This is a genomic window from Streptomyces sp. NPDC001732 (assembly GCF_053596315.1).
In genome coordinates this window covers 574,947-631,492 of record NZ_JBSFFY010000001.1, presented here as the reverse complement: position 1 = coordinate 631,492, position 56,546 = coordinate 574,947, and the positions used below count along the sequence as shown (strand labels likewise).

Genomic DNA, 56,546 nt, shown 5'->3' with positions numbered 1-56,546 from the left:
CGCCCCTGCGCCAGGTCGCGCGGCCGGCCGACGGCGAGGACCGCGACCAGGACGCCGTCGCGCAGCCAGCACACCGACCAGGCGGGGTCCGCCGGATCGCCGCGCCACAGCAGGGTGTCGGCGCTCCCGTGGTGGCCCGCGTACTGCACGAACCGGTCGAACTGCTCGGACCAGAAGTACGGCACGGGGTCGTACGTCAGTGGCTCGAAGGGGCCCTCGGCCGTCGCGCCGATGATGTTGGCGGCGGCGGTGCGCGGCCCCTGGAGCGCGTTGTCCCAGTGGTGGACGAGCAGGCGTTCGCCGTAGCGGGCGGAGGGGAAGGAGGCGCAGTCGCCGACCGCGTACACATCGGGCACCGAGGTGCGCAGCGTCCCGTCGGCGGTCACCGATCCGTCGGGGCCGAGGGCGATGCCGGAGCCGGTCAGCCAGTCGGTGGCGGGCCGGGCGCCGATCCCGACGACGACCGCCCCGGCCGGGATCGTACGGCCGTCCGCGAGGACCACCCGGCCCGGCTCGACGCGGGCGACCCGGGCCCCGGTGAGGAGTTCGGCGCCGGTCTCGGCGTACCAGGCAGCCATCGGGGCGGCGACCTCGGCGGGCATCGCGCCCGCGAGGGGCCGGTCGGCGGCCTCGACGACGGTGACCTCGCAGCCCGCGGCGCGGGCCGCGGTGGCGAACTCGGCGCCGATCCAGCCCGCGCCGACGACCACGACGCCGTGCCGTTCGTCGAGGACCGGACGCAGCCGTGCCGCGTCGTCGAGGGTGCGCAGCAGATGGACGCCGGGGACGCCTTCGGTGCCGGGCAGCACGACCGGTTCGGCGCCGGTCGCGATCACCAGGACGTCGTAGGCGACGGGTCCCGAGGGGGTGTCCAGCTCGTGCGCGTCCGGCCGTACGCCGGTGACCTCGACGCCGAGGCGCAGTTCGATGTCCAGCGCCTCGAAGTCGACGTCGAACGCGGAGCCCTCGGCCTTGCCGAGCAGTACCGCCTTGGACAGCGGGGGCCGGTCGTAGGGCTGGTGGGGTTCGGCGCCGATCAGGGTGACGGGGCCGGTGAAGCCCTGTTCGCGCAGGGCCACCGCGGTCTGCACGCCCGCCATGCCCGCGCCCACGACGACGACGCGGCGCTCCGGCCGCCGGTCCGCACCCTCTGTCCGCTGCTGCTCGTCCACCCGTCCACCTTACGCACCTGACATTGCGTCAGGAAGGGGGGATCTCCTCGACCGTGCTCGTACCGTCGCCCTCCTGCGACTCCCATTCCCACCGCTCCTCCAGCCGGACCCGGCCGTCCGCGAGGTCGGTGACGGTGGAGACGCAGTGGCCGCTGGAGGTCGTTCCGTCCTGCTTCAGCTGGACGTAGCGGAAGTCGAGGACGTCTCCCCGGCGGGTGCCGACGAGGTGGCCGCGGACCACGTCGCCGCCCGCGTAGTCGGCCCAGATCCTGCCGTCCTCCTCGTGGTACGTGAAACGGGTGCGGGTGCCGACCTGGCCAGGGGCCTGGTCGGCGACCGGGGCGAGGACGAGTCCGTCGAGCGAACGGGCCACGATGGCTGCTCCCTTACTGGGCCGGGACGGCGGGGTTTAGGGTGGCCAACGTAAAACACTCGCGGGAGCCCGGACGCACCGGGCTGAGAGGGAGGCTGGGGCGGCCTCCGACCGTACGAACCTGATCCGGGTCATGCCGGCGAAGGGAGGGGCTGGACGCCCATGCGTTCTTCCGGAAGCGGGAAGGGGTCCGACGTCCTCGTCATCGGGGGCGGGATCATCGGTCTGGTGACCGCCTGGCGGGCCGCGCAGCGCGGACTGCGCACCGCGGTCGCCGATCCCGAACCGGGCGGCGGGGCCGCCCGGGTGGCAGCGGGCATGCTGGCCGCCGTCACCGAACTCCACTACGGCGAGCAGCTGTTGCTCGGCCTCAACGTCGCCTCGGCCGCCCGTTACCCGGACTTCGTGGCCGAGCTGGAGGCGGCGAGCGGGCGGGAGACCGGCTTTCGCGCGTGCGGCACCCTGGCCGTCGCGCTGGACGCCGACGACCGTGCCCATCTGCGGGAGCTGCACGCCCTCCAGCAGCGGTCCGGGCTGGCATCCCAGTGGCTCACCGGCCGCGAGTGCCGCCGTCTGGAGCCGATGCTGGCGCCGGGCGTCCGGGGCGGTCTGCGGGTCGACGGCGACCACCAGATCGATCCCCGCCGACTGGCCGCGGCCCTGCTGACCGCCTGTGAGCGGGCCGGGGTGGTCTTCCACCGCGACCGGGTGGAGCGACTGGCGGTGCGGGGCGGCCGGGCCGCCGGGGCGGTGCTCGCCGGGGGTGCGGAGGCTGCGGCCGACCAGGTCGTGCTCGCCGCGGGCAGCCTCAGCGGCCGGCTCCCGGGACTGCCGGACGAGGTCGTGCCGCCGGTCCGGCCGGTGAAGGGGCAGGTGCTCCGGCTGGCCGTGCCCGCCCGGTACGCGCCCTTCCTCAGCCGGACGGTGCGGGCCGTGGTCCGGGGCAGCCACGTCTATCTGGTCCCGCGCGAGAACGGCGAACTGGTCGTCGGCGCCACCAGCGAGGAGATGGGCTGGGACACCACCGTCACCGCGGGCGGCGTCTACGAACTGCTGCGGGACGCCCACGAGCTGGTCCCCGGCATCACCGAACTGCCACTCACCGAGACCCTGGCCGGGCTGCGACCCGCCTCCCCCGACAACGCCCCGCTGCTCGGCCCCACCGCCCTGCCCGGCCTCCACCTCGCCACCGGCCACCACCGCAACGGGGTGCTGCTCACCCCCGTCACCGGTGACGTCATGGCGGAGTTCCTCACCGGCGGCGAACCGCCCGAGCCGGCCCGCCCCTTCACCCCGCACCGCTTCTCGTCCGCCGCCGTCTCCGCACGTCAGGAGCAGCCCGCATGACCGAGCCCGTCTCTCCCTCCGCGTCTCCTTCCACCCCCCTCCCCGCCTCCCGCTCCGCGTCTCTCTCCGTGTCCGTGAACGGCGAGGTCCGCGCTCTCGCCGCGGGCACCGCCCTGGGCACCCTGGTCGCCTCGCTCACCACCGCGCGCTCCGGGGTGGCCGCCGCCGTCAACGAGGCCGTCGTGCCCCGGGGCCGGTGGTCCGCCGTCGTGCTGGCCGACGGCGACCGCGTCGAGATCCTGACCGCGGTCCAGGGGGGCTGACCGTGTCCGACGACCTCTTCACCCTCGGCGGCACCGACTTCGGCTCCCGGCTGATCATGGGGACGGGCGGGGCGGCCGGCCTCGACGTGCTGGAGCGTTCCCTGGTCGCCTCCGGCACCGAGCTGACCACCGTCGCGATGCGTCGCCTCGACCCGACCGTGCGGGGTTCGGTGCTCTCCGTCCTGGAGCGGCTCTCCATCCGCGTGCTGCCGAACACGGCGGGCTGCTTCACCGCGGGCGAGGCCGTGCTGACCGCCCGGCTGGCCCGCGAGGCGCTCGGCACCGACTGGATCAAGCTGGAGGTGGTGGCCGACGAGCGGACCCTGCTGCCCGACCCGATCGAGCTGCTGGACGCCGCGGAGATCCTGGTGGACGACGGCTTCACCGTGCTGCCGTACACCAATGACGACCCGGTGCTGGCGCGCAGGCTCCAGGACGTGGGCTGCGCGGCGGTCATGCCGCTCGGCTCCCCCATCGGTTCCGGGCTCGGCATCCGCAATCCGCACAACTTCCGGCTGATCGTCGAACAGGCCCGGGTGCCGGTGATCCTCGACGCGGGCGCCGGGACGGCCTCGGACGCGGCGCTCGCGATGGAGCTGGGCTGCGCGGCGGTGATGCTGGCGTCCGCGGTGACCCGCGCCCAGGAGCCCGAGCTGATGGCCGCGGCGATGCGGCACGCGGTGGAGGGCGGGCGCCTCGCGTACCGGGCGGGCCGGATTCCGTACCGCCACTTCGCCGAGGCGTCGTCGCCGGTGGAGGGGCGCGCCCGGCTGGACCCGGAGCGCCCGGCCTTCTGAGCCGCCGGACGGGCTGCGCTTCATGTGCCTGTCACGGCTCGGCTGCAGTACGGCCCCGGGACCGCCCCGGACCGTGAGCCGTGTCCGCGGCGGCTCGTAGACTCACCTGCGTGGATACGACCCTCCAGGACCCTCTCGTCGGGCAGCTGCTCGACGGCCGCTACCGCGTCGATGCCCGCATCGCCGTGGGCGGCATGGCCACGGTCTACCGGGCCGTGGACACCCGGCTCGACCGGGTGCTCGCCCTCAAGGTGATGCATCCGGCGCTGGCGACCGACGCCACGTTCGTCGAGCGCTTCATCCGCGAGGCCAAGTCCGTGGCCCGGCTCGCGCACCCGAACGTGGTCGCCGTCTTCGACCAGGGCGCGCAGGGGCAGTACGTCTACCTGGCGATGGAGTACGTGGCGGGCTGCACCCTGCGCGACGTGCTGCGCGACCGCGGCGCGCTGCAGCCGAGGGCCGCGCTGGACATCCTGGAGCCGGTCCTGGCCGCCCTCGGCGCCGCGCACCGGGCGGGTTTCGTGCACCGCGACATGAAGCCGGAGAACGTCCTGATAGGGGACGACGGCCGGGTGAAGGTCGCCGACTTCGGTCTCGTACGGGCGGTGGGCTCCGTCACCAACACCACCGGGTCCGTCCTGGGCACGGTCTCCTACCTCGCCCCCGAGCAGATAGAGGACGGCACGGCGGACACCCGCACCGACGTGTACGCCTGCGGCGTCGTCCTGTACGAGATGCTGACCGGCTCCAAACCGCACAGCGGCGACACGCCCGCCCAGGTCATCTACCAGCACCTCAACGAGGACGTGCCGCCGCCGTCGGCCGTCGTCCCCGGGCTTCCGGAGGGGCTCGACGCACTGGTGGCCGCCGCCACCGCCCGCGACCCCGAGGTCCGCCCGTTCGACGCGGTGGCCCTGCTCGCCCGGACCCGTGAGGCGCGCGCCGGGCTCACCGAGGCCCAGCTGGACGCCGTACCGCCGCAGGCCACCGCCGACACGCACGACGCCACCGAGGACCGCACCAGCGTGATCCCGCGGCTGCTCCCGGCCGACCAGGGCGTCTCGCACCACACCAGCCGGCTGGAGATGCCCCCGCCGGAGCCGCCGCGGCCCGCGTCGCGGGACCGGCGCCGCGGCGGACCGCCGCGCTCCGTCGTCGCCGCGGTCGTCGCCGTACTGCTGGCGCTGGGGATCGGCACGGGCGTCTGGTACATCAACTCGGGTCAGTTCACCCGGGTCCCCTCACTGCTCAACCAGACCGAGAAGGAGGCCCGGAAGCGGCTCTCGGACGCCGGGCTGGAGGTCAAGGACGTCGAGCGGGGCTACAGCGACACCGTGGAGCGCGGCAAGGTCATCAGCAGCGACCCCGGGTCCGGCGCCCGCGTCAGGGGCAACGCCTCGGTGACGCTCGTCGTCTCGCGGGGGCCCGAGATCGTGAAGGTGCCCGACCTCCGGGGCCTCTCCGTGGCCGACGCCAGGCAGGAGCTGAAGAAGGTCGGCCTGGTGCAGGGCATGATCACCAAGGAGTTCAGCGAGGACATCGTGCGGGGCGACGTGATCCGTACGAACCCCGGCGCGAACACCGGGCGACACCCGGACTCGGCGGTCGCCCTCGTCGTGAGCAAGGGGGCCCCGGTCGACGTCCCCGATGTCACCGGGCTGTCCGTCGAGGACGCCACCGCAGCCCTGGAGGAGGAGGGGCTGAAGGCCGAGGTGCTCCCCGACCGGGTGCACTCCCCCGAGGTCGCGGGCGACATCGCCCGCCAGTCGCCGGGCGAGGGCACGGAGGCCGCCGAGGGCGACACCGTCACGCTCACGGTCTCGAAGGGCCCCCGGATGATCGACGTCCCGGACGTCACCGGGAAGGACGTCGACGAGGCCAGGGCCGAGCTGGAGAAGGCGGGCTTCGAGGTCAAGGTCGACCGCCCGTTCCTCTCGTTCAGCGACACCGTCGCGAGCCAGTCCGTCGACGGGGGCGAGCAGGCCCCCGAGGGCAGCACCATCACCATCAAGATCAAGGGACTCTAGAACCACATGCGCAACCCAGTCGGCGGCCATGTTCCGGTGGCCGGCGGCCTCGCCAGGATCGGCCTCCCCTACGCCCGGGAGATGGGGGCGGAGGCCGTCCAGGTCTTCGTCGCCAACCCGCGCGGCTGGGCGACCCCCGTCGGCGACCCGGCCCAGGACGAACGGTTCCGGGCCGAGTGCGCCGCGGCGTCCATGCCGGCGTACGTCCACGCCCCGTACCTGATCAACTTCGGGTCGCACACGGCGGCGACGGTCGAGAGGTCCGTCCTGTCGCTGCGCCACTCTCTGCGCCGGGCCCGGGAGATCGGCGCCCTGGGGGTCGTGGTGCACACCGGGTCGGCGACCGGCGGACGGCCGCGCGAGCAGGCCCTCGCCCAGGTGCGCGCCCACATGCTGCCGCTGCTGGACGAGCTGAAGCACGACGACGACCCGTATCTGCTGCTGGAGTCGACCGCCGGGCAGGGGTTCTCGCTCTGCTCCCGGACCTGGGACTTCGGGCCGTACTTCGACGCGCTCGACGCCCACCCCAGGCTCGGCATCTGCCTCGACACCTGTCACATCTACGCGGCGGGCCACGACCTGACGGGGCCGACGGGCATGCGGCAGACCCTGGACCTGCTGATGGAGACGGTCGGCGAAGGACGGCTGAAACTGATCCACGCCAATGACTCCAAGGACGTGGTCGGGGCCCGCAAGGACCGGCACGAGAACATCGGCTCCGGCCACATCGGCGAGGAGCCCTTCCGCGAGCTGTTCCGGCACCCGGCGACCGCCGGTGTGCCCCTGATCATCGAGACGCCGGGCGGCAAGGAGGGCCACGCGGCGGACGTGGCCCGGCTGAAGGGGCTGCGCGACACGGACTGAACGCACCGTCCGGGCCCTGCACACCCGCATCGGGGCTCCCCGTCGCGGACGCGCCCCGGGTCCCTCCTTGCGGACACACCCGGGGCCGGACGGGGCCGGGCCGGACGCAACGGACTGGACGCCCGCCGGACGGGACCGGCGCCGGTCCGCCGGGTCAGAGCTCGGGGCCGTCCCCTGGCTCTTCCTGGTAGGAGTACCGCTGCTCGCGCCACGGGTCACCGATGTTGTGGTAGCCGCGCTCCTCCCAGAAGCCGCGGCGATCGGCCGTCATGTACTCGACGCCCCGGACCCACTTGGGTCCCTTCCAGGCGTAGAGGTGCGGCACGACGAGGCGGAGCGGGAAACCGTGCTCCGCGGTGAGCAGTTCTCCGCCTTTGTGCGTGGCGAAAAGTGTGCGGTCCGAGGCGAAGTCGGCGAGCCTCAGGTTCGAGCTGAAGCCGTACTCGGCCCACACCATCACGTGGGTGACGTTCGGTGCCGGCGGCGCGAGCTCCAGGATCGTACGGGCCGGCACCCCGCCCCATTCGGCGCCCAGCATGCTGAACTTGGTGACGCAGTGCAGGTCGGCGACGACCGAGGCGAACGGCAGCTCCGAGAACTCCTGGTGGTTCCAGCAGTGCTTCTCGCCGTCCGCCGTGGCCCCGAAGACCCGGAACTCCCAGCGCTCGGGCCTGAACTTGGGCACGGGCCCGTAGTGGGTGACCGGCCAGCCACGCTGGAGTCGTTGTCCCGGTGGAAGCTCGGACTGCTCTGACGCACGGTGTTCCCGGCTTTCCGGCTGACCCATGACTCCATGGTGACAGACAGGCAGGGGTGGTCCCGACCAGGGTGGGGGCGATTCGGACAACTCACAGTAAGTCTGCACTTACTGGACGGTTACGGGACGTAATGCGAGGATGCGGCCAACTTGCCCGTTTCACCGGTTGGAAGGAGCCTCTGCGATGCAGGGCGACCCCGAGGTCCTCGAGTTCCTGAACGAGCAGCTGACCGCAGAGCTGACCGCCATCAATCAGTACTTCCTGCACGCGAAGATGCAGGACAACTTCGGCTGGACGAAGCTCGCGAAGTACACCCGCTCGGAGTCGTTCGACGAGATGAAGCATGCGGAGGTCCTCACCGACCGCATTCTCTTCCTCGACGGGCTGCCCAACTACCAGCGGCTGTTCCATGTGCGGGTGGGCCAGACCGTCACCGAGATGTTCCAGGCCGACCGCCAGATCGAGGCGGAGGCGATCGACCGCCTCAAGCGCGGCATCGAGCTGATGCGCGCCAAGGGCGACATCACCTCGGCGAACATCTTCGAGTCGATCCTGGAGGACGAGGAGCACCACATCGACTACCTCGACACCCAGCTGGAACTGGTCGAGAAGCTCGGCGAGGCGCTGTACATCGCCCAGCAGATCGAGCAGCCGGACAGCTGATCCGGGCCGGAGGGTCAGGCCGCGTCGGGAAGCCGGATTCCGGGGGCCGCGCCGGGCACGATGCCGGGAGCCGCGCCCGGTGCGATGCCCCGGTCGTCGGCTCCGGGGGCAGCGGGGGCGGCCGGGGCGCCGTCCTTGTCCGCGGCACCGGGCACGCCCTTCCGGACCGCCGCCTCGCGCCGCGGACAGGTGCCCCGGCCGAGCATGGCCTGGATGGTGCGGACGCAGCCGCCGCAGTCGGTGCCCGCCTTGCAGGCGGAGGCTATCTGCCGGGGCGTGCAGGCTCCGGCGTCCGCGTGCTCCTTGACCTGCTTCTCCGTGATGCCGAAGCACGAGCAGACGTACACGCGGTTCACCTCCCGGCGGGATCGGTCGTTCACTGCCTCCCCCTGACTGGTGAGGCGAACCTAACCTTACCTGGCGCGGGAAGGCGTTGAAAGCCTCCCGACGGCCTGTGGGGCACGGATCACATCGATCCGTGCCCCACAGTCATACGCGTGCCACCTGCGGTGATGCCTACTGGTCCCGGTACATCTCGGCGACCAGGAACGCCAGGTCGAGGGACTGGCTGCGGTTGAGCCGCGGGTCGCAGGCCGTCTCGTAGCGCTGGTGCAGATCGTCCACGAAGATCTCGTGCCCGCCGCCGACGCACTCGGTGACGTCGTCGCCGGTGAGCTCGACGTGGATGCCGCCCGGGTGGGTGCCGAGGGCCTTGTGGACCTCGAAGAAGCCCTTGACCTCGTCCAGGACGTCGTCGAAGCGACGGGTCTTGTGACCGGAGGCGGCCTCGAAGGTGTTGCCGTGCATCGGGTCGGTCACCCAGGCCACGGTGGCGCCGGAGGCGGTGACCTTCTCGACGAGGGCCGGGAGCTTGTCGCGGACCTTGTCGGCGCCCATGCGGACGATGAAGGTCAGCCGGCCGGGCTCGCGCTCGGGGTCGAGGCGGTCGACGTAGCCGAGCGCCTCGTCGACGGTGGTCGTCGGGCCGAGCTTGATGCCGATGGGGTTGCGGATCTTCGAGGCGAACTCGATGTGCGCGCCGTCCATCTGGCGGGTGCGCTCACCGATCCAGATCATGTGGCCGGAGGTGTCGTACAGCTCGCCGGTGCGCGAGTCGGTGCGCGTCAGCGCCGACTCGTAGTCCAGCAGCAGACCCTCGTGCGAGGCGTAGAACTCGACCGCCTTGAACTCGGCCGGATCCGTGCCGCACGCCTTCATGAAGTTCAGCGCGTTGTCGATCTCGCGGGCGAGCGCCTCGTAGCGCTGGCCGGACGGGGACGACTTCACGAAGTCCTGGTTCCAGGCGTGCACCTGGCGCAGGTCGGCGTAACCACCGGTGGTGAAGGCGCGGACCAGGTTCAGCGTGGACGCGGAGGCGTGGTACATCCGCTTCAGGCGCTCCGGGTCCGGGACCCGGGCCTCCTCGGTGAAGGCGAAGCCGTTGACGGAGTCGCCGCGGTAGGTCGGCAGCGTGATGCCGTCGCGGGTCTCGGTCGGCTTGGAGCGCGGCTTGGAGTACTGCCCGGCGATCCGGCCCACCTTCACCACGGGCACGGAGGCCGCGTAGGTCAGGACGGCACTCATCTGGAGCAGCGTCTTCAGCTTGGCCCGGATGTGGTCGGCCGACACGCCGTCGAAGGCCTCGGCGCAGTCGCCGCCCTGCAACAGGAACGCCTCGCCCTTGGCGACGGCTCCCATGCGGGCGCGCAGCTGGTCGCATTCGCCCGCGAAGACGAGCGGCGGATACGACGCGAGTTCCGCGATCACATCGCGCAGAGCCTCGGCATCGGGGTACTCGGGCTGCTGCGCCGCGGGAAGGTCTTGCCAGGTGTTGTCACCGGCGACGGAGGTATTGGCGTTCACGGTCACATCCCCCACAGTACGGGGTCCGGCCGGGCGTCCAACCGAAAGCCCAACAGGTGAGACACCTGCGCCCCGGATGCGTCGGCGTCCGCTAGGGTTCGGGGCATGTTCGCGCAGAAGAACCAGAACTGGTGGTGGACCGCTCGTCCGGCGGCCCACTGATCGATCGCGCGACAGACCACGCGAAGGCCGCCCGAGGGGCGGCCTTCTCCGCGTTCTCGGGGAGCCGTTCCTCCAATCGGAAGGAACAGCCCCATGAATCCTCGCACCATCACCAGTCCTCGCACCGCTGCCGTCGTCGAGAGGCTCCTGAGCGACGGCTGCCCGCCGTTCGCGCTGCTGCGCAGGCGCACCCCCGGCCACGACCGGGACGTCGTCGAGGTACTGATCGGCCGGGTGCACGAGGCCGCCCGGCTCGCCGACATCCCGGTCGGCGCACTGCCCTCGCTGGCCCTGGTGCCGTTCCGGCAGATCGCCGAGCGCGGTTTCGACGTGCGCGACGACGGGACGCCGTTGTCCGTGCTGGTCGCGGAGGAGACGTACGAGCTGCCGCTCGCCGAGGTGCAGGACCGCCTGCCGGTCCGGGACGTGCGGGTCGAGGGCGGTGCCTTCGACGTCGGGGACGAGGAGTACGCCGGGATCGTCCGGCGGGTCGTCGAGGACGAGATCGGGCGGGGCGAGGGCGCGAACTTCGTCGTCCGGCGGACCTTCCGGGGCGAGATCCCCGGCTTCGGCCGGGCCGACGCGCTGGCCCTGTTCCGGCGGTTGCTGGCCGGTGAGCGGGGCGCGTACTGGACCTTCGTCGTGCACACGGGGACCAGGACGCTGGTCGGCGCCAGTCCCGAGGTCCATGTGCGGATGTCCGGCGGGACCGTCGTGATGAACCCGATCAGCGGTACGTACCGCTATCCCGCCGGGGGGCCGACGGCCGAGGGCCTGCTGTCCTTCCTCGCCGACCGCAAGGAGACCGAGGAGCTCTCCATGGTGGTCGACGAGGAACTCAAGATGATGTGCACCGTCGGCGACATGGGCGGGGTGGTGATCGGGCCGCGTCTCAAGGAGATGGCCCATCTGGCGCACACGGAGTACGAGCTGCGCGGGCGCTCCTCGCTGGACGTGCGGGAGGTGCTGAGGGAGACGATGTTCGCGGCGACGGTCACCGGCTCCCCGGTGCAGAACGCCTGCCGGGTCATCGAGCGGTACGAGGCCGACGGGCGCGGCTACTACGCGGGGGCCCTGGCCCTGCTGCGGCAGGAGCCGGGCGGGGCGCAGACCCTGGACTCGCCGATCCTGATCCGTACCGCCGACATCTCGGCCGACGGACAGCTGCGGGTGCCGGTCGGGGCGACGCTCGTGCGCCACTCCGACCCGGACGGCGAGGTCGCCGAGACCCACGCGAAGGCGGCCGGGGTGCTCGCCGCACTCGGGGTGCGGCCCGGTCGGCCGCGGGACGAGGCGGCCCGGCCCCGGCTGGCGGGCGACCCGCGGGTGCGGGCGGCGCTGGACGCCCGGCGGGACGGCCTCGCGCCGTTCTGGCTGCGGATGCAGGAGCGCGCCCACGAGCTGTCGGGCCGGGCGCTGGTGATCGACGGGGAGGACACCTTCACCGCGATGCTGGCGCACCTGCTGCGTTCCTCGGGTCTGGACGTGTCGGTGCGCCGCTACGACGAGCCGGGGCTGCGCGAGCTGGTGCGGGCCCACGAGGGTCCGGTCGTGCTGGGACCGGGGCCGGGGGACCCGGGCGACGCCGCCGATCCGAAGATGCGGCTGCTGCGCGGCTTCGCCGCGGAGCTGCTCCGGGAGCACCGGCACGGTCTGCTGGGGGTCTGCCTCGGCCACGAACTGATCGCGGCGGAGCTGGGGCTGGACATCGTCCGCAAGGCCGTGCCGTACCAGGGCGCGCAGACCCGGATCGACCTGTTCGGGCGGCCGGAGACGGTCGGCTTCTACAACAGCTTCACCGCGCGCTGCGACGGGACGGCGGCCGTCGGGCTCGCGGCACGCGGTGTCGAGGCGAGCCGGGACGCGGCGACCGGTGAGCTGCACGCACTGCGCGGGCCGGGCTTCGCCTCGGTGCAGTTCCACCCGGAGTCGGTGCTGACGCTGCGCGGTTCGGCGATCGTGACGGAACTGCTGGCGGGGCTGCCGGTGGCCGGTTGAAGAAGACGGGCGGCTGAAGAAGGCGGGCGGACGAAGGAGAGGGCGGGCGGGGGCCCGGGACGTTCCGGGGCCTCGCCCCCTCCGGGAGCCCCGGGACGGTTCGGCGCCACGCCCCCTCCCGGCCCCGGGACGTCCCAAGGCCCCGCCCGCCTCCGGGAGCGCCGGGGCGGTCCCCGGTCTCAGTCCTTCGGGAGCGCCGGGACGAGGACGTTCTCGCTGCGGCGGCGGGCCAGGTAGTCGGCGACGTTCCGCACGGTGGCGTCGATGATCTGCCCCACCGCGTCCCGGGTGTAGTACGCCTGGTGCGAGGTCACGATGACGTTCGGGAAGGTGACGAGCCGGGCGAGGGTGTCGTCGTCGATGCCCTCCAGGGACTTGTCGAGGAAGAAGAGCCCGGCCTCCGCCTCGTACACGTCCAGTCCGACGCCCAGGAAGCGGCCCGCGCGCAGTTCGGTGATCAGGGCCGTGGTGTCGATGAGCCCGCCACGGCTGGAGTTGATCAGGATCGCGTCGTCCCTCATCCGTGCGAGGGCGTCCGCGCCGATGATGTGGTGGGTCGCGGGCAGCAGCGGGACGTGCAGGCTGACCAGGTCGGACTCGGCGAGCAGCCGTTCCTTCTCCACGTACTTCATGCCGAGCGCGACGCAGGCGGGGTTCTCGACGGCGTCCCAGCCGAGCAGTTCCATGCCGAAGCCGTGGGCGATACGGGTGAACGCCTCACCGATCCTGCCGGTGCCGATCACCCCCGCCGTGCGGCCGTGCAGGTCGCGGCCGAGGAGGCCGTCGAGCCGGAAGTCGAAGTCGCGGGTGCGGCCCGCGGCCCGTACGACGCGGCGGTTGACGGCCATCGCCAGGGTCCAGGCGAATTCGGCGACCGAGTACGGCGAGTAGGAGGAGACCCGGGCGACCCGCAGCGCGAGCCGCTCGGCGACGTCGAGGTCGATGTTGTTGAAGCCGGTGGAACGCTGGGCGATCATCTGCGTGCCCCCGGCCGCGAGGGTCTGCAGAACGCTGCTGCCCAGGTCGGCGTTGACGCTGGTGGAGATGATCTCGTAGCCCGCCGCGATGGGGGCGGTGTCCTTGTTCAGGAAGACGTCCAGGCAGCGGACCTCGTGCTGTCCGGCGAACGCCTTCTCGATCAGCGGCTTCTCGTCGGACTGCACGCCGAAGGCCAGGATTTCCACGACTTCTCCCGTTCACCGCGCGGAGCTGGGGCATGGACCGGGCCCCCGGCACCGGCCCTGGCGAATATACGGTCCGGGTGCCCGGCGCGCCGCTCGGCCGACGGCGGCGTCACGGGGCCGGCGGCAACCGTCGGCCGTCGGCCCCGGCGCGCTCAGGCGTCGTCGAGGCCGCGCTCGATCGCGTACCGCACCAGCTCCACCCGGTTGTGCAGCTGGAGCTTGCCCAGGGTGTTCTGGACGTGGTTCTGAACGGTGCGGTGGGAGATGACCAGGCGTTCGGCGATCTGCTTGTACGAGAGTCCCTTGGCAACCAGCCGCAGCACCTCGGTCTCGCGCTCGGTGAGCTGCGGGGCCTTGGGCTCGTCGGACGCGGCGGGCGCCGGGTCGGAGGCGAGCCTGCGGTACTCGCCGAGGACCAGACCGGCCAGGCCGGGGGTGAAGACGGGGTCGCCGACGGCGGTGGACCGCACGGCCTCGGTCAGCTCCTGGGTACTGGCCGACTTGAGCAGATAGCCGGTGGCACCGGACTTGACCGCCTCCAGCACGTCGGCGTGCTCGCCGCTGGCGGAGAGCACCAGCACCCGCAGCCCGGGGTTGGAGCCGACCAGTTCCTTGCAGACCTGGACGCCGGGCATGCCGGGCAGGTTGAGGTCGAGCACGAGGACGTCCGGTGCCGCGGCCTTCGCCCTGCGGACGGCCTGCGGTCCGTCACCGGCGGTGGCCACCACGTCGAAGCCCGACTCGGAGAGGTCGCGGGCGACGGCATCGCGCCACATCGGGTGGTCGTCGACCACCATGACCTTGATGGGCCGTTCCCCCGTGCCCTGGGTGTTCTCCGTGCTCATCCTGCCGATCCCGCCTTCCCCCGTGAAACCTTCGGTACCTTCAACTCGACCTCGGTGCCCTGGCCGGGCACCGAAATCAACTCCGCCGTGCCGCCCAGGTCACGCAGTCTCCCCCGGATCGACAGGGCGACCCCCATCCGCCCCTCCCCCTCGGCCTGGGCGAGCCGTCCCTCCGGGATTCCGGGGCCGTCGTCCCGGACCGTGACGATCACTTCGTCCGGCCAGTCCTCGACGAGGATCCACGCCTGGGCATTCTCCCCCGCGTGGACCCTGACGTTGTCCAGCGCGGCGCCGACGGCGGCCGCCAGCTCCTTCGCGGCGGCGGGCGCGAGCAGCACCGGGGCTCCGGGCTCCGCGAAGCTGACCCGGGAGCCCGCGTGCGGGGCGAGCAGCGAGCGCAGGTCGCAGTCCGCCGTTCCGGACGGTTCGTCGTCGACCTCGACGCTGCGGACGACCGCGCCCTCGGCGGCGTCCTCGGAGACCCGGGTGGTGGGGACGAGCCCGCTGGAGACCAGGGTGCGCAGGGCCACCTCCTGCTCCCCGGCCATCCGGCCCAGCTCGGCGGCCTCCCCGCCGAGCGCGGTGCCGCGGCGCTGGACCATCGCGAGGACCTGGAGCACGCTGTCGTGGATGTCCCGGGCCAGGCGTTCCCGCTCGCGGGTGGCGGCCTCGATCTCCAGGGCGCGGGCGAGAGTGCGCTCACTGGCCCTGGCCACCTCGACGACGTAGCCGATGGCGATGGAGGCGACCCAGACCAGCAGGATGTTGTGGAAGGTGTCCCGGCTGGGGTTGCCGCGCTCGACGATGTTGGCGAGGGCGACGAGGGTGGAGGCGAAGGCCGCCCAGCGCCATCCGCCCTTGATCGCGAAGGCCAGTACGGAGCCCGCGGTCCAGATGGACGGCAGCGTCGGGCCGTCCATGTACCGGGCCTCGAAGTTGGCGAGGGGGGTGAGGAGTATGCCGGTGAGCGCGATCGTCAGGTCGACGCCGAGGAAGCGCTTGGTGCAGGCGACGGCGCCGGAGACCTTCGGGAGGGTGGCGAACGTCCAGACCACCATCACCGCCAGGAAGGCGACGGCCACCCACGGCCGTTCGTACTTGTCCCGGCCGAAGACGGAGAGCAGCACCGCGTACAGCATCGTCAGGATGCGGTACGCGGTAAGCGCGCGCCACAGCGGCTGCTCGACCGACATCCGTACGACCCGCTCGCGCCTGGCCATGGTCCCCACCCCCCCGGACGGAAACGACGCGCGGGCGCGCCGTACCGTTCCGTCACCCTTGCGTCGCGGTCTTTCCGCCCGTGTTCTTCTCCGCGCTCTTCTCCGCCTCGGCGCGGTGCTTCGCCTCTTCCGCGATCTGCCGCTTGGCCGCCGTCGCGTAGATGTCGACGTACTCCTGGCCGGAGAGCTTCATGATCTCGTACATCACCTCGTCGGTGACCGAGCGCAGGATGAAGCGGTCCCCGTCCATGCCGTGGTAGCGGCTGAAGTCGAGCGGCTTGCCGATCCTGATTCCCGGGCGCATCAGCTTGGGCACCACCTGGCCGGGCGGCTGGATCTTCTCCGTGTCGATCATCGCGACGGGGATGACGGGGGCTCCGGTGGCCAGCGCCACCCGGGCGAGTCCGCCGGGCTTGCCGCGGTAGAGACGGCCGTCGGGCGAGCGGGTGCCCTCCGGGTAGATGCCGAAGAGTCCACCGCTCTCGACGACCTCGATGCCCGCCTTGATGGCCGCCTCGCCCGCGCCCCGGGCGCCCGAGCGGTCCACCGGGAGCTGGCCGACGCCCTTGAAGAAGGCGGCCGTCAGCTTGCCCTTCACGCCGGAGCCGGTGAAGTACTCGGACTTGGCGATGAACGTGACCTTGCGGTCCAGGACCGCCGGCAGGAAGAACGAGTCGGAGAACGACAGGTGGTTGCTCGCGAGGATCGCCGGTCCTTGCGCGGGGATGTTCTCCAGGCCCTCCACCCATGGCCGGAAGGCGAGCTTCAGGCCCCCGCCGATGGAGAACTTCATTGCGCCGTAGATCAACTCGGGTGCCTCCTGTGTGCTGTCCGACAGACCTTAACCCGTGCGGCGGCCCGCGCTCCCGCCCGGCACGGGGCCGACGCAGCGGCCGGGGCCGTGACGGCCCTGGTCGGTGTCGGCCCGGTCGCGTACGGTGAAGTAACGGCCGAGGCCGTCATCCTTCCGCACACTCCCCTCTCGCTCCCTTTTCGAGCCTCACGAACAGGAGACCTTGGTGCCGGTCCTTCCCGGAGCCGAGCCGTTCCGCCACGACGGCGGAGAGGTCGGCGTCCTCCTCTGTCACGGATTCACCGGCTCCCCGCAGTCGCTGCGCCCCTGGGCGGAATACCTGGCTGAGCGCGGGCTGACCGTCTCGTTGCCGCTGCTGCCCGGACACGGCACCCGCTGGCAGGACATGCAGCTCACCGGCTGGCAGGACTGGTACGCGGAGGTGGACCGGGAGCTGCGCGGTCTGCTGGAGCGGTGCGAGCAGGTCTTCGTCTTCGGGCTGTCCATGGGCGGCGCGCTGACGCTGCGGCTGGCCGCGAAGCACGGGGACGCGATCAGCGGTCTGGTGCTCGTGAACCCGGCGAACAAGGTGCACGGCCTGTCCGCGTACGCGCTGCCGGTCGCCCGTCATCTGGTGCGGACGACGAAGGGCCTGGCCAACGACATCGCCCTGGAGGGTTCCGAGGAGGTGGGGTACGACCGGGTGCCGCTGCACGCCGCGCACTCGGTGCGGAATTTCTTCCGGCTGGTCGATGCCGAACTGCCCCAGGTCACCCAGCCGATCGTGCTGCTGCACAGCCCGCAGGACCATGTGGTGCCGCCCGCCGACTCGGCCCGCATCCTCGGCCGGGTGTCGTCGACGGACGTCGAGGAGATCCTGCTGGAACAGAGCTACCACGTGGCGACGTTGGACCACGATGCGGAGCGGATCTTCGACGAGAGCTATCGGTTCATCGGCCGCCTCGCCCCGAGCGTCGGACAGAAGGGGAGCACGTCAGGTGGCTGAGCACGACGCGGAGCGCGCGGGCGGCGAGGAGGAGCGCGAGTCCCTTCCCGCGGAGGGACGCGAGCCCCTTCCCGCGGAGGGGGCGGCCGTGCCCGACGACGGTACGGGCCCGCAGGACACCCCGGCCCAGAAGGGGCCGTCGGTGTCCGAGGGCGAGCGGCCGGGCCCGGCGCTCGACGAGGACGCCGCGTGGAAGGCGATCGTCGCGGGGTACGGCGAGGAGCCGCCGGACCCGCCGGGCGCCAAGCCGTTCAGGTCGGTCGAGGATCTCGCGCTGCTGGAGGACGACCGGCCGGACGTGCTCGACCCGGACAAGGGGCTCGGGAAGAAGTCCCCGAAGCCGCCGGAGAAGCCGCTCGGCAGTTCGGTGGTGTTCGCCCCCGGCGTCGGCGGCCCGCGCGACTACGAGGTCGCGGAGCCGAAGGACGACGACCTCGACGAGAGCGACGAGGGCCATTTCGTCCCCCCGGAGCCGCCGCCGCTGCCGGAGGCCGATGTCACGGCGAAGTTCGCCTGGCTCGCGGTCGTCGGCGGCCCGGTGCTGATGCTGATCGCGATCCTGCTGCGGTGGGACATGACCTGGTGGCTCACGACGGTCTGCGTCGGCGGCTTCCTGGGCGGTTTCGTCACGCTGGTGGCGCGCATGGAGGACGACGACGAGGACGACGACGACCCCGGGCGCGGGGCGGTCGTCTGATCCGGGGGTCGGGCAGTGTGTCCGGGGTCCGGAGGGGCCCTGCCACCGGCCCCTGCCGGTCGGCACGCACCGTCCGCGACACCGCGCCGCCGTGCCGTCCGGCCCGGGGCCGGGGGCCGTGCTCCGGGCGGCATGCGTCAGGCACGGACCGGGCCGGCCGAGGGGACCCGTAGCGCCGCCAGTACCGGCAGGTGGTCGGTGGCCGCCCGCAGGTCCGCCTCGGTGACCCCGGGCAGCCCGGCCGGGACGCCGCAGCCGAGCACCTCGATCCCCTCGGTCGCGAAGACCGCGTCGATGCGCTTGCGCGGCCGGTCCGCCGGGGAGGTGTGCTCCGCGCCCCACGGCCGGACCGCCCAGCAGTCCTGGAGCCGCCCGGCCAGCCGCCGGAACGCGGCACCGGTCGGCACGTCGTTGAGGTCGCCGGCCGCGACGGCGTGTTCGACGCCCATCGTCTCCAGCTGTTCCAGCAGCAGTCCCGCCTGGGTCAGTCGTTCGTCGCGCTGGAGGCTCAGGTGGAAGCTCAGCAGACCGATCCGGGTGCCCGCGATCCGTACCACCGACGTGGCGAAGCCCCTGCGGTGCAGTCCGGGGGTGAGCGGCAGCAGGACGTCCTCCGTCCGTTCCACCGCGGCCCGCAGCGAGCACAGCAGCAGCGGACCGGCCGCCGTGGCACCGCCGCCGAGGACGACCAGGCCGGTGCGGGCCGCGAGCCAGGCGGCCCGCTTGCGCCAGCGGAAGAAGCGCGGCGCCTCCTGGACGAGGACGAGGTCGGGGGCGCAGGCGCCGATGACCCGGGCCAGTGCCTCGCAGTCGTCGCGCATCGACCGGATGTTGTAGGAGAGCACCCTGATGACGGCCGAACCATCCGGCTCGGTACGGGAGTCGGGCAGTGGCGTCAGGACCATGCGGCTCACGATACGACGGACGCCCGCCGCTCCCCCAGGGGCGCGACGGGCGTCCGGCCCGGTGCCGTCCGCCGGGTGGCTCAGCCCTGGCGGGCCAGGTCGGCCGCGCCCACCAGCCCCGCCTTGCCGCCCAGTTGGGCCGCGAGCACCTGGGCGTGCGGGCGCCACTGGCCGCCGATCAGCCAGCGCCGGAACGACTTGCGGATCGGGTCGAGGACGAGTTCGCCCTCGTCCGACACGCCGCCGCCGACGATGAACGCGGACGGGTCGAAGAGCGAGGCGAGGTCGGCGAGCCCGGCACCGGCCCAGCGGGCCAGTTCGCGGAACGAGTCGATCGCGACCGGGTCGCCCTGCCGGGCGGCCTGGCTGATGTGCTTGCCCTCGATGCCGTCCACCGTGCCGTCGCCGAGCGACAGCAGGACGGTGGCGTTCTCGGGGGTGGCGTTGGCGCGCTGCCTGGCGTACCGGACGAGTGCGCGTCCGGACGCGTACTGCTCCCAGCAGCCCTGGCTGCCGCAGCCGCAGAGCAGGCCGTCCGGGACGACCCGGATGTGGCCGAACTCCGCCGCCACGCCGAAGCGTCCGCGGCGCAGCTTGTTGCCGATGATGATGCCGCCGCCGAGGCCGGTGCCGAGCGTGATGCAGATGACGTCGTCGTGGCCCTGTCCGGCGCCGAAGCGGTATTCGCCCCAGGCGGCGGCGTTGGCGTCGTTCTCGACGACGACGGGGAGGCCGACGCGCTGTTCGACCTTGTCCTTCAGCGGTTCGTGGCGCCAGTTGATGTTGGGCGCGAACAGTACGGTGGCTCGCTTGTCGTCGACGTATCCGGCGGCGCCGATGCCGACGGCGTCGATCCGGTGGCCCTCGCTCGCGCCGGACACGGCCGCCGCGATCGCGTCCACGATGCCCTCAGCCGTCGACGGGGTCGGCACCTTGAACGTGGAGAGGATCCGGCCCTCTTCGTCGACCACTCCAGCCGCGATCTTCGTGCCGCCGATATCGACGCCGATGGTGAGTCCCATGAATCCCTCAGTTTCGGTCGAGCCCCGCTGTGGCCAACCGTACCCGAGCCGGACCCCCGGTCCCTTCGCCGACGGTCAGTCCAGGTCGATGTGCTCGCCCGGGGCGGGGGGCTCGTCGCGCGGGTCGGTGGGGTCGCCGACCTGCTTCTCCGTGCCCGCGGGGTCCCCGGCGTCCCGGGTCCAGCGGCGCTCCTGGCCCTCGACGGCGGAGCGGTAGGCGGCGAGGAGTTCGCTGCCGGCCGCCGCGATGTGGTCGAAGACCTCCGGGTTGCGCTCGATGACGGGCTCGACGGCGGACTTCGCCTGCTTGATGATCTGCTGCACGGTGCCCTGGGCCGCCGCGCCGAGCAGCGGCGACTGGAGGGACGAGACCTTGTCGGCCACGGCGTCGACCAGTTTGCGCAGTTCCTCGGCGGCGGAGCCGGGCGGCGGGCCCTGTCGGCCGCGGCGGCGGGCCTTCTCCGCTTCGAGGTCCTCGGCGCAGGCGTCGGCCCACGCGTCGTCGTCGGCGGGACGATCGGTGGCTTCGCTCATGGCGGACTCCTGCGACGTGGTGTGCCCGCGGCATGGTGTGCGCCGGCCCGGCGTACGGGGCACGTACTACCGACGTTACCCGAACCGGGCCCCGCCGTTCGGAGCATCCGGCGGCGGGCGGCGCGGGCATCGCGCCGTGGCCCGCCGGGCCCGCTCAGTCCGTCCGGGGCCACAGCCCGGGGTCCGGGGTGAACCGGACCCGGAGCACCCCGTCGGTGAGGGCGGCGCCGGAGACGGTGCAGCGGCGCAGCCCGGACTCCAGGGGGACGATCCGGTGGAACGGACCCACGGTGAGCAGCAGTTCGCCGCCCCGGCGGACCAGCTGGAGGTCCTCCTTGACGGCGCCGGGCAGCGGCAGGCACCAGACGAGGACCGGGTCGCCGTCGACGGGGCGCGGGGCGGGCACGATCCGGCCGCCGGACCGCGGCCCCTCGAAGCCCTCCGGGGCGTCGGGGCCCCCGGCCCACCAGGGGTCCTCGGTCCACCAGGGGTCGTCGGCCCGGCCGGGGGTCTGCCCGTCCAGCCGCCCGGCGAGTCCCTCGTCCGCGGTGTCGAGGAGGGCCAGGTCGTCGAGGTTCCGCGGGTCGCGGCCGAGGTGCGGCACCTCGCACAGGGCGGTGCCGGGCGACCACTGCTCGTACCAGTGGTCGACGGTCTTCTCCTGCTGCGCGGCGAGGGCCGCGAACCAGGGGTCGGCGGAGTGCCGGGGCAGCGTCCGGTTCACGGCGAGGGTGTCGACGCGCAGCCCGTGCAGGGCGAGGCCGGTGCGGGCGGTGCGCAGGGCGTCCTCGGCGGCGGGTCCCGGCTCCGCGACCAGCCGGACCGTGGTGGTGCGGTCCTCGATCAGGGCCTGGACGGCGGCCAGCTCGGCGTCCTTGCGGGCGGCGGCCTCGTACAGCCACTGGGCGGGCATGGGGACGCCGGCGAGCTGGGCGAGCATCGGGCGCAGGGCGCGGGCGGCCTGGCGTTCCCGGGGGAGCAGTCGGCGGAGGTAGCGGCGCAGCTGTTCGGGGAGGGCGAGCACGGCGAGCGCCTCGCGCAGCGGCGGCAGGTCGACGACGAGGAGGTCGTGGCCCGCGCGGGACCAGTCGCCCTCGGCGGCCCGGCGCAGGGCGTGCAGCAGGGCGAGCTGGGTGCTGCCGGGGAGTTCGGTGAGCTCCTCGCCGTCCAGCCGGTTCCCGCCGAGCAGGTCGAGCACGCCGGAGGCCCGGTCCTGGAGGGCGAGGAGTTCGCTGCGGAAGTGCTCGCCGGAGTCGATGCGGGCGGACCACAGCCCGTCGGCGACCTCGGCAGGTTCGGTGTCCGCGGGAAGACCGGGCACGGCGTCGGCGGAGAGCAGCAGGGTGCGGCGGCCGCGGCGGGCCGCCGCGAGGGCGGTCGCCGCGGCGACGGTGGTACGGCCTGCGCCGCCGGGGCCGGTGACGAGGACCGTACGCATCGGGGTCAGGCCTTCGGGACGGACTCGACGCGCTTCTTCAGCCCGGCCAGTGCCCGGTCGATGATGACCTTCTCGGCCTTGCGCTTGATCATGCCGAGCATCGGGATCTTGACGTCGACGGTCAGCCGGTAGGTGACCTGGGTGCGGTCGCCGTCGCCGAGCGGGGCCAGCACGTACGAGCCGTCGATGGCGCGCAGCATCTGGGACTTCACGAGGGTCCAGCTGACCTCGTGGTCGCCGGTCCAGGTGTAGGCGAGGGTGTGGTCGTCCTTGATCGCTCCGGCGTCGAGGACGAGACGGACCTTCTCGGCACGGCCCTGGTCGTCGGTGGAGAGGACCTCGGCCTCCTTGACCTCACCGGTCCACTCGGGATAGCGGTCGAAGTCGGAGATCACTCCCATGACGTCGGCCGGCGCCGCCTCGATCGTGATGCTCGAGCTGGTGTGTTCAGCCATCGCCGTGGCTCCTCCAGTGCGGTGTACCGGTGCGTCGGCAGAGGACTGCCGCCAGAAGGCTATCGCGTGTGCGCGGTGCCTCGTCCCGGGGTGCGGTCCGGCGCCGTCACCATTCCAGGGCCCAGGGCCTGCCGGAGGAGGCGAAGTGGCCGACGTTGACGCATTCGGTGGCGCCGATCCGCATCCGGCGGACCAGCGGCTGGTGGACGTGGCCGAACAGCGCGTACCGGGGGCGGGTCCGGCGGATGGCGTCGAGCAGGGCCCGGCTGCCGCGCTCGAAGCGGCGCGCCACCGTGTCGTACGTCAACTCCGGCACGTCGGGCGGGATGTGGGTGCAGAGCACGTCGACCGGGCCGATCGCCTCGATCTTGGCCGCGTACTCCTCGTCGTCGATCTCGTACGGGGTCTTCATCGGGGTCCTCAGACCGCCGCCGACGAAGCCGAGGACCCGGCCGCCGATCTCGATCCGTTCGCCGTCGAGGACGGTGGTGCCGGGGCGCGCGTACTCGGGCCACAGGCCGGGGATGTCGACGTTGCCGTAGGTGGCGTACGTGGGGGTGGGGAAGGCGGCGAAGAGCTCGGCGTACTGCTTGCGCACCGCCGAGACGATCGCCGCGTCGCGGTCCATGCCCGCCCACAGGGAGCGGCCGAACGCGCGGGCCTCCTCGAAGCGGCGGGCGGTGCGCAGCGCGACGATCCGGTCGGCGTTCTCCACCCCGAAGAGGTCGGGGAAGATGCCGCGCGAGTGGTCGGCGTAGTCGAGGAAGAGCACCAGGTCACCGAGGCAGACCAGGGCGTCGGCACCCTCCCCGGCGCGGGCCAGGGCCTCGGTGTTGCCGTGCACGTCGCTGACCACGTGGATGCGGGTGCGCTGTCGGGTCGGTGTGCCCCGGTCGTCCAGTCCGGCTCGCATGGCGATCACCCTAGAGCGCCGTCGGCCGCCCGGGTAGGGGCCGTCGGACCTGCGCTTACCCTCGCGCGGCCGGGCCGGTGGACTACTGTGCGCGCAAGGATCACCGTTGTGTGTGACACATAAGACATCTGACCCGGTCCCCCTATCGGGAACCGAGTACCGGTGGGTAACGTCCGGGCAGTCCAGTCGTGCTCGCTTCACGGAGCACCCTCCAGTCTTGGACCGCAGCCGGTGCGTCACACAGAGCCGTGGCACCGGAGCCCGATGAGGAGCAGCAGTCTTGCGCGAGTTCAGCCTTCCGGCCCTGTACGAGGTCCCTTCGGACGGCAACCTGACGGATCTCATCCGCCGCAATGCCGCTCAGCATCCCGATGTCGCGGTGATGAGCCGCAAGGTCGAGGGCGTGTGGACCGACGTCGACGCCACTCGGTTCCTGGCCGAGGTCAGGGGCGTCGCCAAGGGCCTGGTCGCCGCGGGCGTGGAGGCCGGCGACCGGGTGGCGCTGCTCTCGCGGACCCGTTACGAGTGGGTGCTGCTCGACTTCGCGATCTGGAGCGCGGGCGCGATCACCGTCCCGGTGTACGAGACCAGTTCGCCCGAGCAGATCCAGTGGATCCTCGGCGACTCCGGCGCCACCCTGTGCGTCGTGGAGTCCGAGGCGCACCAGGCGTCCGTGGTCTCGGTCCAGGAGGACCTGCCCGCGCTGAAGGGCATCTGGCGGATCGACGACGACACGATCGCCCGGATGTCGGCGCTCGGCGAGGAGGAGGTCCCGGACGAGACGCTCGACCTGCGGATGACGAGCGCCAAGGCGGACGACCCGGCCACCATCGTCTACACCTCGGGCACCACCGGCCGTCCCAAGGGCTGTGTGCTCACGCACCGCAGCTTCTTCGCCGAGTGCGGCAACGTGGTGGAGCGGCTGAAGCCGCTGTTCCGTACCGGCGATTGTTCCGTGCTGCTCTTCCTGCCCGCGGCGCACGTCTTCGGCCGACTGGTCGAGGTGGCCTCGGTGATGGCCCCGATCAAGCTGGGCTGCGTACCGGACATCAAGAACCTCACCGACGAACTGGCCGCGTTCCGGCCGACGTTGATCCTCGGTGTGCCCCGGGTCTTCGAGAAGGTGTACAACGCGGCGCGCGCCGGGGCGCAGGCCGACGGCAAGGGCAAGATCTTCGACCGGGCCGCGAGCACGGCGATCGCCTACAGCCGCGCGCTGGGCACTGCGCAGGGCCCGTCCTTCGGTCTGAAGCTGAAGCACAGGATCTTCGACCGGCTGGTCTACGGCAAGCTGCGGGCGGTGCTCGGCGGGCGCGGCGAGCACGCGATCTCCGGCGGCGCGCCGCTGGGCGAGCGGCTCGGCCACTTCTACCGCGGCATCGGCTTCACCGTCCTGGAGGGCTACGGCCTCACCGAGACCTGTGCGGCCACCGCCTTCAACCCGTGGGACCGGCAGAAGATCGGCACGGTCGGCCAGCCGCTGCCCGGTTCGGTCGTGCGGATCGCGGACGACGGCGAGGTGCTGCTGCACGGCGAGCACCTGTTCACCGGCTACTGGAACAACGAGGCGGCGACGGCCGAGGCGCTGGCCGACGGCTGGTTCCACACGGGTGACATCGGCACGCTCGACGAGGACGGCTACCTCGCGATCACCGGCCGCAAGAAGGAGATCATCGTCACCGCGGGCGGCAAGAACGTCGCCCCCGCGGTGATCGAGGACCGCATCCGCGGCCACGCCCTGGTCGCCGAGTGCATGGTGGTGGGCGACGGGCGGCCGTTCGTGGGCGCGCTGGTCACCCTGGACGAGGAGTTCCTGGGCCGCTGGGCCGCGGAGCACGGCAAGCCGGCCGGGGCGACGGCCGCGTCGCTGCGCGAGGACCCGGAGCTGCTGGCCGAGGTGCAGCGGGCGGTGGACGACGGGAACGCGGCGGTCTCCAAGGCGGAGTCGGTCCGCAAGTTCCGCATCCTGTCCTCCCAGTTCACCGAGGAGGCGGGCCACATCACGCCGTCGCTGAAGCTGAAGCGGAACGTGGTGGCGAAGGACTTCGCGGACGAGATCGAGTCGATCTACCAGCGCTGACCGGGGCACACGCAGCCGGAGGGGCGGCCCGTACGAGACGTGCGGGCCGCCCCTTCGCGTGCCGTGTCCGTTCCCGGGGGAACGGCGCCGTGCCCGTTCCCCGGAGGGGGTGCCGCATCCGTCGCGGAGGGCCGGGGCCCGGGACGTCCCGGGAGGGTCAGAGCAGGGCCCGGAGCCGCTCGGCCAGCAGGTCCCAGCGCCATTTCTCCTCGACCCAGACCCGCCCCCGCTCCCCCATCCGCCGGCGCAGTTCCGGGTCGAGGAGCAGCGTGGCGATCCGGTCGGCCGCCTCGCCGGGGGAGCCGCCGCGCACCACCCATCCGGTCTCGCCGTCGAGCACCGCGTCGGGCGCGCCGCCCGAGTCGCCCGCCACCACCGGGAGCCCGGTCGCGGACGCTTCCAGGAAGACGATGCCCAGGCCCTCCACGTCGAGGCCGCCTCGGCGGGTGCGGCACGGCATGGCGAAGACGTCGCCCGCGCCGTAGTGGGCGGGCAGCTCCTCCCACGGCACCGGCCCGGTGAACCGTACGGAGGCGTCGACCCCGGTCCGCACCGCCAGGCGCTTCAGATCGTCGGCGTAGGGGCCGCCGCCGACGATCAGCAGCACCGCGTCCGGCACCCGCGCCAGGATCTCCGGCATCGCGAGGATCAGCGTGTCCTGGCCCTTGCGCGGCACGAGCCGGGACACGCAGACGACGACGGGCCGGTCGGCGAGCCCGAGCCGGGCCCTGACCCGGTCGCCGCCCGAGCCCGGGTGGAAGGTCTTCTCGTCGACGCCGGGCGGCAGCTGGACCATGCGGCCCGCCGCCGCGGGGGTGAGCGCGGGGGCGATCCGGGAGCGGGTGTACTCCCCCAGGTAGGTGATCGTGTCCGTGCCCTCGCCGATCCGCCGCAGCAGTTGCCGGGACGCGGGCAGCTGGGCCCAGCCCGCCTCGTGACCGTGGGTGGTGGCGACCAGGCGGCGGGCGCCGGCCCTGCGCAGCGCGGGTGCCATCAGGCCGAGCGGGGCGGCGGCGCCGAACCAGACGGAGGTGCAGCCGTGTTCGCGCAGCAGCCGCACGGCGTGCCGGGTGACTCCCGGGGTCGGCAGCAGCATGGTCGTACGGTCGCGCACGACGGGGAACGGCTGCTCGGCGTCGAAGGCGGCGGTGGCCGCGCGGCCCTCGGGGCTCCGCTTCCAGGTGGAGGCGTACACGACGATCCGTCCGGGATCCAGCCGCAGGGCCATGTTGTGCAGGAACGCCTGGATGCCACCGGGGCGGGGCGGGAAGTCGTTGGTCACGATCAGGGTCTTGTCCATCCCGGCCGACAGTACCGGCAGGCCGGGCCCCGATGGCTCCCGCACCGGCCGTACGGGCATCATGGCTCCTCGTACCCACCGGACCGGGCCCCCGGGTACCGGCCGACGAATGACGGATGAGGCGTTCATGACGGGATCGACCGGCGCGCGGCTCGCCCTCGCGGTGTGGGCCCTGACCAGGGTCGCGCTGCTGCTCTGCGTCACCAAGGTGATCGTGCTGCCCGGCCCCGACGTGACCAGTGACGTCTCGGTGATCTACCACGGCTGGTCCGAGGTCCTGAAGAGCGGCACGTACCCGGAGTCCGACGTCACCTGGCAGTACCCGCCGCTGGCCGCGCTCGCCGTCCTCTCCCCCGCGCTGCTGCCGTTCCTCGACTACGCCTCGGCCTTCTTCGTCCTCGCGTTCGTCTGCGACGGGCTGGTGCTGGCGCTGCTGCTGTACGCGGGCCGGGGCGGCGGCGGCCGGTCGGTGTCGGGCGCCTGGGTGTGGGTGGCGGGGGTGCCGCTGCTCGGCACGACCGCGTACGCCCGTTACGACGTGATGGTCACGGCGGTCGCGGTGGCGGCGCTGCTGGCGGGGCTGCGGCATCCGCGAGTGCTGGGGGTGCTGGCCGCCGTCGGCGCGTTGCTGAAGGTGTGGCCCGCGCTGGTGCTGGCCGGGACGGCGCGCGGCCGTCGCACGCGCCTGGCGTGGTCGGCGGCGGCGGTGACGGCGCTCGGGCTGCTGGTGGTGTGCACCCTGGCGATGCCCGGGGCGCTGGCCTTCCTCGGCTTCCAGCGCGACCGGGGCACGGAGGTCGAGTCGCTGGGGGCGCTGGTCTTCCACGTGGCGCGGCAGTTCGGCTGGCAGGGCCGGGTGGAACTGCACTACGGCTCGCTGGAGTTCCTGGGGCCGCACGTGCCGCTGGTGAGCACGCTCGCCCTCGGTCTGTCCGTCGTCGCGTTCGGCTGGCTGCTGGTGTGGCGGCTGCGGGCCCGGGAGTTCGGGGTGAGCACCCCGGCCGACGCGGCGTTCACGGCGGTGCTGCTGTTCACGACGACGAGCCGGGTGATCAGCCCTCAGTACATGCTGTGGCTGGTGGGGCTGGCGGCGGTCTGTCTGGTGTTCCGGGGCAGCCGGATGGTGCTGCCCGCCGTGCTGGTGCTGGTCGCCACCGGCGTCACGCAGTGGGAGTTCCCGCTCGGGTTCGTGCACGTGGTGTCCAGCGACGCGACGGGCGTGACGCTGATGTTCCTGCGCAACGGCCTGCTGGTCGCGGCGACGCTGACGGCCTGCCGGCGGCTGTGGGCGCGGACGGTCGCCGCGGCACCGCGCGAGGGCGGCCGGGTGCCCGTCTCCCGTTCCGGCGCCGGCCGGGAGACCGAACCGGTCGCTCCCTGAACGACGCGCCGCACCCGCACCCGGCCGCACGCCGGGCCGGAGCAGGGGCCACGGGGACGCCGGTCAGGCCCCGGCCGGGCGGCCCAGCCGGGTGTGCAGGTACTCCCGCCAGCGGGCGGTGAACTCCTGCGGGGTCGTGGCGAGCACCTCCCCCATGGCCCGCTCCACCGCCCCGTCCCGCCCCGGCTGCCCTCCGACGGCCCGGTAGAAGGCGATCAGCCGTTCCCCGCCCCAGTGGTCGGCGATCAGCTCGCAGGCCGCCCAGCCGCCCTCGTAGGCCCTCGCCAGGCGCGCGGGGTCGCCCGCGAAGCCGAAGTCCTCGTCCGCGGGGAGTGCGGCGGGCAGTTCGCCGCGCCGGACGGCGTCCGCCAGTTCGGGGGCGATCCGCGCGACGGGGCGGTTCTCGGCGCGGTAGGCCGCCCAGTCGGCGAAGCCCTCGGAGAGCCAGGTCGGGGTGGCCGGGGAGGTGCGGGCGCGGGTGGCGACGTGGGCGGTCTCGTGGGTGAGGACGACCCGCTGCCCGAAGGTGCCGAGCGTGTCGTACGCCTGCGGGTTGACGATCACCCGGTCCGCGGGGTTCCGGCCGGTGCCGCCGGTCCGCCCGGTGGTGACGGCCGCGATGCCCCGGTAGTCGTCCGTCGGCTGCCCCAGCAGCTGTGCCATGTCCTCGACGGTCCGCGGCACGAGCACCACGACGCGGCCCGCCCAGCGTTCCGGCCAGGCGCCGGACACGGCGGGCACCGCGCGGTCGGCGGTCTGGGCGATGTCGCGCAGCTCCCGCTCCGTGCGGCCCACCCCGAGGACGAGGCTGTGCCTGCCGGACACCACCCGGACGTCGCCCTGCTGCCAGAGCTGTGCGCCGCCGTCCCCGTCCGCCGGCCGGTCCCCGGAGATGTACCAGCGGCCGTCCGTCCGCTCCCGCCTCAGGTCGAGCACCCGGTCGGCGGAGACCGGGGCCGCGTCGTACCCCTTGATCCGGTAGCGCAGCTGGACGTCTGCGGCGGCCCGGTCGGTGCCTCGCGCGCTCACGCCGCGGAGCCGGTACGTCCATGAACCGAGTGGTATGTCCGCGAGGTTGGCCAGCTCCCGGCGCTGGGCGGCGCGCAGGGCGTCGGCGCGCGGGTCGGTCACGGCCAGGTAGCCGTCCGTGTCGTGGTCCAGCACGGCCGCCGCCCTGCGGTCCAGGGCGGCGCGGACGGCGCGGGCGGTCGCGTCCGGGGCGGCCCGGTCGTCGGGGGCCGCGCAGCCGGAGGCGACGAGCAGCCCGGCGAGCAGCGCCCCCGCCGTGCGTCGTCCCCGGTCGCGTACCCGCCTGTCGGTCACCCGACCGAGGGTACGGTCAGACGCGGGTCACCGACGAGACGGGCATCATGCCGACCGGGTCGTAGCGGACCGGGGCGCCGGGGTAGGGGGCGTGGATGACCTGGCCGTTGCCGACGTACATCGCGACGTGACTGGCGTCCGCGCGGTAGACGACCAGGTCGCCGGGGCGGGCCTCGGAGAGCGGCACCATGCGTCCCGCGTACCGCTGGGCCTGCGAGGTGCGCGGCAGGCCGACCCCGGCACGGGCGTACGCCCACTGCATCAGACCGGAGCAGTCGAATCCGTCGGGCCCGTTGGCCCCCCAGACGTACGGGCGGCCCAGCGCCTGCCGAACCGCCATGACGGCGACGGCCGCCCGCGCGGAACCGGCCGGCAGATCGGCCGTGTCCGGGAACACCCCGTCCCGCCCGGAGCGCGAGGATCGCTCGAAATCGGCCCGGTCGGCGGCGGGCAGCGCGCCCAGGATCCGCCTGGCCTCGGCGAGTTTGCGTTCGACGGTCCGCTTGTGGCGGGCGGCGGCCGCCCGGTTGTGCTCCAGCTCGGCCAGCGCGTGCCCGGCCTCCGCCCGGATCTGCTCCAGGTCACGCCGGGCCCGCAGCAGCTCCTGCAGTTCCTCGGCCTGACGCCCGGTCACCCGCTCCAGCGCGGCCGCCCGGTCGAGGTAGCCGTCCGGGTCGGAGGAGAGCAGCAGCGCGAGCGCGGGGTCGATGCCGCCGGAGCGGTACTGCGCGCTCGCCGCCGAACCGACCGCGGTGCGCATCCGGTTGACCCGCTCCTGGCCGCGGGCCGCCCGGTCCCGGTCCCGGTCGAACTCGCCGCGCAGCCGTTCGGCGTTCTCCCCGGCCGCGTTGTACTGCTCGGTGGCGCGTTCCGCCTCGCCGTACAGCCGGTCCACGCGGGCCTCGGCGGTCCGGGGCGCGTCCTGCGGTTCGGCGTGCGCGCCGCTCGTGCCGAGCGTGGCGGCCGCGGTCGCCACGGCGGCCGACAGGACCGTGGCCCGGACCCCGGGGCCGATACCGGACTGTGTGGAACGGCGATGGGACACCACAGGACGCCGTACTCCCTTCCGCGGTACGCAGACGCGCGCGGCCCCTGCCGCCCGGACGGGCGGACCGACGAGCGGGAGCCGCACAGCAGGCAGACAGTAGTCGGACGATCACGGAGCGGACAAAGACCGTGCCGGGCGACGGGAGGGCGGAAACGACGGCGCCCCGCCGGTGACCTGTGGTCTCCGGCGGGGCGGGCCGTTCGTGGGGGCGCGGGAATTCGCCCGTTCGGGCGTTCGTCAGCCGACGCGCACGCCGAACTGGAAGCTGCCGATGGTGTTCATCGACTCGTAGCGGACGAACGTGCCCGGGTACGGGGCGTGCAGGACGGTGTTGTTGCCCGCGTAGAGCGCCACGTGCGAGGTGTTGTTGAAGAAGACCAGGTCGCCCGGCTTCAGCGCGCTGCGCCCGATGTGGACCCCGTCGTTGATCTGGGTGTAGGTGACCCGGGAGATCTGGACGTTGGCCTGGGCGTAGGCCCACTGGGTCAGCCCGGAGCAGTCGAAGGCGTCGGGGCCGGTGCCGCCGCGGACGTACGGCTTGCCCACCTTGGAGGAGGCGGCGCTCAGGGCGGCGGCGCCCCAGGCGGAGGCGGGGACCTCCTTGCCCAGCTCGATCCGGTCGCCGGCGTCGCGGCTGGCGCGCTGCTCCTGCTCGCGGAACTTCGCCTTCTCCGCGGCGGTCAGGGTGTTGTACAGGCGCTGCGCCTCGGAGAGCTTGTCCTGGAGCTTCTTCTTCTTCGCCCCGAGCGTCTCGCGGACGTCCGCGAGGTCGCCCAGCTTGTCCTGGGCCTCCTTGCGCTTCTGCGCGAGGGAGCGCTGCTTCTCCTGGATCTTCTGGAGCGTCTCGGTCTGCTTGGCCGTCAGCTGGTCGAGCGCCGAGGCCTCGTCGAGGTAGGTGTCCGGGTTGGACGAGAGGAAGAGCTGGACCGACGGGTCTATGCCACCGGAGCGGTACTGGGCGGCGGCGAGGGAACCGAGGCCGCTGCGCAGGTTGTTGATCTCCTGCTGGCCGCGGGCCACCTTGTCCTGGAGCGCGCCGACTTCCTTCTCCAGCTTCTTCTGCTTCTCCTTGGCGCCGTTGTACTGCTCGTTGGCGACGCCGGCCTCGTGGTTGAGCTTGTCGACCTTCGCCTTGACCTCGCTCTTGGAGGGCTTGGGGTCTGCCTGGGCCGCCTGGGAGGACAGGGCCACGGCCGCGGCGGCGGTCGCGGTGAGCACGGTCACACGGGCGCGGCTCGGCTGCTTGGGACGACGGTGGGACGCCACGGAGGCGAGCTCCTTCTTCCTCGAGCCGCCTACCGGGCTGTGGGGGAGGTGAATCCCCGGCTCCGTGCATGTCACGGACTCGGCGGTTCCTTCGCCGTCACCCCGGATGGGTGATCAACCGTGCGAAGGTTCGAGGCCCGACCATAGTGACCATCTTGTGATCAGTTCAAATCCTCACCAGAAAAATCTCATCCCAGGAGGCACTTCTTTACCCACATCACACGGGGTGTAGCGGCGACCTGACGGACCGTTCCCTGATTTCCACCGAGTACCGGCAAGCGCGACTAGACGCGCGAAAGGCGCTTCAGGAGCAAGACGGACGCAACGGGCCTGGCGCCCGCCTTCGCCACTCCGTCGGCGACCTCGCGGTCGGTGGAGACCACCACGACGGGCCGGCCCGGGGGTTCGGCGCGCGCCAGTTGACGGATGAGCTCGTCGGCGGTCACACCGGGCTTGCTGAACAGCACCCGGACCCCGCGCGGCGGTGCGAGCAGCACCGGGGCGGCCAGCTCGGCCCCGTCGAAGACGCAGGTCACCTCGGCGCCGGTCTGCGCGGCGAGCACCGAGAGCCCGCCCAGCAGCCGCAACCGCTGCTTCTCCAGCGGCAGCTGCGGGTAGCCGGTCTTGGTGACGTTGTAGCCGTCGATGATCAGATGCGCCTGGGGCAGCGCGAGCAGTTGGTCCAGCAGGGCCGGGTCGGTCTCCGAAAGGGCCCTGGCCGCGATGTCCTTGGGCGACATCCGGCCCGGTTCGACCGCGTCGACACCGTCCGCGGGACGGATCGAGGCGGGCGGCAGGGCCAGTTCGCGACGGAGTCCGCTCGCCGCGTCGAGCACCGTGTCCAGCAGCAGTCGCAGCCGCATGTCCTCGACCGAGCGGCCCTCCCGGGCGGCCCGGCGGCCCGCCTCGACGGACGCCTCGGCCTCCCCGAGCCGCGCCTTGAGCCGACGGCTCTCGCTCTCGGCGGCGGAGACCTGGGCCGCCGCCTCGGACCGTACGGTCTCGGTCTCGGCCCGGCTGCGGCGCAGCGCGGCCTCGCCCCGCTTGACCTCGTTGAGGGCGCTGCGCAGCTTGCGCCGGAGGGACTCGGCCTCCTTGCGGGCCGCGTCCAGCTCACCGCGCAGCCGCTCCGTCTCGTTCTTCGTCTGGGCGCGGGCCTGGGAGAGCTCCTCGCGCAACCGCTCCAGCTCGCGGCGGCTCTCCTCGTCGGCCCGCTCGGCGTCGGCCCGCTGGACCTCCTCACCGGCGGCGGCGACCAGCTTCACCCAGCCCGCCGGGCGCAGCACATAGGCCGCGGCGGCCACGTCGACGGGGTCGGCGGCGGCCGGCGGCGCACCGGCCTCCAGGGCGGCGGCCAGTTCGGGCTGCCCCTCCTTGAGCCGTTCGCCGATGCGCTGGCGGAACAGGGCGTCGCCCTCCAGGGCGGCGGCCATCGCGTTCCCGGCGAACTTGGCGCGCCGGGTCGGGGTGAAACGGGCGTACTGCCTCAGCTGGGACGGCAGCTCGCCGACCGTCAGCCCGCCGAACGCGTCCGAGACCAGCGCCACGACCCGCCGCCGTACGCCTTCGGGCAGCGGGCGGTCGAGCGCCTCGACGGCGTCGCCGGCCGCCTCGGCCGCCTCGGCGCCACCAGCGGGCTGCTCCACCATCCGTCACCCCAAAGTGTCTGTGGGCGCGGCTCCGTCAGGAGTCGGCACCCGGCTTGTCCACCAGTTCGATCTGATCCACCGCGTTGCACCAACGGCAGCGGACCGACTCGATGGTCTCACTGACCACCTCCCGTTCCTCGACGCTGGCCTCACCGGCCAGGTCGAGATGGACGTATTCGACGACCTTCGAGGAGCGCGTCACGTCGAAGCGGGTGAGATTTCCGCAGAGCGTGCAGCGCCAGCGGGTCCCGTCGGTCGGCTGGGGAACCGTCGTCATCGTTGCGTCCTCTTTCGTCGAGCCTCGTGCCGCTGCTTCAAGGATCTCGCGGTGCGCCGTCGAACTGCGGATGTCCTGCCGTAACCCTACGGCCTCGCCGTGTCCGCCCGACACGGCGAGGCGGTCTGTCCCGTTCCCTCCGCTTGCGTCATGCTCTGTTCATGATCGATCGGCGAGCTGCGACCGACAGGCCGGCCGGCGGATTCCTGCGGACGGCCGCCCTGGGCGGCTCGCCGGTGACCCATGCCCTGATCGCGGCGTGCTTCCTGATCTTCTTGATCAGTCCGCTGTCCGGCTTCAACCCGGTCCCCGGCACCCCCGACGCCCGGCTCGCCGCCCAGGCCGGCTACTTCGAGCGCTGGGGCGTGATCCCGGGCGAGCTGTGGGACGGCCCGGCGCGCGTCCTGCTCACCCCGCTCACCGCCCTCTTCGTGCACGGCAGCTGGGTGCACCTGCTCGGCAATATGCTCTTCCTCTACGTGTTCGGGGCGATGACCGAGGAACGCATGGGCCGGGTCGGGTTCACCTTCTTCTACATCGTCTGCGGCTATCTCGCCCTGGTCGCCTACGCGGCCGCGCACGCCACGTCCGACCAGACGCTCGTCGGCGCGTCGGGGGCGATCTCGGCCGTGCTCGGGGCGTTCCTGTACCTGTTCCCCCGGGCCCGGGTGACCAGTCTGTTCCCGTTCCTCTTCTTCCTGCCGCTGCGGTTCCCCGCCTGGATCGTGCTGGTCTTCTGGTTCGTCCTGCAGTGGCTCGCGGTCCAGGGCGCGGGCAGCGGGGGGCCGGGGGTGGCCTATCTGGCCCATGTGGTGGGCTTCGCCCTCGGCTTCCTCTACGCCTGGGGGCGTGGTCGGCGTACGGATAGAGTGAAGACACCAGCCGCGGCCACCGAGGGAGAAAGCCAGCCGTGATCACCGCGATCGTGCTCATCAAAACCAGCGTGGACCGGATTCCCGAGATCGCCGAGTCCATCGCCGCGCTGGACAGCGTCAGCGAGGTCTTCTCGGTCACCGGTACGTACGACCTGATCGCCATGGTCCGGGTGGCCAGGCACGACGATCTGGCGGACGTCATCCCGGGCCGGATCAGCAAGATCCCCGGTGTCGAGGCGACCGACACCCACGTGGCGTTCCGTACGTACTCGCAGCACGACCTGGAGGCGGCCTTCGCCATCGGCCTCGACGCGTAGGTGCGCACCACCACCGCGTGACACTTCGGCGGGGGACGGGCCGGGCCCGTCCCCCGCCGAAGTGCTGTGTGCCGGTCAGTGCTGCGCGGTGCCCCGGTCCGGGACGCAGCGGCCGCCCTCGGTGCGGTACTTCCACTGGGCGCCCTCGCTCACCAGCTCCTTGACCGCGCGGACGAAGCGCTCGATGTGCTCGTCCGGCGTACCGGCGCCGAAGCTCACCCGGATCGCGTTGAGCGACCTCTCGCCCGGCTCGGCCTCGGGCGCGCCGCACTCGCCGACCTCCTGCGGGTCGCCGCCCAGCAGGGTGCGGACCAGGGGGTGGGCGCAGAACAGTCCGTCGCGGACGCCGATGCCGTACTCGGCGGAGAGCGCGGCGGCGAAGTGCGAGCTGTTCCAGCCCTCCACCACGAAGGAGATGACCCCGACCCGCGGGGCGTCGTCGCCGAACAGCGAGAGCACCTTCACCCGGGGGACCTCGGCGAGACCGGCCCGCACCGCGGCGACGAGGTGCTGCTCCCGGGCGACCAGCGCGTCGAAGCCCGCCTCGTTCAGCGCCCTGCAGGCGGAGGCGATGGAGTACGCGCCGATGACGTTGGGGGAACCGGCCTCGTGCCGGGCGGCCGTGGTGTGCCACTCGACGTCCACCCCGCCGTCGGGGCGGCGGGCGACCTTGCGCGAGGCGCCGCCGCCGGCCAGGTAGGGGTCGGCCTCCCGCAGCCAGTCGGCCCGGCCGGCGAGCACGCCCGACCCGAAGGGCGCGTACAGCTTGTGCCCGGAGAAGGCGACCCAGTCGACGTCCAGCTCGGCGATGTCGACGGGGTGGTGCGGGGCGAGCTGCGCGGCGTCCAGCACGATCCGGGCACCGTGCGCGTGTGCGGCGGCCGCCAGTTCCTTGACCGGCCACAGCTCGCCGGTGACGTTGGAGGCGCCGGTGACGCAGACCAGCGCGGGGCCGTGGGGATCGCGCCCGGCCAGGGCCCGCTCCAGCGTCTCGACGGCCTGGGCCGGGGTGCGCGGGGCGTTCAGGTAGGTCACCCGCGCGTCGCGCCACGGCAGCAGCGAGGCGTGGTGCTCGGTCTCGAAGACGAAGACCTGGCAGTCGGCGGGGAGCGCCGCGGCCAGCAGGTTCAGCGAGTCGGTGGTCGAGCGGGTGAAGACCACCTGGTCGTCCGCGCGGCAGCCGAGGAACTCCGCGACGGTGGCACGGCTGTTCTCGAAGAGGTCCGTGGAGAGCTGGGAGAGGTAACCGGCGCCGCGGTGGACGCTGCCGTAGTACGGGGCGTACGCGGCGACGTCGTCCCAGACGCGCTGCAGGGCGGGGGCGCTGGCGGCGTAGTCGAGGGCGGCGTACGTGACTTCGCCTCCCGTGACCAACGGAACCGTCACATCCCGGCCCAGAACCGGCAGGGAGGTACAAACCGACTTGTCGATGGCAGCGGTGGGGACAGACATGGCGAACTCCCGTAAGAGGCAGGCGAAAAGCACGCACCGGCAGACGTGCGGCAGTGCGGCGGAAGAAGAAAAAAGGTGTGCGGAAGAGGGCCGACAGGCCCTATCGCATTCGCGTGCTCACAAGAGACTCCCTAGGGACCAGGACCCCGGGGGTTGGCATTCACAGATGCCGAGGGGCCCGCGCTTGCCGCAGACCTCGCTGCCTGCGGCCTGGTCTTCACCCGGGGCACCCCGCCACGGACGGAGGGTTGCCGGACAGCGGGCCGGGGCCGTAGTCGCTGTCACTCATGACCTGCCCAGCATCTTGCCATACGCGCGGACGCGCGCAAGGCGCAGTCCAGGATCCGGACTGCGCCCCGCGTCGCGTTTCCGCCCGGTCAGGCGTTGCTGGCCGCCACCCAGCGCTCCAGCGTCCGGGCCGCGGAACCGGAGTCGATGGACTCGGCCGCCTTCGCCATCCCGGCCGCGAGCTGTTCGTTCAGCGTGGCGTCGGTCGGGTCCAGCGCCACCAGGGCCGCCGCCGAGTTGAGCAGCACGGCCTCCCGCACCGCCCCCTGCTCCCCGGCCAGCACCCGGCGGGCCACGTCCGCGTTGTACGAGGCGTCGGCGCCGCGCAGCGCCTGCGGCGGGACCAGTTCCAGGCCGACGTCGCGCGGGTCGAAGGTCTCCTCGCGCACCGTGCGGTCCCGGACCACCCAGACCCGCGAGGTCGAGGTCGTCGTCAGCTCGTCCAGGCCGTCGTCGCCGCGGACCACCAGCGCCGAGTTGCCGCGCTGGGCGAGGACGCCGGCGACGATGGGCGCCATCCGCAGGTCGGCGACGCCGACCGCCTGGGCGCGGACCCTGGCCGGGTTGGTGAGCGGCCCGAGGACGTTGAACGTGGTCGGGGCGCCGAGCTCCTTGCGGGCCCTGGCCGCGTACCGCAGGGCGGGGTGGAACTTCACCGCGAAGCAGAAGGTGATGCCCGCCTCCTCGGCGACCTCCACGACCCGCTGCGTGCTGAGCTCCAGGTTGACGCCGAGCTTCTCCAGCACGTCGGAGGAACCGCTCGCCGAGGAGGAGGCGCGGTTGCCGTGCTTGACGACCTTGGCCCCGGTGCCGGCGATGACGATCGCCGACATGGTGGAGATGTTGACCGTCTTGGCGAGGTCGCCACCGGTGCCGACGATGTCGACCGTGCGGCCGGGTACCTGGATGGTGTTGGCGTGCTCGTACATGGCGCGCACCAGGCCGGACACCTCCTGGACCGTCTCGCCCTTGGCCCGCAGGGCGACGGTGAACCCGGCGATCTGCGCGTCGCTGGCCTCGCCGCTCATGATGCGGTCCATCGCCCACGCGGTGTCGTCCTCGGTGAGGTCCTCGCCGCGCAGCAGCGGATTCAGCAGGGCGGGCCAGGAACGGTCCGCCACGCTGTCGCCGCCGATCGGGGTCACAACGTTCATGGTCCGCTCCCGGGGTCCACAGTCGGTAAAAGGATCACCTCCACCCTATCGAGCGGCAGAGGACGGCGAAGAGCCCCGTCCAACGCGTGGACGGGGCTCCTGCCGTGGCGATCAGTTCAGGCGATCAGTGGTGACCGTGGCCGCTGGTGATCTCCTTGTACTCCTCGACGGTGGGCTTGGCGATCTGGTTGTTCTCGCCGTAGTAGCCCTTGCTGAGTCGGGCGCGCAGCTTCTCCAGCAGCGACACCTTGCGCTCGACACCGTTCTCGTCGACCGTCGGGCCGATCTCGACCGGCTTGTACTGCTCGTGCGCGGTGAGCGTGTGCAGCTGCTCGGGGCCGAGCGGCTCGTGGATCTCGACGAACTCACCGTGCGGCAGGCGCTTGATGATGCCGGACTCGCGCCCGTGCAGCACCTTCTCCTTGTCGCGGCGCTGGAGGCCGAGGCAGATCCGCCGGGTGATGATGAACGCGAGGATCGGGCCCGCGAAGATGAAGATGCGGACGAACCAGGAAATGGCGTTGATCGACAGGTGGAAGTGCGTGGCCCACAGGTCGTTGCCACCGCCGATGAAGACGACGACGTACTCGGTGATCCAGGCGACGCCGAAGGCCGTCCGGGTCGGGGCGTTGCGCGGGCGGTCCAGGATGTGGTGCTCGCGCTTGTCCCCGGTGACCCAGGACTCGATGAACGGGTAGACCGCGAGGACCGCGAGGACCAGTCCGAAGGCCATCAGCGGGATGAACACGCCCAGGACGAGCGTGTGGCCCCAGAGGTTGATCTCCCAGCCGGGCATCACTCGGATCAGACCCTCGGCGAAGCCCATGTACCAGTCGGGCTGGGCGCCGGTGGACACCTGGTCCGGACGGTACGGGCCGATGTTCCAGATCGGGTTGATCGTGGCGATGCCCGCGATGATCGCGATGATGCCGAAGACCAGGAAGAAGAAGCCGCCGGCCTTCGCCATGTACACCGGCAGCAGCGGCATGCCGACGACGTTGCTGTTGGTGCGGCCGGGACCCGCGAACTGCGTGTGCTTGTGGTAGAAGACCAGGATCAGGTGCGCCACCAGCAGACCGAGCATGATGCCCGGCAGCAGCAGGATGTGGATCGAGTAGAACCGGGCGACCATGTCGTGACCGGGGAACTCTCCGCCGAACAGGAACATCGAGATGTACGTGCCGACGATCGGCATCGACAGGATCGCGCCCTGGGTGAAGCGGACACCCGTACCGGACAGCAGGTCGTCCGGGAGCGAGTAGCCGGTGAAGCCGGTGAACATGCCCAGCACGAACAGCAGGAAGCCGAACAGCCAGTTGATCTCACGCGGCTTGCGGAACGCACCCGTGAAGAAGACGCGCATCATGTGCACGAACATGCCGGCCAGGAAGATCAGCGCGGCCCAGTGGTGGATCTGGCGAACCAGCAGACCGCCGCGGACGTCGAAGCTGATGTCCAGCGTCGAGGCGTAGGCCTCGGACATCCGGATGCCCTGCATCGGCTCGTACGAGCCGTGGTACACGACCTCGTTCATGCTCGGGTGGAAGAACAGCGTCAGGTACACACCCGTGAGGATGATGATGATGAAGCTGTAGAGGGCGATCTCCCCGAGCATGAAGGACCAGTGGTCCGGGAAGATCTTGCGCATGTTGGCCTTGGCCAGGGAGTAGATCCCCAGGCGGCCGTCCGCCCAGTCGGCCACCCGCTCGCCGGCGGGCGCCTTGCGCTTCGTATCGGTCACAGTAGTCATCCGTGTCATCCCCGCTCGAAGAAGGCAGGACCGACGGGCTCTTCGAAGTCACCGAGCGCTTCGAGGTTGCCCTCGCTGTTCACACCGATCCGCAGCTGCGGAAGGGCGTGACCGGCCGGACCGAAGATGACGCGGGCGCCGTCGGAGAGGTCGAAGGTGGACTGGTGGCACGGGCAGAGCACGTGGTGGGTCTGCTGCTCGTACAGGCTGATCGGGCAGCCGACGTGGGTGCAGATCTTGGAGAAGGCCACGATTCCCTCGTGGGCCCACTCGCGCTCGCGCTTGTCCTTGATGTTCTCCGGCTGGATGCGGACGATCATCAGCGCGGCCTTGGCGATCTGGTTGTTGAAGTCCTCCGCGTCCTCCTCCAGGCCCTCGGGCATGGCGAAGGTCAGCGAACCGACGATCACGTCCTCGGGGCGCAGCGGCTCCATCGTGTTCATGTTGATGAGCTGCTTGCCCTTGCCCCACATGGTGTTGCGGAGCTTCTTCTCGGGCAGCGGGCCGAGGTCGCGCAGCAGCATCACACCGGAGAGCGGCACCAGGGCCAGCGCGCCGAACATGGTGTTGCGGATCAGCTTGCGACGGCCGATCGCGGACTCCTGGGCACCGGCCGCGAAGTCGGCGAGAACCTTCGCCTTGACCTCGGGGGCCGCCTCGATGGGGTGCCGGTCGTCGGCGACCTCCACGTCGGACATCAGCGTGCGCGCCCAGTGGACGGCACCGGCGCCGATCGCGAAGAGGGCCACGCCCAGGGTCAGACCCAGGGAGAAGTTGAGCGCGCTCACATGGCCGATGGGCCAGATGTACACGCTCTTGTCGACCGGGAAGATGACGTACGAGGCGATGAAGCCGACCGTCGCCAGCATGGACAGCGTGAACAGCAGCGCGACGGTGCGCTCGGAGCGCTTCGCGGCCCGTTCGTCGATGTCCTGGATGCGCGGCTTGTGGGCCGGCAGCCCCGGGTCGGCGAACGGGTCGTCCGCGACCTCTACCGCGCCGTGCGCGGCCTCCTGCTCAGCGGGCAGGTTCTCGTCTGGAATCTCTTGGCTACTCATGACTTCTTGGCCTTAGCGGTGTGGGCCGCGACCCAAATGGCAACTGCGATCAGAGCGCCGAGCCCGAAGATCCAGGCGAACAGACCCTCGCTGACCGGCCCCAGGCCGCCCAGCCCGAGGCCCCCCGGGCTCTTCGTCTGGTCGCTGTTCACGGTCTGGACGTACGCGATGATGTCCCGCTTCTGCTTCTCGGGCATCGTCGTGTCCGGGAAGGACGGCATGTTCTGCGGGCCGGTCTGCATGGCCTCGTAGATGTGCTTCGGGTCCACGCCCTCCAGGCTGGGGGCGTACTTGCCGTCCGTCAGCGCGCCGCCCTCACCGGTGAAGTTGTGGCACTGTGCGCAGTTGGTACGGAACAGCTCGCCGCCCTTGGCGATGTCCGCTCCCGCAGGGTTGACCTGCTTCTTGGTCGGAGTGATCGGACCGGCGCCGAGCGACGCGACGTATGCCGCGAGCTGGTCGATCTGCGCCTGGGTGTAGATGACCTTCTTCTTCGGTACCTGGGCGCCGGGCTGCTGCGCCGGCATACGGCCCGTACCGACCTGGAAGTCCACGGCGGCGGAGCCCACGCCGACCAGGCTCGGCCCGTCGGTGGTGCCCTGACCGCCGGTTCCGTGGCAGCTGGCGCAACCGACGGAGTACAGCTTCTTGCCCTCTTCGATGGCGAGGGACTGGGCGGTTTCGTCGGCCTGCGCCTTACTCGCGGGCGCAAACGCGGCGTAGAGCCCCCCAGTGGCCGCCAGCGCGAGGAGTAGTACGACGACCGCCGCCAACGGATGGCGTCGTCGTGCGGAGAGCTTTTTCACGGATTACCCCGGTGTCAGGATCTTCTGCGTCGATGCTGGATGTGGTTCGGGTTCGAGCCCGATTACTCGATCATGAAGTTCGGGCCGTGCCCGATTACTTGATCATGTAGATCGTGGCGAAGAGGCCGATCCACACGACATCGACGAAGTGCCAGTAGTAGGACACGACGATGGCGGCGGTCGCCTGTTCGTGGGTGAACCTCTTGGCCGCGTACGTCCTGCCCAGGACGAGCAGGAAGGCGATGAGCCCGCCTGTCACGTGCAGCCCGTGGAAGCCGGTGGTCAGGTAGAACACCGAGCCGTACGGGTCGGAGGAGAGGGAGAGGCCCGCCTCCTTGACCAGCTCGGTGTACTCGAGGACCTGGCCTCCGATGAAGATCGCACCCATCACGAAGGTGATGATGAACCAGGTGCGGAGCTTCTTCACATCGCCCCGCTCCGCGGCGAAGACGCCGAGCTGGCAGGTGAGTGAGGAGAGCACCAGGATCGTGGTGTTCGTCGCCGAGAACGGGAAGTTCAGGTGCTCGGCCATCTCCTTCCAGTGATCCGGTCCCGTCACCGATCGCAGGGTGAAGTACATCGCGAAGAGGGCCGCGAAGAACATCAGCTCGGAACTCAGCCAAATGATGGTTCCGACGCTGGTGAGGTTCGGTCGATTGACCGACGGGTGCGCGTGCCCGGTTTCTACTGTCGTTGCTGTCGCCACGACCGACATTATGTCGGTCGCTTATCCAGCCCTCACCCCGGGGGGTGCCGTTCGGTGTGTCAGCCGGGTGTGTCCTCCCCGAACGGCCCATGGAACAGCTGTCCTGACCGGTGCTGACAGGCTGTCGGGCGGAGTACGATCCGCGCATCGGTTCATGCCCGTAAAGCCCCGAAGACACAGATGTCACGGAGGAACTATGCAGCCGACCGCCACGGTCCTGGTCTACAGCGACGACGCCAACACCCGTGAGCAGGTGAGGCTGGCAGCCGGGCGCAGGCCCGCGGCCGATGTGCCACCGGTGCAGTTCCTGGAATGCGCCACGATGCCCGCCGTCCTGGAGGCGCTGGAGCACGGCGGTGTCGACGTCTGCGTGCTGGACGGCGAGACGGCGCCCGCGGGGGGCATGGGCGTCTGCCGGCAGATCAAGGACGAGATCTTCCGCTGCCCGCCGGTGCTGCTGCTGATGGGGCGCCCGCAGGACGCCTGGCTGGCCACCTGGAGCCGCGCGGACGCGGCGGTGACCCTGCCGGTCGAGCCGGTCGAGTTCGCGGAGGCCCTGGCCGCCCTGCTGCGCAGCAGGCTCTCCGTGGGGGCCTGAGGGCCTCCGCGGACTCCTTCGCGGTCCTGCCGACGGGCAGCGCACTCCCCTGGGCGAGGTCGTCAGACCTCGGGGCGCAGTCGCGCCGCCTGGATCGTGTCCGAACGGTCCGGGACGGGGTTCTTCTGCAGTGCGCTGCCCTTCAGCCATTTGGCCCAGGTGAGGTTCCAGTCGCCGTAGCCGTTGCCGAACGGTGCCATCGTCTCGCCCTGGCTGCCGACGACCTCGACGATGTCGCCCTCGCGCACGGTGTTGAAGAACCACTGGGCCTGGCTGGTGCTCATGCCCGTACAGCCGTGGCTGACGTTCGCGTACCCCTGCGAGCCGGTGGACCAGGGGGCCGCGTGCACGTACTCGCCGCTCCAGGTGACCCGGGTCGCGTAGTAGACCTGCAGGTCGTACGAGTCGGAGGAACCCTCCGCGATGCCGATCGTCTCCCCGCGCATACGTACGCGGTATTCCTTGCCCAGCACGACCTTGACGCCGTTTCGGGTGGCGAAGCCGGGCTTCCCGGTGGTCACCGGAATGGTGTTGATCACTTTCCCGTTGCGCTTGACCGTCATCGAGTGCGTCGAGGCGTCGGTGATGGCCTCGATGCGGTCGCCCGTGGTGAGCCTCAGCGCCTTGGCGGGGGCGCCGTAGAGGGTGTCGGTGACCTTGATGCCGGCCAGGCCGCTGGTGACGTCGATGGTGGCTCTGGCGGGCCAGTACTCCTTGGGGCGGTAGTGCAGGGTCTTGTCGTCGACCCAGTACCAGGAACCGGTCACCGCGGGCGTCGAGCGGACCCGCAGGGCGCGCTCCACGGTGGCCCTGGAGGCCCTGTCCCGGACCGGAGCGCTGAGTTCCGCCGTAATGGGCTGTCCGACGCCGTAGGTGCCCGCCTGAGGGCCGAAGGCGACCTTCAGGAACTTCTTGGCGGCGGTCGTCTCGAAGGAGAGCGTGCGGCTGCCGGGGGCGCCGTCGTCGTCCTCCACGCCGACCCGGACCGTGTAGCGGGTTCCGGCGGCCAGCGGGACGGTGGAGTGCCAGCGCTTCCCGTCGGCGTCGAGTTCGCCCGCCAGATGGCGCCCGGCCGTGTCCACCGCCGTCACGTCCGTGATCCGGCCGTCGTCGTCGTTGACGGTGACTTCCAGCGGCTTGTCGGGATCGGCCTTCTCGTCGCCCTCGGGGGCGTTGGAGGAGATCTCGTCCGCGGCGTCGTACGGCTTCTCCGCCAGTGGGTGGTCGGATCCTCCGCAGGCTGTCGCGCCTGCGACCAGGGCCACGGCCAGCAGAGTGCAGCTCACTACGGGGCGGATGCGCAGCGTGCGGTTCATGGATCCACGTTATGGAGGCATGTCCGTATCGGCGCGCGGGATGACTGCAAACGGGGGGCCCGTACTCCTCTCGGTGGAGAAGTACGGGCCCCCCGTCAGGTGGAGCGGTGAAGCGGTGTCACTGGGTGCGGTTCTCGCCGTGGTAGTACTCGAAGACCCAGCCGAACAGGCCGATCAGGATCATCGGGAGCGAGAAGTAGAGCAGCCACCAGCCGAAGATGACACCCATGAAGGCGAGCGCACCGCCGAACGCGAGCGAGAGCGGCTGCCAGCTGTGCGGGGAGAAGAACCCCACCTCGCCGGCCTCGTCCGCGACGTCGGCCTCCTTGTTGTCCTGCGCCATGGCGTCGACCCGCCGGGCCGTGAAGGCCAGGTAGAAGCCGACCATGACGCTCAGACCGAAGGCCAGGAACAGCGCGGTGGTACCGGCGGGCTCCTTCGACCAGACACCGTAGGTGATGGCCATGGCGAGCATGAAGACGCTCAGCCAGATGAACATCTTGCCCTGGATCTTCACTTGCCGGCCTCCTTGCCACCAGCGAGGGCCTTGTCGTCCTCGGAGGGGTGCTCCAGCTGCTCCAGGGCCGCGATCTCAGGGTGGTGGAGGTCGAAGGCCGGGGATTCGGAACGGATCCGGGGCAGGGTGAGGAAGTTGTGCCGCGGCGGCGGGCAGGAGGTCGCCCACTCCAGCGAGCGGCCGTAGCCCCACGGGTCGTCGACCTCGACCTTCTTGCCGTACTTGGCGGTCTTCCACACGTTGTAGAAGAACGGCAGCATCGACAGGCCGAGCAGGAACGAGGCGATCGTCGAGATCGTGTTCAGCGCGGTGAAGCCGTCCGCGGCGAGGTAGTCCGCGTAACGACGCGGCATGCCCTCGGCACCGAGCCAGTGCTGCACCAGGAACGTGCCGTGGAAGCCCACGAACAGCGTCCAGAACGTGATCTTGCCGAGCCGCTCGTCCAGCATCTTGCCGGTGAACTTCGGCCACCAGAAGTGGAATCCGGAGAACATCGCGAAGACCACGGTGCCGAAGATGACGTAGTGGAAGTGCGCGACGACGAAGTACGAGTCCGAGACGTGGAAGTCCAGCGGGGGCGACGCCAGGATCACGCCGGTCAGACCACCGAAGGTGAAGGTGATCAGGAAGCCGACGGCCCAGAGCATCGGGGTCTCGAAGGACAACGAGCCCTTCCACATCGTGCCGATCCAGTTGAAGAACTTCACACCGGTCGGTACCGCGATGAGGAATGTCATGAACGAGAAGAACGGCAACAGCACACCGCCCGTGACGTACATGTGGTGCGCCCACACGGTCACGGAAAGACCGGCGATGGCAATCGTCGCACTGATCAGACCGATGTAACCGAACATCGGCTTCCGGCTGAATACCGGAATGACCTCGGAAATGATTCCGAAGAATGGTAGGGCGATGATGTACACCTCTGGATGGCCGAAGAACCAGAAGAGGTGTTGCCAGAGCAGTGCCCCGCCATTGGCCGCGTCGAATACGTGGGCGCCGAATTTACGGTCGGCCTCCAGCGCGAAGAGCGCGGCGGCGAGGACCGGGAAGGCCAGCAGGACCAGGACACCGGTCAGCAGGACGTTCCAGGTGAAGATCGGCATGCGGAACATCGTCATGCCGGGAGCGCGCATGCAGATGATCGTGGTGATGAAGTTGACCGAACCGAGGATCGTGCCGAAGCCGGAGAAGGCCAGACCCATGATCCACATGTCGGCGCCGACACCCGGCGAACGGACCGCGTCCGAGAGCGGGGAGTAGGCGAACCAGCCGAAGTCCGCCGCACCCTGCGGGGTGAGGAAGCCGGCCACCGCGATGATCGAACCGAAGAGGTACAGCCAGTAGGCGAACATGTTCAGCCGCGGGAACGCCACGTCGGGCGCACCGATCTGCAGCGGCATGATCCAGTTCGCGAACCCGGCGAACAGCGGCGTCGCGAACATCAGCAGCATGATCGTGCCGTGCATCGTGAACGCCTGGTTGAACTGCTCGTTCGACATGATCTGCGTGCCGGGACGGGCCAGTTCGGCGCGCATGAAGAGCGCCATCAGACCGCCGATGCAGAAGAACGCGAACGACGTGACCAGGTACATCGTGCCGATCGTCTTGTGGTCAGTGGTGGTCAGCCACTTGACGACGACGTTTCCCGGCTGCTTGCGCCGGACCGGCAGCTCGTCCTCGTACGAGTCGTCTGCTGCCGCGGCACCCTGAGGTTCGTTGAGGATGCTCACAGTTTGTTCGTCTCCGCATTCCTGGCCGGGTCAGTCTGCTCGATGCCGGCCGGCACGTAGCCCTTCTGGCCCTTCTTCGCCAGCTCCTTCAGGTGCGCCTGGTAGCGCTCCGGGGAGACGACCTTGACGTTGAAGAGCATCCGGGAGTGGTCGGCGCCGCAGAGCTCGGCGCACTTGCCCATGAAGGTGCCCTCCTGGTTGGGGGTCACCTCGAAGGCGTTGGTGTGGCCCGGAATGACGTCCTGCTTCATGAGGAACGGCACCACCCAGAAGGAGTGGATGACGTCACGCGAAGTCAGGACGAAACGGACCTTCTCGCCCTTCGGCAGCCACAGGGTCGGGCCCGGGTTGCCGTTCTGCGGGTTCCGGGTTCCCGGGATGCCGAAGTCGTAGACGCCCTCCGCACCCTTGGGGAAGTCCTTCCGGTACCGGTCGGGGATGGCGTCGAGCTCCTTGGGGATCTCGCTGCCCGTGGCGGCAACGCCGTCCACGTTCTCGATGTAGTTGAATCCCCAGCTCCACTGGTAGCCGACCACGTTGATCGTGTGGGCGGGCTTCGGGGAGAGCGAGAGGAGCTTCGATTCATCGCGTGCGGTGAAGTAGAACAACACCGAGACGATGATCAGGGGGACCACGGTGTACAACGCCTCGATGGGCATGTTGTACCTGGTCTGAGTAGGAACCTCGACCTTGGTGCGGCTGCGCCGGTGGAAGATGACGCTCCACAGGATCAGGCCCCAGACCAGCACGCCCGTGGCGAGCGCTGCCGCCCACGAGCCCTGCCAGAGGGAAAGGATCCGTGGTGCCTCTTCCGTTACCGGCGTGGGCATACCGAGGCGGGGGAAGTCCTTGTATGTGCAACCGGTTGCGGTCGCCAGGATCAGGCCCGCAGTCAGCACCTGCGGCAGCTTCCGCCGCATCGGGCGCCGCGACGAGCGGTCGGAGCCGTTGGGACTCACGTAGCGCCTTCCCGAGAGTCTCGCCCGCGCGGTCGGCGCGGCCGTCTTTCTGGTCGGTCGCCGCCCTGACGCGGGCAGGGGTTTGGATGTTTATGCGGACCAAACCCTACTGGACGCTATTTGGGGTCGCGCGGGGAGGGTGCCCAACGCGCCGTTCGACTCCCCGAAGGGGTGGAATACGGGCCTCCGGCCGCCATCTGACGGCCCCTCTCCCGCCTGGGCGCAAGGCCCTTCCGCGGCCCCGGCCCGGGGCGGGCTAGCGTGGTGGTGTGCCCTACTTCGACGCCGCCTCCTCCGCCCCCCTGCACCCCGTCGCACGCCAGGCGCTGCTTGCCGCGCTGGACGAGGGCTGGGCCGATCCGGCCAGGCTCCACCGCGAGGGGCGGCGGGCCCGGCTGCTGCTGGACGCCGCCCGGGAGACCGCCGCCGAGGCCGTCGGGTGCCGGCCGGACGAACTCGTGTTCCCCCCTTCGGGGACGCTGGCGGTGCACACGGGAATTTCCGGGGCGCTCGCGGGCCGTCGGCGTGTCGGCCGCCATCTGCTGGTCTCCTCGGTCGAGCACTCGTCGGTGCTCCATTCGGCCGCCGCCCATGAGGCGCAGGGCGGATCGGTCTCCGAGGTTGCGGTGGACCGCTCGGGGGCGGTGAGCGCGGCGGACTGGGAGCGGGCGCTGCGGGAGGACACCGCACTGGCCTGTCTGCAGTCCGCCAACCACGAGGTCGGCACCGAGCAGCCGGTGGCGGAGGTCGCGGAGGTCTGCCGGGCGGCGGGGGTTCCGCTGCTGGTGGACGCGGCGCAGTCGCTGGGCCGGGCGCCGGTGCCGGGCGGCTGGTCGCTGCTGGTGGGCAGCGCGCACAAGTGGGGCGGGCCCTCGGGAGTGGGGCTGCTGGCGGTGCGCAAGGGGGTGCGGTTCGCGGCGCGGGGGCCGGCCGACGAGCGGGAGTCGGGGCGGGCGGCGGGGTTCGAGAACATTCCGGCGATCGTCGCCGCGGCGGCCTCGCTGCGGGCGGTGCGGGCCGAGGCGGAGGCCGAGTCCGAGCGGCTGCGGGTGCTGGTGGACCGCATCAGGGCCCGGGTGCCGGAGCTGGTGCCCGATGTGGAGGTGGTCGGCGATCCGGTGCGGCGGCTGCCGCATCTGGTGACCTTCTCCTGTCTCTATGTCGACGGGGAGACCCTGCTGCACGAGCTGGACCGGGCGGGTTTCTCCGTGTCGTCCGGTTCGTCCTGCACCAGCAGCACACTGACGCCGAGCCATGTGCTCAGGGCGATGGGGGTGCTGTCCGAGGGGAACGTACGGGTGTCGCTGCCGGACGGCACCCGCGACGAGGAGGTCGACGGCTTCCTGGAGGTGCTGCCCCGGGTGGTGGCGGAGGTACGGGAGAGGCTCGGCGCGCCCACGTCGGCGGCCTCCTCCCCCGCCCCGGCCGCGCCCCTGGTGGTCGACGCGCTCGGGAAGCGCTGCCCGATCCCGGTGATCGAGCTCGCAAAGGTGATCGGGGAGGTACCGGTGGGCGGGACGGTGACGGTGCTCTCCGACGACGGGGCGGCGCGTCTGGACATCCCGGCCTGGTGCGCGATGCGCGGGCAGGAGTACGTGGGCGAGGAGCCGGCGGACCGTGGCTCGGCCTACGTGGTCCGCCGGCTCGTCTGAGGCTTCCTGCCGGGTCAGCCCAGGTGGAGGCGGACCTCGTCGGCGGCGTCGTGGCCGTACGCCTTGGTGAAGCGGTCCATGAAGTGGGTGCGGCGCAGGGTGTACTCCTGGGTGCCGATGGTCTCGATGACCAGGGTGGCCAGCATGCAGCCGACCTGGGCGGCGCGCTCCAGGCCGACGCCCCAGACGAGGCCGGAGAGGAAGCCGGCCCGGAAGGCGTCGCCGACGCCGGTCGGGTCGGTCTTGCTCTCCTCCTCCGGGCAGCCGACCTCGATCGGGTCCTGGCCGACCCGCTCGATGCGCACGCCCCGGGAGCCGAGGGTGGTGACCCGGTGGCCGACCTTGCCCAGGATCTCCTCGTCGCTCCAGCCGGTCTTGGACTCGATGAGCCCCTTCTCGTACTCGTTGGAGAAGAGGTACGTGGCGCCTTCGAGGAGGGTCCGGATCTCGTCGCCGTCCATCCGCGCGATCTGCTGCGAGAAGTCCGCGGCGAACGGGATGCCCCGGGAGCGGCACTCCTCGGTGTGGCGGAGCATCGCCTCGGGGTCGTCGGCGCCGATCAGGGCCAGGTCGAGGCCGCCGACGCGGTCGGCGACGGCCTTCAGCTCGATGAGGCGGGCCTCGCTCATCGCCCCGGCGTAGAAGGAGCCGATCTGGTTGTGGTCGGCGTCCGTGGTGCAGACGAAGCGGGCGGTGTGCAGGACCTCGGAGATCCGGACCGAGCCGGTGTCGACGCCGTGGCGGTCGAGCCAGGCGCGGTACTCGTCGAAGTCGGCGCCGGCGGCACCGGCCAGGATCGGCCGCGTGCCCAGCAGGCCCATGCCGAAGCAGATGTTGGCGGCGACACCGCCCCGGCGCACTTCGAGGTTGTCGACCAGGAAGGAGAGCGAGACCGTGTGCAGCTGATCGGCGACCAGCTGGTCGGCGAAACGGCCGGGGAAGGTCATGAGGTGATCGGTGGCGATGGAGCCGGTGACTGCGATTCGCACGGGGAGACTGCTCCTGCGGAGATCGGGGGGAACCGCTGATGGTGTTCCCGGGGCGTCGTGACAGTTCACGCTACCCGTTCCGCGGACTCGCCCGAAGCGGGAAAACTACCCGATAGTAGGGCTTTCTTCCCGAGGCGTGCGATGCCTACGGTGCGGTTATGTCGAACCACATCACCTCGCACGAGTCCGAGATGAGCCTGGCCGAGCTGCGCGGGGACTGCGCGCGGATGGCTCCGCACTGGGCGGCCCACCCGAAGTCTGCCCCTGTTCCGGTCGCTCCGTCCCGGATTCACGGGGTCACCGTGCCCGCCGCCTCCGCCCGGCTTGTCGACGCCATGTCCGAGTACGGCGACTGACCCGTGCCGGTACCGGCACGCTGCCGGTACCGGCAACGATCGCGCCCCGCGCCCCGGGAGGGAACCGCTCGCGCCCCTGCCCCGTCCCACCGTTGTCCCCACTCGGGGGACGGACGACGGGCCGGTCCACGGCGTGTGCCGGCCACGCAGGCGAAGGAGCGATCCGGTGAGCACCGAGCGACCCGACAACGACGTGACCGGCCCCCGGCGGCGTTCGCCGCTCGCCGTGGCCTCGGTGGCGGCAGCCGTACTGCTGGCCGGGGGTGGCGGCGCCTACTGGGCCGCGACCGCCGCCGACGGTGACGGCGCGAGGACCGGCAGCACGGACGGCAGCGGTGGGCGCACCCCTCCCCCGCTGGCCCTGGAGGCCGGATCGGACAGCCCCGCGGCGCCGGGCGGGCCCGCGCGGGGCATCGCGCCGGGCGAGCCCGACCCGAACGGCGGCCAGGTGGTCTACCGGGTGTCCGGCGAGCTGCCCCAGGGGCCGGACAGGGCCGCGGTGCGGCGTGCGACGGGGAGCGTCTCGGCCGCCGAGGTGACCCGGCTGGCGAAGGCGCTGGGCCTGCCGGGGACGCCGCGGGCGGAGGGCACGGCCTGGACGGTGGGGTCCACCGGGGACGGCTCGGGCCCGTTCCTCCGGGTGGAGAAGCAGGCACCGGGCACCTGGACCTTCGCCCGCTACGGTTCCGGCGGTACGGACAACTGCCGTGACACCAAGGTCTGTTCGAGCGAGAAGGTGGCTCCGGGCGGTTCCGGGAACCCGGTGGGCGAGAGCGCCGCCAAGGCCGCCGCGACCCCGGTCCTGAAGGCGGTGGGACAGGACGACGCCGCGCTCGACACCCGCCAACTCATGGGCTCGGTACGGGTGGTGAACGCCGACCCGAAGGTGGACGGGCTTCCCACGTACGGCTGGTCGACCGGCATCCAGGTGGGCGCCGGTGGTGAAGTGGTGGGCGGTTCCGGGCACTTGAAGGCCCTGGAGAAGGGCGACAGCTATCCGGTGATCAGCGCGGGCGAGGCGCTGAAGCAGCTGAACGGACGCTCGATGCGCACGGGCGCGCAGAAGGACATCGGCGGCTGCGCCACCCCCGTACCGCTGCAGGACGGGAAGGACGCCCCGGAGAAGCAGCCGAGGCCGAAGGTGGACTGCGGGACGCAGAGCGGGACGGAGCGGCCGACGACGACCGTGACGGTCGAGAAGGCGGTGTTCGGTCTGTCGATGCAGTACGTGGCGGGCGAGCAGACGCTCGTGCCGTCCTGGCTCTTCTCGGTGCGACAGGCCGCCGGCGGGCCGGGCAGCACGGTGCCGCGGGTCGCCGTGGACCCCTCGTACCTGACGAAGGACGCCCCGGCGGCGACCGCGCCGACCCCGCCCGCCGGGGACACGGAGAAATCCGACCGGCTGCTGTCGTACAGCGCCGACGGACGGACCCTGTCGGTGAAGTTCTGGGGCGGGGTGTGCAGCACGTACACCGCGAGCGCGACCGAGGACGGCAACCGGGTGACGGTGACGGTGACGGAGGAGAGGCAGCCCGGGAAGAATGCCTGCATCATGATCGCCAAGGAGCTGACCCGCACGGTGACGCTGGACGCGCCGCTCGGCGACCGGACGGTGGTCGACGCGGCCTCGGGCCACGTCGTGTCCCGCGGCTGAGCCGTACGCGGAAGGCCGTGCGCAGGAGGCCGGAAACGGCGCGCACGGCCTCCCGAACCGCGCACAGCAGCACCCGAGCCGCACCCACGACGACCGGGACGGCACGCACGGCCCCTGAACGGCACGCACGGCGGCGGAACCGCACGCGCGGCGTCCGAAGGAACTGTCCGCACGATGGCGGCGGCGATCCCCTGCCGGGATCGCCGCCGCCGTCGTGCCGTTCCGCCGTGCCCGGGATCCGCGCGCCCCGTCGGGGGAACGCGGCCCGCGGGGGTCAGCTGAAGGAGTCCCCGCAGGCGCAGGAGCCCGTGGCGTTGGGGTTGTCGATCGTGAAGCCCTGCTTCTCGATGGTGTCGACGAAGTCGATGGAGGCACCGCCGAGGTACGGGGCGCTCATCCGGTCGGTGACGACCTTGACGCCGTCGAAGTCCTTCACGACGTCCCCGTCGAGCGAACGCTCGTCGAAGAAGAGCTGGTAGCGCAGGCCCGAGCAACCGCCGGGCTGGACGGCGACGCGCAGCGCCAGGTCGTCACGGCCCTCCTGCTCCAGCAGGCTCTTGACCTTGGCTGCGGCGGCGTCGGACAGGAGGATGCCGTCGCTCACGGTGGTGGTCTCGTCCGATACGGACATCTGCTTCTCTCCCGGGTTGTACGGAGACTGCTTGCCGACGTTGCAACGGTCGGAGCCGCGGATTCATTCCGGGCCGAGCGCTTGCCTGTTCCGTTCATGCTCGCACACCGGTCCGGCGGGGGGGATGCGTCACATCGACACTATGGCCATCGTCAAAGTGACGTGAACCGGATATGATAGATAGCGTCAATTAGACGAAAAGGCTTTCAGCAGAGAAGAAAGGGTGCGTGACGTGACCACGGCCCACCCCGCCCAGGAACTCGACGTCCAGCCGACGCCCCTCGCCCTGCTCCTGCTCGGCCGTGAGGCCGACCCCCGGAGCGAGCGCGGCGTCGAGTGCCCCGGCGACCTGCCATCCCCGTCCGATCCGGACCTGGTGGAGCGCGCCCGTGCCGCCAAGGAGAAGCTCGGGGACAAGGTGTTCGTCCTCGGCCACCACTACCAGCGCGACGAGGTCATCCAGTTCGCGGACGTCACCGGCGACTCCTTCAAGCTCGCCCGGGACGCGGCGGCCCGGCCGGAGGCCGAGTACATCGTCTTCTGCGGCGTGCACTTCATGGCCGAGTCCGCGGACATCCTGACCACGGACGACCAGAAGGTCGTGCTGCCGGACCTGGCGGCGGGCTGTTCCATGGCGGACATGGCCACCGCCGAGCAGGTCGCCGAGTGCTGGGACGTGCTGACCGAGGCCGGGATCGCCGAGCAGGTCGTGCCCGTCTCGTACATGAACTCCTCCGCCGACATCAAGGCGTTCACCGGGCGGCACGGCGGCACCATCTGCACCTCGTCCAACGCCCGGCGGGCGCTGGAGTGGGCCTTCGAGCAGGGCGAGAAGATCCTCTTCCTGCCCGACCAGCACCTCGGCCGGAACACCGCGGTCCGGGACCTGGGGATGTCGCCGGAGGACTGCGTCCTCTACAACCCGCACAAGCCGAACGGCGGTCTGACCGCCGAGGAGCTGCGGAACGCGAAGATGATCCTGTGGCGCGGGCACTGCTCGGTGCACGGCCGCTTCTCGGTCGAGTCCGTGAACGACGTGCGCGAGCGGATACCGGGCGTCAACGTCCTGGTGCACCCGGAGTGCAGGCACGAGGTGGTGGCCGCGGCCGACTACGTGGGCTCGACGGAGTACATCATCAAGGCCCTGGAGGCGGCCCCGGCCGGCTCGAAGTGGGCGATCGGCACCGAACTGAACCTGGTGCGCCGCCTGGCGAACCGGTTCGCGGCCGAGGACAAGGAGATCGTCTTCCTCGACAAGACGGTGTGCTTCTGCTCGACGATGAACCGCATCGACCTGCCGCACCTGGTGTGGGCCCTGGAGTCGCTGGCCGAGGGCAACCTCGTCAACCGGATCGAGGTCGACCCGGAGACGGAGAAGTACGCGAAGCTGGCGCTGGAGCGGATGCTGGCGCTGCCGTAGCGAAGGCCGTGGGCGGCGCGGGGCGGGGCGCCCCGCTCTGGCCGCACGAAGGCCCTGGCACCGTCGGACCGACGGTGCCAGGGCCTTTTCCGTGCCGGTCGTCAGGCCTTGGCAGGCTCCGGCTCCTCCGAGGTGTCCTCCCGGAGGGCCGGCTCCGCGGCGCCGGTCTTCTTCGCCCGCTTGGCGGCCTTCTTCTTCGCGCGGCGTTCCTTGCGGAGTTCGACCATCGCGTAGAGCGTCGGCACCAGGAGCAGGGTCAGCAGGGTCGAGGTGACCAGGCCGCCGATCACCACGACGGCGAGAGGCTGCGAGATGAAGCCGCCCTCGCCAGTGACGCCGAGTGCCATCGGGAGCAGGGCGAAGATCGTCGCCAGGGCGGTCATCAGGATCGGGCGGAGCCGGTGGCGGCCGCCCTCGACGACTGCTTCGACGACGCCCATGCCCTGGGCCCGGTACTGGTTGATCAGGTCGATCAGCACGATCGCGTTGGTCACCACGATGCCGATCAGCATCAGCATGCCGATCATCGCCGGAATGCCCATCGGGGTGTCGGTGGCGACGAGCAGGCCGATCGCGCCGGTCGCCGCGAACGGGACGGAGACCAGCAGGATCAGCGGCTGGACCAGGGACCGGAAGGTCGCCACCAGCAGCATGAAGACGATCGCGATCGCCGCCAGCATGGCCAGGCCGAGCTTGGCGAACGAGTCGCTCTGGTCCTCGGTGACACCGCCGATGGTGGCGGTGGCGCCCTCCGGGAGCTCCAGCGCGTCGAGCTTCTTCTCCAGCGCGGCGCTGACCGCTCCGGTGTTGTCGCTGGTGGGCTTGGCGGTGATGGTGGCGGCGCGCTGGCCGTCGATCCGGGTCATCGAGACCGGGCCGGGGACCAGTTCGACGTCGGCGACCTGGCCGAGCCTGACCGGGCCGAGGGGGAGGTCCTTCAGCTCGGCCATCGTGGTGGCCGGGTGGGCGGACCTGATGACCACGTCCCGTTCGGTGTCGTCCATGACCGCCTTGCCGGCCGGGGTGCCGCGCACCGCCCCGGCGACGGCCGCGCCGAGCGCGGTCTGGTCGAGGCCGGCGTCCGCCGCCCTGGCGTTGGGCTTCACCGAGATCCGCGGAACGCTCTGCGACAGGTCGCTCTGGACGTCGGTGACGTCCTTGAGACCGGCGACCGCGCCCCGTACCTTCTCGGACGCCTTGCGCAGCACGTCCGCGTCGGCGGCCTTGACCACGACGCTGAGGTCCTGGCTGCCGAAGCCGTCGCCCGCGGAGATGGTGGTGTCACCGATGCCGTCGAGCTTGCCGAGCGCGGTGTCGATGCGCTTCTGCGTGGCGTCGAAGTCGCCCGAGTCCTTCAGGGTGACCTGGTACGTGGCCTGGTTGGAGCCGGTGCCGCCGCCGAAGGCCGCCATGAAGCCGGAGGAGCCGACGGTGACCTGGTAGTCCTTGACGCCCTTGTCGTCGGCGAGGACCTTCTCGACCTTCCGGGCCGCCGCGTCGGCGGCTGCCAGGCTGGTGCCGGGGGTCAGCTCCTGCTTGATGGAGAGGACCTCCTGCTCGCCCTGGTCGAAGAAGTTGGTCTTCAGCAGCGGGGCCATGCCGAAGGTGGCGACCAGCACCACGACGGCGATGGCGAGGCTGGTGACGCGGCGCCGGGTCGCGAAGCGCAGCACCGGGACGTACAGCCGCTGGAGCCGGCTGCGGGCCTCCTTCTCCTCGGCCTTGCGACGGATCTCGTCCGGGTCGTCCTGGGCGGCGCCCTCGGGGGCGCGCAGGAACCAGTACGACAGGACGGGCACGACGGTCAGCGAGACCAGCAGGGAGGCCAGCAGGGCCGCGGTGACGGTCAGCGAGAAGGAGCCGAAGAGTTCGCCGACCATGCCACCGACGAGGCCGATCGGCAGGAAGACGGCGACCGTGGTGAGGGTCGAGGAGGTGACCGCGCCGGCCACTTCCTTCACCGCGGTGATGATCGCCGACTGGCGCTCCTCGCCGTAGCCGAGGTGGCGCTTGATGTTCTCCAGGACCACGATCGAGTCGTCGACGACCCGGCCGATGGCGATGGTCAGCGCGCCGAGCGTGAGCATGTTGAGCGAGAGGTCGCGGGTCCAGAGCACGATCAGCGCGAGGACCACGGAGAGCGGGATGGAGACCGCGGTGACCAGGGTCGAGCGCAGCGACGCGAGGAAGACCAGGATCACGACGACCGCGAAGAGCAGGCCGAGCGCGCCTTCGGTGGTCAGGCCGGAGATCGCCTTGGAGACGGCGGGACCCTGGTCGGAGACGACGGTCAGTTCGGCGCCGGCACCGAGGTCCTTGCGAAGGTCGGGGAGCTTGTCCTTGACCGCGTCCGAGATGGCGACGGCGCTGCCGTCCTTGTCCATGGTGGCCATCACGGCGAGGCTCGGCCTGCCGTTCGTCCGGGTGATGGAGACCGCGGTGGCCTGCTCCTGCTCGACCTTCGCAATGTCACCGACGCGAACCGGCTTGCCGGGCTTGCCCGTTGCCGCGCCCTGGGGGGCGACCCGCAGGTCCTCGATCTGCTTCAGGGAGGTGAAGGCGCCGCCGACCTGGACGGTGCGGCTCTTGCCGGACTCGGAGAACGAACCGGCGGGGACGGTCGCGCCGCCCGCCTGGAGCGCCTGGGCGAGCGTCATGGCGTTCAGCCCGGCGGCGGCGAGCTTCTTGTCGT

Annotated in this window: 54 protein-coding genes and 2 riboswitches (2 of these 56 cut by a window edge); of the genes, 19 read left to right on the top strand and 35 right to left on the bottom strand. The window is 71.5% G+C overall.

Annotated features, from left to right (window positions below; all coding sequences use genetic code 11):
* Together ACWCXX_RS02660 and ACWCXX_RS02655 are read right to left on the bottom strand one after the other, a co-directional pair.
* Positions 1-1,172, bottom strand: partial view of an NAD(P)/FAD-dependent oxidoreductase gene (locus ACWCXX_RS02660; RefSeq protein ID WP_451123502.1) — the 5' portion only. It extends 85 nt beyond the left edge of the window; only the first 1,172 of its 1,257 coding nucleotides appear in the window; it begins with the start codon at positions 1,170-1,172; its stop codon lies off the left edge, out of view.
* 28 nt (positions 1,173-1,200) lie between these two features.
* Positions 1,201-1,545 (bottom strand): hypothetical protein, encoded by a 345-nt coding sequence (locus ACWCXX_RS02655; protein WP_451123500.1) that lies wholly within the window; start codon positions 1,543-1,545, stop codon positions 1,201-1,203.
* Between the two features lie 51 nt (positions 1,546-1,596).
* A riboswitch (TPP riboswitch) is annotated at positions 1,597-1,710 on the top strand.
* Here ACWCXX_RS02655 and thiO point away from each other — a divergent pair.
* The 5 genes from thiO (at position 1,708) to ACWCXX_RS02630 (ending at position 6,843) form a co-directional block, all read left to right on the top strand.
* Complete coding sequence (gene thiO / locus ACWCXX_RS02650; RefSeq protein ID WP_451123499.1) at positions 1,708-2,892, top strand: glycine oxidase ThiO; 1,185 nt, start codon at positions 1,708-1,710, stop codon at positions 2,890-2,892. Its footprint overlaps the riboswitch before it by 3 nt.
* On the top strand, positions 2,889-3,155 hold the full coding sequence (thiS, locus tag ACWCXX_RS02645) for a sulfur carrier protein ThiS (RefSeq protein ID WP_451123497.1): 267 nt from the start codon (positions 2,889-2,891) through the stop codon (positions 3,153-3,155). Before thiO ends, thiS begins: the two co-directional genes overlap by 4 nt.
* 2 nt (positions 3,156-3,157) lie before the next feature.
* The gene (locus ACWCXX_RS02640; RefSeq protein WP_451123496.1) at positions 3,158-3,952 is read left to right on the top strand and encodes a thiazole synthase; all 795 of its coding nucleotides are present in this window, start codon (positions 3,158-3,160) and stop codon (positions 3,950-3,952) included.
* 110 nt (positions 3,953-4,062) lie between these two features.
* A complete protein-coding gene (gene pknB / locus ACWCXX_RS02635) occupies positions 4,063-5,979 on the top strand; it encodes a Stk1 family PASTA domain-containing Ser/Thr kinase (RefSeq protein WP_451123494.1) in 1,917 nt (638 codons plus the stop codon).
* Between the two features lie 6 nt (positions 5,980-5,985).
* Positions 5,986-6,843: a deoxyribonuclease IV gene (locus ACWCXX_RS02630; RefSeq protein WP_451123492.1), complete on the top strand. Its 858-nt coding sequence runs from the start codon at positions 5,986-5,988 to the stop codon at positions 6,841-6,843.
* A gap of 154 nt (positions 6,844-6,997) precedes the next feature.
* Here ACWCXX_RS02630 and ACWCXX_RS02625 read toward each other — a convergent pair whose 3' ends face one another.
* Entirely contained in the window at positions 6,998-7,630 is a 633-nt protein-coding gene (locus tag ACWCXX_RS02625) for a sulfite oxidase-like oxidoreductase (RefSeq protein WP_356932229.1), read from the bottom strand.
* 154 nt (positions 7,631-7,784) lie between these two features.
* Between ACWCXX_RS02625 and bfr the strand changes: the two genes are divergently transcribed.
* A complete protein-coding gene (gene bfr, locus ACWCXX_RS02620) occupies positions 7,785-8,264 on the top strand; it encodes a bacterioferritin (RefSeq protein ID WP_451123490.1) in 480 nt (159 codons plus the stop codon).
* A gap of 14 nt (positions 8,265-8,278) precedes the next feature.
* On the opposite strand, the gene ACWCXX_RS02615 is transcribed toward bfr, so the two are convergent.
* Both ACWCXX_RS02615 and ACWCXX_RS02610 read right to left on the bottom strand, forming a co-directional pair.
* Positions 8,279-8,611: a (2Fe-2S)-binding protein gene (locus tag ACWCXX_RS02615; RefSeq protein WP_451123578.1), complete on the bottom strand. Its 333-nt coding sequence runs from the start codon at positions 8,609-8,611 to the stop codon at positions 8,279-8,281.
* A 169-nt stretch (positions 8,612-8,780) separates the two neighbouring features.
* Positions 8,781-10,133: a class II 3-deoxy-7-phosphoheptulonate synthase gene (locus ACWCXX_RS02610; protein WP_451123488.1), complete on the bottom strand. Its 1,353-nt coding sequence runs from the start codon at positions 10,131-10,133 to the stop codon at positions 8,781-8,783.
* 99 nt (positions 10,134-10,232) lie between these two features.
* On the opposite strand from ACWCXX_RS02610, the gene ACWCXX_RS02605 reads away from it, so the two are divergent.
* A complete protein-coding gene (locus tag ACWCXX_RS02605) occupies positions 10,233-10,289 on the top strand; it encodes a trp operon leader peptide (protein ID WP_388988175.1) in 57 nt (18 codons plus the stop codon).
* A 93-nt stretch (positions 10,290-10,382) separates the two neighbouring features.
* On the top strand, positions 10,383-12,287 hold the full coding sequence (locus tag ACWCXX_RS02600; RefSeq protein ID WP_451123486.1) for an anthranilate synthase family protein: 1,905 nt from the start codon (positions 10,383-10,385) through the stop codon (positions 12,285-12,287).
* 179 nt (positions 12,288-12,466) lie between these two features.
* Here the strand turns inward: ACWCXX_RS02600 and ACWCXX_RS02595 are convergent, their stop codons facing one another.
* The 5 genes from ACWCXX_RS02595 to ACWCXX_RS02575 all read right to left on the bottom strand — a co-directional run bounded on the left by ACWCXX_RS02595 (position 12,467) and on the right by ACWCXX_RS02575 (position 16,509).
* Complete coding sequence (locus tag ACWCXX_RS02595; protein WP_451123484.1) at positions 12,467-13,471, bottom strand: 2-hydroxyacid dehydrogenase; 1,005 nt, start codon at positions 13,469-13,471, stop codon at positions 12,467-12,469.
* Positions 13,472-13,623: 152 nt separating this feature from the next.
* On the bottom strand, positions 13,624-14,316 hold the full coding sequence (locus ACWCXX_RS02590; protein ID WP_451123482.1) for a response regulator: 693 nt from the start codon (positions 14,314-14,316) through the stop codon (positions 13,624-13,626).
* Complete coding sequence (gene macS, locus ACWCXX_RS02585; RefSeq protein WP_451123480.1) at positions 14,313-15,536, bottom strand: MacS family sensor histidine kinase; 1,224 nt, start codon at positions 15,534-15,536, stop codon at positions 14,313-14,315. The genes ACWCXX_RS02590 and macS overlap by 4 nt, the downstream gene beginning before the upstream one ends.
* A 52-nt stretch (positions 15,537-15,588) precedes the next feature.
* The gene (locus tag ACWCXX_RS02580; protein ID WP_451123478.1) at positions 15,589-16,344 is read right to left on the bottom strand and encodes a lysophospholipid acyltransferase family protein; all 756 of its coding nucleotides are present in this window, start codon (positions 16,342-16,344) and stop codon (positions 15,589-15,591) included.
* Between the two features lie 33 nt (positions 16,345-16,377).
* Positions 16,378-16,509 carry a hypothetical protein gene (locus ACWCXX_RS02575; protein WP_451123476.1) on the bottom strand — a complete coding sequence of 44 codons (132 nt, stop codon included), beginning with the start codon at positions 16,507-16,509 and terminating at the stop codon, positions 16,378-16,380.
* Between the two features lie 46 nt (positions 16,510-16,555).
* Between ACWCXX_RS02575 and ACWCXX_RS02570 the strand changes: the two genes are divergently transcribed.
* Entirely contained in the window at positions 16,556-17,335 is a 780-nt protein-coding gene (locus ACWCXX_RS02570; protein ID WP_451123474.1) for an alpha/beta hydrolase, read from the top strand.
* Positions 17,328-18,032: a hypothetical protein gene (locus ACWCXX_RS02565; protein WP_451123472.1), complete on the top strand. Its 705-nt coding sequence runs from the start codon at positions 17,328-17,330 to the stop codon at positions 18,030-18,032. The genes ACWCXX_RS02570 and ACWCXX_RS02565 overlap by 8 nt, the downstream gene beginning before the upstream one ends.
* Positions 18,033-18,169: 137 nt before the next feature.
* On the opposite strand, the gene ACWCXX_RS02560 is transcribed toward ACWCXX_RS02565, so the two are convergent.
* The 6 genes from ACWCXX_RS02560 to ACWCXX_RS02535 form a co-directional block, all read right to left on the bottom strand.
* The gene (locus tag ACWCXX_RS02560; protein ID WP_451123470.1) at positions 18,170-18,937 is read right to left on the bottom strand and encodes an endonuclease/exonuclease/phosphatase family protein; all 768 of its coding nucleotides are present in this window, start codon (positions 18,935-18,937) and stop codon (positions 18,170-18,172) included.
* Positions 18,938-19,017: 80 nt separating this feature from the next.
* Entirely contained in the window at positions 19,018-19,959 is a 942-nt protein-coding gene (locus ACWCXX_RS02555) for an ROK family glucokinase (protein WP_451123468.1), read from the bottom strand.
* Positions 19,960-20,034: 75 nt separating this feature from the next.
* Positions 20,035-20,493, bottom strand: coding sequence for a DUF5304 domain-containing protein (locus tag ACWCXX_RS02550; protein WP_451123466.1), 459 nt, complete (start codon positions 20,491-20,493; stop codon positions 20,035-20,037).
* 154 nt (positions 20,494-20,647) lie between these two features.
* Positions 20,648-21,931: an ArsA family ATPase gene (locus tag ACWCXX_RS02545; RefSeq protein ID WP_451123464.1), complete on the bottom strand. Its 1,284-nt coding sequence runs from the start codon at positions 21,929-21,931 to the stop codon at positions 20,648-20,650.
* A 5-nt stretch (positions 21,932-21,936) separates the two neighbouring features.
* On the bottom strand, positions 21,937-22,386 hold the full coding sequence (locus ACWCXX_RS02540) for an SRPBCC family protein (RefSeq protein WP_451123462.1): 450 nt from the start codon (positions 22,384-22,386) through the stop codon (positions 21,937-21,939).
* A gap of 106 nt (positions 22,387-22,492) precedes the next feature.
* Positions 22,493-23,299 carry a metallophosphoesterase family protein gene (locus ACWCXX_RS02535; RefSeq protein ID WP_451123460.1) on the bottom strand — a complete coding sequence of 269 codons (807 nt, stop codon included), beginning with the start codon at positions 23,297-23,299 and terminating at the stop codon, positions 22,493-22,495.
* Positions 23,300-23,579: 280 nt separating this feature from the next.
* Between ACWCXX_RS02535 and ACWCXX_RS02530 the strand changes: the two genes are divergently transcribed.
* The gene (locus ACWCXX_RS02530; RefSeq protein ID WP_451123458.1) at positions 23,580-25,379 is read left to right on the top strand and encodes an AMP-dependent synthetase/ligase; all 1,800 of its coding nucleotides are present in this window, start codon (positions 23,580-23,582) and stop codon (positions 25,377-25,379) included.
* Positions 25,380-25,536: 157 nt separating this feature from the next.
* On the opposite strand, the gene ACWCXX_RS02525 is transcribed toward ACWCXX_RS02530, so the two are convergent.
* Positions 25,537-26,679 carry a glycosyltransferase family 4 protein gene (locus ACWCXX_RS02525; RefSeq protein WP_451123456.1) on the bottom strand — a complete coding sequence of 381 codons (1,143 nt, stop codon included), beginning with the start codon at positions 26,677-26,679 and terminating at the stop codon, positions 25,537-25,539.
* A gap of 127 nt (positions 26,680-26,806) precedes the next feature.
* Here ACWCXX_RS02525 and ACWCXX_RS02520 point away from each other — a divergent pair, with 127 nt between their 5' ends.
* Complete coding sequence (locus tag ACWCXX_RS02520; protein ID WP_451123454.1) at positions 26,807-28,060, top strand: glycosyltransferase 87 family protein; 1,254 nt, start codon at positions 26,807-26,809, stop codon at positions 28,058-28,060.
* 63 nt (positions 28,061-28,123) lie between these two features.
* Here ACWCXX_RS02520 and ACWCXX_RS02515 read toward each other — a convergent pair whose 3' ends face one another.
* The 5 genes from ACWCXX_RS02515 to ACWCXX_RS02495 form a co-directional block, all read right to left on the bottom strand.
* On the bottom strand, positions 28,124-29,383 hold the full coding sequence (locus tag ACWCXX_RS02515) for a hypothetical protein (RefSeq protein ID WP_451123452.1): 1,260 nt from the start codon (positions 29,381-29,383) through the stop codon (positions 28,124-28,126).
* Positions 29,384-29,399: 16 nt separating this feature from the next.
* Positions 29,400-30,431, bottom strand: coding sequence for an NlpC/P60 family protein (locus tag ACWCXX_RS02510; protein WP_451123450.1), 1,032 nt, complete (start codon positions 30,429-30,431; stop codon positions 29,400-29,402).
* Between the two features lie 237 nt (positions 30,432-30,668).
* Positions 30,669-31,697, bottom strand: a complete 1,029-nt coding sequence (locus ACWCXX_RS02505) for an NlpC/P60 family protein (protein WP_451123448.1) — start codon at positions 31,695-31,697, stop codon at positions 30,669-30,671.
* A gap of 284 nt (positions 31,698-31,981) precedes the next feature.
* Entirely contained in the window at positions 31,982-33,343 is a 1,362-nt protein-coding gene (locus ACWCXX_RS02500) for an NYN domain-containing protein (protein WP_451123576.1), read from the bottom strand.
* A 37-nt stretch (positions 33,344-33,380) separates the two neighbouring features.
* Entirely contained in the window at positions 33,381-33,623 is a 243-nt protein-coding gene (locus ACWCXX_RS02495; protein ID WP_451123446.1) for a hypothetical protein, read from the bottom strand.
* 161 nt (positions 33,624-33,784) lie between these two features.
* Here ACWCXX_RS02495 and ACWCXX_RS02490 point away from each other — a divergent pair, with 161 nt between their 5' ends.
* Positions 33,785-34,537 (top strand): rhomboid family intramembrane serine protease, encoded by a 753-nt coding sequence (locus ACWCXX_RS02490; RefSeq protein WP_451123444.1) that lies wholly within the window; start codon positions 33,785-33,787, stop codon positions 34,535-34,537.
* On the top strand, positions 34,534-34,815 hold the full coding sequence (locus ACWCXX_RS02485) for an Lrp/AsnC family transcriptional regulator (RefSeq protein WP_356737186.1): 282 nt from the start codon (positions 34,534-34,536) through the stop codon (positions 34,813-34,815). The genes ACWCXX_RS02490 and ACWCXX_RS02485 overlap by 4 nt, the downstream gene beginning before the upstream one ends.
* 75 nt (positions 34,816-34,890) lie before the next feature.
* Here the strand turns inward: ACWCXX_RS02485 and ACWCXX_RS02480 are convergent, their stop codons facing one another.
* The 6 genes from ACWCXX_RS02480 to ctaE form a co-directional block, all read right to left on the bottom strand.
* Positions 34,891-36,267 carry an aminotransferase class V-fold PLP-dependent enzyme gene (locus ACWCXX_RS02480; RefSeq protein ID WP_451123442.1) on the bottom strand — a complete coding sequence of 459 codons (1,377 nt, stop codon included), beginning with the start codon at positions 36,265-36,267 and terminating at the stop codon, positions 34,891-34,893.
* 175 nt (positions 36,268-36,442) lie between these two features.
* A riboswitch (SAM riboswitch) is annotated at positions 36,443-36,560 on the bottom strand.
* Positions 36,561-36,644: 84 nt separating this feature from the next.
* Positions 36,645-37,709, bottom strand: coding sequence for an anthranilate phosphoribosyltransferase (gene trpD / locus ACWCXX_RS02475; RefSeq protein ID WP_451123440.1), 1,065 nt, complete (start codon positions 37,707-37,709; stop codon positions 36,645-36,647).
* Between the two features lie 124 nt (positions 37,710-37,833).
* Complete coding sequence (qcrB, locus tag ACWCXX_RS02470) at positions 37,834-39,459, bottom strand: cytochrome bc1 complex cytochrome b subunit (RefSeq protein WP_451123438.1); 1,626 nt, start codon at positions 39,457-39,459, stop codon at positions 37,834-37,836.
* Between the two features lie 5 nt (positions 39,460-39,464).
* Positions 39,465-40,517 carry a cytochrome bc1 complex Rieske iron-sulfur subunit gene (gene qcrA / locus ACWCXX_RS02465; protein WP_451123436.1) on the bottom strand — a complete coding sequence of 351 codons (1,053 nt, stop codon included), beginning with the start codon at positions 40,515-40,517 and terminating at the stop codon, positions 39,465-39,467.
* Positions 40,514-41,323, bottom strand: a complete 810-nt coding sequence (gene qcrC / locus ACWCXX_RS02460; RefSeq protein ID WP_451123434.1) for a cytochrome bc1 complex diheme cytochrome c subunit — start codon at positions 41,321-41,323, stop codon at positions 40,514-40,516. The genes qcrA and qcrC overlap by 4 nt, the downstream gene beginning before the upstream one ends.
* Positions 41,324-41,417: 94 nt before the next feature.
* Positions 41,418-42,038 carry an aa3-type cytochrome oxidase subunit III gene (gene ctaE / locus ACWCXX_RS02455; protein ID WP_451123432.1) on the bottom strand — a complete coding sequence of 207 codons (621 nt, stop codon included), beginning with the start codon at positions 42,036-42,038 and terminating at the stop codon, positions 41,418-41,420.
* 187 nt (positions 42,039-42,225) lie between these two features.
* On the opposite strand from ctaE, the gene ACWCXX_RS02450 reads away from it, so the two are divergent.
* Complete coding sequence (locus ACWCXX_RS02450; protein ID WP_451123430.1) at positions 42,226-42,627, top strand: hypothetical protein; 402 nt, start codon at positions 42,226-42,228, stop codon at positions 42,625-42,627.
* 62 nt (positions 42,628-42,689) lie between these two features.
* Here ACWCXX_RS02450 and ACWCXX_RS02445 read toward each other — a convergent pair whose 3' ends face one another.
* The 4 genes from ACWCXX_RS02445 to ctaC all read right to left on the bottom strand — a co-directional run bounded on the left by ACWCXX_RS02445 (position 42,690) and on the right by ctaC (position 47,152).
* Positions 42,690-43,943 (bottom strand): Ig-like domain-containing protein, encoded by a 1,254-nt coding sequence (locus tag ACWCXX_RS02445; RefSeq protein ID WP_451123428.1) that lies wholly within the window; start codon positions 43,941-43,943, stop codon positions 42,690-42,692.
* Between the two features lie 118 nt (positions 43,944-44,061).
* Positions 44,062-44,460: a cytochrome c oxidase subunit 4 gene (locus ACWCXX_RS02440; RefSeq protein WP_451123426.1), complete on the bottom strand. Its 399-nt coding sequence runs from the start codon at positions 44,458-44,460 to the stop codon at positions 44,062-44,064.
* Positions 44,457-46,193 carry an aa3-type cytochrome oxidase subunit I gene (ctaD, locus tag ACWCXX_RS02435; RefSeq protein WP_451123424.1) on the bottom strand — a complete coding sequence of 579 codons (1,737 nt, stop codon included), beginning with the start codon at positions 46,191-46,193 and terminating at the stop codon, positions 44,457-44,459. The genes ACWCXX_RS02440 and ctaD overlap by 4 nt, the downstream gene beginning before the upstream one ends.
* Positions 46,190-47,152 (bottom strand): aa3-type cytochrome oxidase subunit II, encoded by a 963-nt coding sequence (gene ctaC / locus ACWCXX_RS02430; RefSeq protein ID WP_451123422.1) that lies wholly within the window; start codon positions 47,150-47,152, stop codon positions 46,190-46,192. Before ctaC ends, ctaD begins: the two co-directional genes overlap by 4 nt.
* A gap of 269 nt (positions 47,153-47,421) precedes the next feature.
* Between ctaC and ACWCXX_RS02425 the strand changes: the two genes are divergently transcribed.
* Positions 47,422-48,804, top strand: a complete 1,383-nt coding sequence (locus tag ACWCXX_RS02425) for an aminotransferase class V-fold PLP-dependent enzyme (protein WP_451123420.1) — start codon at positions 47,422-47,424, stop codon at positions 48,802-48,804.
* 14 nt (positions 48,805-48,818) lie between these two features.
* On the opposite strand, the gene ACWCXX_RS02420 is transcribed toward ACWCXX_RS02425, so the two are convergent.
* Complete coding sequence (locus ACWCXX_RS02420; protein WP_451123418.1) at positions 48,819-49,793, bottom strand: carbohydrate kinase family protein; 975 nt, start codon at positions 49,791-49,793, stop codon at positions 48,819-48,821.
* Between the two features lie 158 nt (positions 49,794-49,951).
* Here ACWCXX_RS02420 and ACWCXX_RS02415 point away from each other — a divergent pair, with 158 nt between their 5' ends.
* Together ACWCXX_RS02415 and ACWCXX_RS02410 are read left to right on the top strand one after the other, a co-directional pair.
* Positions 49,952-50,149, top strand: a complete 198-nt coding sequence (locus ACWCXX_RS02415) for a hypothetical protein (RefSeq protein ID WP_451123416.1) — start codon at positions 49,952-49,954, stop codon at positions 50,147-50,149.
* A gap of 166 nt (positions 50,150-50,315) precedes the next feature.
* Positions 50,316-51,803 (top strand): hypothetical protein, encoded by a 1,488-nt coding sequence (locus tag ACWCXX_RS02410; RefSeq protein WP_451123414.1) that lies wholly within the window; start codon positions 50,316-50,318, stop codon positions 51,801-51,803.
* A gap of 274 nt (positions 51,804-52,077) precedes the next feature.
* On the opposite strand, the gene erpA is transcribed toward ACWCXX_RS02410, so the two are convergent.
* Positions 52,078-52,434 carry an iron-sulfur cluster insertion protein ErpA gene (gene erpA / locus ACWCXX_RS02405; RefSeq protein WP_189540679.1) on the bottom strand — a complete coding sequence of 119 codons (357 nt, stop codon included), beginning with the start codon at positions 52,432-52,434 and terminating at the stop codon, positions 52,078-52,080.
* A 223-nt stretch (positions 52,435-52,657) separates the two neighbouring features.
* Here erpA and nadA point away from each other — a divergent pair, with 223 nt between their 5' ends.
* The gene (nadA, locus tag ACWCXX_RS02400) at positions 52,658-53,854 is read left to right on the top strand and encodes a quinolinate synthase NadA (protein WP_451123412.1); all 1,197 of its coding nucleotides are present in this window, start codon (positions 52,658-52,660) and stop codon (positions 53,852-53,854) included.
* Between the two features lie 101 nt (positions 53,855-53,955).
* Here the strand turns inward: nadA and ACWCXX_RS02395 are convergent, their stop codons facing one another.
* Positions 53,956-56,546: the 3' portion of an efflux RND transporter permease subunit gene (locus tag ACWCXX_RS02395; RefSeq protein ID WP_451123410.1), read on the bottom strand. Its footprint extends 565 nt past the window's final position; the window shows 2,591 of its 3,156 coding nt (coding positions 566-3,156); the start codon falls outside the window, past its right edge; its stop codon occupies positions 53,956-53,958.

Coding starts and splice junctions, on each gene's coding strand:
- qcrB (WP_451123438.1), bottom strand. CDS start 39,459: ATGACTACTGTGACCGATACGAAGCGCAAGGCGCCCGCCGGCGAGCGG.
- ACWCXX_RS02540 (WP_451123462.1), bottom strand. CDS start 22,386: ATGGCTGAACACACCAGCTCGAGCATCACGATCGAGGCGGCGCCGGCC.
- qcrA (WP_451123436.1), bottom strand. CDS start 40,517: ATGAGTAGCCAAGAGATTCCAGACGAGAACCTGCCCGCTGAGCAGGAG.
- ctaE (WP_451123432.1), bottom strand. CDS start 42,038: ATGTCGGTCGTGGCGACAGCAACGACAGTAGAAACCGGGCACGCGCAC.
- ACWCXX_RS02630 (WP_451123492.1), top strand. CDS start 5,986: ATGCGCAACCCAGTCGGCGGCCATGTTCCGGTGGCCGGCGGCCTCGCC.
- ACWCXX_RS02550 (WP_451123466.1), bottom strand. CDS start 20,493: ATGAGCGAAGCCACCGATCGTCCCGCCGACGACGACGCGTGGGCCGAC.
- ACWCXX_RS02545 (WP_451123464.1), bottom strand. CDS start 21,931: ATGCGTACGGTCCTCGTCACCGGCCCCGGCGGCGCAGGCCGTACCACC.
- thiS (WP_451123497.1), top strand. CDS start 2,889: ATGACCGAGCCCGTCTCTCCCTCCGCGTCTCCTTCCACCCCCCTCCCC.
- ACWCXX_RS02495 (WP_451123446.1), bottom strand. CDS start 33,623: ATGACGACGGTTCCCCAGCCGACCGACGGGACCCGCTGGCGCTGCACG.
- ACWCXX_RS02555 (WP_451123468.1), bottom strand. CDS start 19,959: ATGGGACTCACCATCGGCGTCGATATCGGCGGCACGAAGATCGCGGCT.
- ACWCXX_RS02480 (WP_451123442.1), bottom strand. CDS start 36,267: ATGTCTGTCCCCACCGCTGCCATCGACAAGTCGGTTTGTACCTCCCTG.
- ACWCXX_RS02625 (WP_356932229.1), bottom strand. CDS start 7,630: ATGGGTCAGCCGGAAAGCCGGGAACACCGTGCGTCAGAGCAGTCCGAG.
- ACWCXX_RS02415 (WP_451123416.1), top strand. CDS start 49,952: ATGTCGAACCACATCACCTCGCACGAGTCCGAGATGAGCCTGGCCGAG.
- macS (WP_451123480.1), bottom strand. CDS start 15,536: ATGGCCAGGCGCGAGCGGGTCGTACGGATGTCGGTCGAGCAGCCGCTG.
- ACWCXX_RS02590 (WP_451123482.1), bottom strand. CDS start 14,316: ATGAGCACGGAGAACACCCAGGGCACGGGGGAACGGCCCATCAAGGTC.
- thiO (WP_451123499.1), top strand. CDS start 1,708: ATGCGTTCTTCCGGAAGCGGGAAGGGGTCCGACGTCCTCGTCATCGGG.
- ACWCXX_RS02535 (WP_451123460.1), bottom strand. CDS start 23,299: ATGCGAGCCGGACTGGACGACCGGGGCACACCGACCCGACAGCGCACC.
- ACWCXX_RS02560 (WP_451123470.1), bottom strand. CDS start 18,937: ATGGTCCTGACGCCACTGCCCGACTCCCGTACCGAGCCGGATGGTTCG.
- ACWCXX_RS02445 (WP_451123428.1), bottom strand. CDS start 43,943: ATGAACCGCACGCTGCGCATCCGCCCCGTAGTGAGCTGCACTCTGCTG.
- ACWCXX_RS02450 (WP_451123430.1), top strand. CDS start 42,226: ATGCAGCCGACCGCCACGGTCCTGGTCTACAGCGACGACGCCAACACC.
- erpA (WP_189540679.1), bottom strand. CDS start 52,434: ATGTCCGTATCGGACGAGACCACCACCGTGAGCGACGGCATCCTCCTG.
- bfr (WP_451123490.1), top strand. CDS start 7,785: ATGCAGGGCGACCCCGAGGTCCTCGAGTTCCTGAACGAGCAGCTGACC.
- trpD (WP_451123440.1), bottom strand. CDS start 37,709: ATGAACGTTGTGACCCCGATCGGCGGCGACAGCGTGGCGGACCGTTCC.
- ACWCXX_RS02600 (WP_451123486.1), top strand. CDS start 10,383: ATGAATCCTCGCACCATCACCAGTCCTCGCACCGCTGCCGTCGTCGAG.
- ACWCXX_RS02490 (WP_451123444.1), top strand. CDS start 33,785: ATGATCGATCGGCGAGCTGCGACCGACAGGCCGGCCGGCGGATTCCTG.
- ACWCXX_RS02520 (WP_451123454.1), top strand. CDS start 26,807: ATGACGGGATCGACCGGCGCGCGGCTCGCCCTCGCGGTGTGGGCCCTG.
- ACWCXX_RS02525 (WP_451123456.1), bottom strand. CDS start 26,679: ATGGACAAGACCCTGATCGTGACCAACGACTTCCCGCCCCGCCCCGGT.